Source organism: Phycicoccus mangrovi (assembly GCF_018729305.1).
GTDB classification, from domain to species: Bacteria; Actinomycetota; Actinomycetes; order Actinomycetales; family Dermatophilaceae; genus Phycicoccus; species Phycicoccus jejuensis.
In genome coordinates, this window is the sequence record NZ_JAHHWP010000002.1 from 1 (window position 1) to 55,724 (window position 55,724).

Below are 55,724 nucleotides of genomic sequence, written 5' to 3' on the forward strand. Positions count from 1 at the left end.
CTCGGGGGGGTGGGGGGGGCGCGCCCCCCCCCCCCCCCGGGGGGGGGGGGGGGGGGGCGGGGGGGCCCCCCCCCCCACGGCGGGGTCGGACGGGGTCAGGACAGCCAGGCGGCCACCTTGTCGGGGTTGGCCTCGACCCACTTCTTCGCCGCGTCGTCGGGGCTCATGTTCTGGTTGGCGATCATCTCCGAGACGGCGTTCTGGTCGTCGTTGGTCCACTGGAACTTCTTGATGAGGTTCACTGCGGGAGAACCGGACTCGGCGAACTTCGTCGCGATGAGCTTGTTGAGCGCGTACGGCGGGTAGTCGCAGGCGACCTTCTTGGGGTCGGCGTCGCAGCCGTCGGTGTACGCGGGCAGGTTGACCTTGACGAGCTTCATCTCGGAGAAGAACCACTGCGGGTCGTAGAAGTACGCGAGCAGCGGCGTCTTGTTCTTCTCGGCCTGCCGGAAGCTCGTGATGAGCGCGGCCTCCGAGCCACCGGTGACGACCTTGTAGTCGAGCCCGAGGTTCGTGACGAGGGCCTCGTCGTTGGTCACGTACGAGGGGTCGCCGTCGAGGAGCTGGCCCTTGCCGCCGGACTCGGAGGTCTTGAACATCGACGCGTACTTGTTGAGGTTCTGCCAGTCCGTGATGTCCGGGTACTTCTCGGCCATCCACGGCGGCACGTACCAGCCGATGATCCCCTGGTTGCCGGTGAGGCCGGCGTCCTGGACGCTCTTCTGCTCGTCGACGTACTTCTTCGTCAGGTCGGCGTGGCCCCAGTTCTCGACGATGGTGTCGATCGACCCGGAGGCCATGCCCTGCCAGCCGACCTCCTCCTTGACGTCGGGGTAGGTGACCTTGCACCCGAGCTTGGTCTGCGCGACGTAGCCGATGACGTGGGCGTTGCTCACGTAGCCGGTCCACGGGTTGACGGCGATGCGCAGGTCGCCGCACTCCTTGCCGCCACCGCCGGCGGACCCGGAGGCGCTCGGCTGCTCGATGTTGCCGCCGCCGCAGGCGCTCAGCCCGAGGGCGAGGGCGGCGGTGGCCGCGACCAGCGCGGTCCGGTGGGTTGCTCGTGCCATGGGCTGGACCTCTCTCCTGTCCGCGGTCGTCCGCGGGTCGTGATGGGGTGCCCGGCTCATCGGCCGAACCGGGCGGCGGCGTGGCGGGCGATGCGGTCGAGCATGATCCCGAGCGCGGTGATGGCGATGCCGGCGGCCAGGCCCTTGCCGAAGAGCTGGCCCTGGACGAAGCCCTGGACGATGAGGTAGCCGAGGCTGCCGCCGCCGACCATCCCGCCGATGACGACCATCGACAGGACGTAGAGGAGGCCCTGGTTGGTCGCGAGGACGAGGGCCTCGCGGGCCATCGGCAGCTGGACCTTCGAGATCATCTGCCACCGGGTGATGCCGGTGGAGCGGGCGGCCTCGACGGTGGCCGGCGAGACGCCGCGCACCCCGTCGGCGACGAGCTTGGTCGCGATCGGCACGGCGTACGCCACGGCGGCCATGATCGCCGTGAACCGGGTGGCGGCGAAGAGCGCCAGCGCGGGCACGAGGTAGACGAACGCGGGGATGGTCTGTAAGCCGTCGAGGAAGGGCCGGATGACGGTGTCCGCCCGGCGCCCCCGACCCATCGCGACGCCGAGCACGACGGCGACGAGCATGACGATGAACGTCGCGACCAGGGTCATCGTCAAGGTGACCATCGCGTCGTACCAGAGGCCGGTGCCGAGGACGACGGCCTCGCAGACGAGGGTGACGACGGTGGGTCGCCAGCCGCCGAGGAGGTAGGCGACGGCGAGCAGCACGAGGGCCATGACCCACCACGGCAGGTCGGACATCAGCGACTGCAGCGGGTTGAGCATCACGGCCGTGACGAGGTCCTTGAACCCGTTGGTCACGCCGGAGATCGCGTCGACGACGGCGTTCGTCAGGTCGTTGATGTGCCCGCCGAGGGGGCCCGCGGTCAGCTCGCCGAGGACCGGCACGCCGGAGAGGTCGGGGAACTGCGAGAGCTGGAGGTAGCGGGTCGAGTAGTAGGCGCCGACGAGGACGGGGAGCAGGAGCACGGCGAGGACGAGCCGCCGGCCGCTCGCGGTGAGGAAGCGGCGGTCGGTGCCGCGCCCGCCCTCCTCGGTGGCCCAGCGCGGCAGCCGCTCCATGACGACGGTCCGGCCACGGAAGAAGCCCGGCGAGCTCACGGCCGTCACCCGCTGGCCCGCGGGGGAGGAGCGCTCGCTCGCCGCGGTCGTCGTGCGGTCGAGCATGATCGCGATGAGGACGATGCCGAGGCCCGCCACCGCGGCGGCCCCGACGTTGAGGGTCTGCAGGGCGGCGATGACCGGCTTCCCGAGGCCGGGGCCGTTGACGAGCGCCGCGATGGTCGCCATCGACAGCGCCGCCATCGTGCACTGGTTGATGCCGACGACGATCGTGCGCTTGGCCATCGGCAGCTGGACCTGCCGCAGCAGCTGGCCCTTCGTCACCCCGAGCGAGCGGCCGGCCTCGACTGTGTTCTCCGCAACCGAGTTCAGCCCGTGCTCCGTGATGCGGACCAGCGGCGGCAGCGCGTAGACGAGGGTGAGGACGATGGCGCACGCCGGGCCGATGCCGAAGAACAGCGCGATCGGCGTGAGGTAGGCGAACGACGGCATCGTCTGCATCGCGTCGAGCACCGGGGTGACGACGGCCGAGGTGCGCCGGCTGCGCGACATCGCGATACCGAGCGGCAGCCCGACGACCATGCAGATGACGACGGCGACGATCGTGACGATGAGGGTGTCGACGCCGTCGGTCCAGAGGCCGGCGAGACCGAGGAAGAGCAGGACGACGGTGACGAGGACCGTCGAGCGCAGCCCGGCGAGCGCGTAGGTGACCCAGGCGGCGAGCAGCAGCACGCCGAACCAGCCGAGCCAGTCGCCGGGCGTCACCGAGCTGAGGTGCTCCTGGAGCACGCCGACGAACGTGTCGAGCCCGCTCGCGATCGTCCCGAGCACGCCGTGGAAGAACCAGTTGTCCTGCCCGAGGAGCTGCACCCGGTCGCGGACGTCGTTGAACCAGTCGTGCAGGCCGGTCGTGTCGGCGTTGGCCAGCTCGAGGGTCTGCCGGCCGCGCAGCGTCGCCCACGCGAGGAGCCAGAGGGCGAGCACGCCGAGCAGCTTGGGGCCGGTGCGGCGGGAGGTCGCGCGCTCGGCGACGGGCTGCGCCTCCTTCGGCGGGGCGGGCCGGGCCGGCTCCAGGGTCGTGGTCACCGCGCGCCGGCCGGGGCGTGCTGCTCGACGACGACGACCCGGAGGATGTCCTCGTCGTCGACGACCCCGACGACGGCGCCGCTCGCGTCGACGACGCGCACCGGCCCGTCGGCGGCGAGCACTGCACGCGCGGCCTCCCGGACCACCGTCGTGTCCGGCAGGGCCGGGGCGCCGGCGCCCTCGTCGGCCGAGCCCGGCGGGCGCATGACCCAGCGCAGGGTCAGCACGTGCGACTTCGGCACCTCGGCGGTGAAGTCGCGGACGTACTCGTCGGCGGGCGCGCCGATGATCTCGTCCGGGGCGCCGATCTGGACGATCTCGCCGTCGCGCATGATGAGGATCCGGTCGCCGAGCTTGAGCGCCTCGTCGAGGTCGTGGGTGATGAAGACCATCGTCTTGCCGACCTCGTGGTGCAGCCGGATGACCTCCTTCTGCATGTCGCGGCGGATCAGCGGGTCGAGCGCGCTGAACGGCTCGTCGAACATGAGCACCGCCGGGTCGCCGGCGAGGGCGCGGGCGAGGCCGACGCGCTGCTGCATCCCGCCGGACAGCTGGTCGGGGTAGTTGAGCTCGTAGCCGGTGAGGCCGACGAGGTCGACCATCTCCTGGGCGCGCGAGCGGCGGCCGGACTTCTCCTCGCCGCGGATCTCGAGGCCGAAGGCGATGTTGTCGATGACCTTGCGGTGGGGGAGCAGGCCGAAGTGCTGGAAGACCATCGACACCTTGCGGCGGCGGATCTCGCGCAGCTGGTCCTCGCCCATCCCGGTGAGGTCCTCGCCGTCGAGGACGACCGTGCCGGCCGTCGGCTCGATGAGGCGGGTGAGGAGCCGGACCAGCGTCGACTTGCCGGAGCCGGACAGCCCCATGACGACGAACACCTCGCCGGGGGCGACGTCGAACGAGACGTCGCGCACGCCGATCACGTGCCCGCTCTTGGCCTGCAGCTCCTGCCGGGACAGCTCGAGGTCGGGGGTGCCGAGGAGCTTGTCGGCGTTCGGTCCGAAGACCTTCCACAGGCCCCGGACGGAGAGGGCGGCCGAGGTCGCGTCCGTCGCGGATGTCGTCCTGCTGCTCACGGCCAGGTCCGTCACGCTCCACCTCCGCAGAGTTGCGCGATGTGCAACACCGCGTGTTCTGCGCAACAGGATGGCGCTCAGGGGTCGCCGCGGTCAAGGACCATTCCTGCGGGTGGTCCCCGGCGTCCTCAGGTTCGCTCAGCGCTCCACGGGCTGGTGGGCGATCCGGGCCGACGCCTCCTCGGTCGCGGCGAGGAGCAGCGGGACGAGCTCGTCGACCCGGTCGGCGCCGAAGCGGAAGGTCGGCCCGGAGACGCTGATCGACGCGACGACGTCGCCGTGCGCGTCGCGGACGGGCGCGGCCAGGGCGGTGAGGCCGACGTCGAGCTCGTCGGTCGCCAGGGCCCAGCCGCGCTCGCGGACCTCGGCGAGCTGCGCGTCGAGCACCGCACGGTCGGTGACGGTCGAGGGCGTGTACGGCGTGAGCTCGCCGAGGGTGCGGGTCAGCTCGGGGTCGTGCTGCTCGCTGACGAGGACCTTGCCGTTGCTCGTCGCGTGGATCGGGATGTGCTGGCCGACCCAGTTGTACGACGAGAGGGTGGAGGAACCGGACACCTGGTCGACGTAGAGCGCCGCGCCGCCCGAGAGCACGGCGAGGTTGACCGTCTCGCCGGTCTCGGAGGCCAGGCGCCGCACGACCGGGCGGGCCTCCTTCGCGAGGTCGAGACGGGCGTTGGTCGCGCCGGCGAGCTTGAGCACCCCGACGCCGAGCCGGTACCGGCCCCGCTCCTCGACCTGCTCGACGAGCCGGCGCCGCTCGAGCGCGGCGACGAGCCGGCTGGCCGTCGACTTGTGGACCCCGAGCTCGCGGGCCAGCTGCGTCGTCCCGGCCTCGCCGTGCAGGGCCAGCAGCTCGAGGATGGTGACGGCCCGGTCGACGGACTGGACGGTCGAGCCGGCGTCCCGCGAGGTGGTGCGCATGGCGCAACGGTAGCGAAGGGCGCAACCCTCGCCGACGGCCCCCGGTCAGTCGCCGAGCTCGCGCCGGCGCCGCACGACGTACTCCTCGAGCTCGGCGCGCACGGCCTCGTCGAGCGCCGGCTGCTCGTAGTCCTCGAGGCGCTTGCGCCAGATCGTCGCCGCGCGGGCCGCCGTGTCCTGCGCCCCGTTGCGCATCCAGCGCTCGTAGTTCTCCGAGGAGTTGAGGAACGGCCGGTAGAAGCAGGTCCGGAAGCGCTCCATCGTGTGCATCGAGCCGAGGAAGTGCCCGCCGTGCCCGACCTCCTGGTGGGCGTCGAAGCCGAGCGAGCCCTCGTCGATCTCGAGGGGCGTGAACTCGTGCTGGAGCATCTCGACGATCTGGCAGTCGATGACGAACTTCTCGAAGCCCGCGACGAGGCCGCCCTCGAGCCAGCCGGCGCTGTGCATCACCCAGTTCGTGCCCGCGAGGAAGGTCGGGAGCAGCGTCATCAGGGCCTCGTAGCCGGCCTGTGCGTCCGGCACCTGCGAGGACGTGAGGCCGCCACCGGTGCGGAACGGCAGGCCGAAGTGGCGGGCGATCTGGCCGGTGCACAGCAGGCCGATGCCCGACTCGGGCGTGCCGAACGTCGGTGAGCCCGACTGCATGTCGATGTTCGAGAGGAACGAGCCGAAGATCACCGGGCACCCCGGACGGATGAGCTGCGCGAGCGCGATGCCCGACAGCGCCTCGGCGATCTGCTGGACGAGCGCCGCCGGGATGGTGACCGGCGACATCGCCCCCATGAGGATGAACGGCGTGAGGACGACCGGCTGCGCGGCGGCGGCGTACTCGAACAGCGCGTCGAGCATCCGGTCGTCCCAGCGCAGCGGGCTGTTGCAGTTGACGAGGCTGATGCTCACCGGCGCCCGCTCGATGGCCTCGCGCCCACCGAAGAGGATCTCGGACATCGCGATGACGTCACGGGCGTTCTCGCCGGAGACGACGTTGCCCATGAACACCTTGTCGGTGATCATCATGAGGGCGTAGGTCATGTCGAGGTGGCGCGAGTCGAGCGGCGCGTCGTTGGGCTCGCAGACCACGCCGCCGGCCGAGTCGAGCACCGAGAACGACTGCGAGAGACGGGCGAAGTTGCGGTAGTCCTCGAGCGTGCCGTCGCGGCGGGTCTCGCCCTCCCGGACGAACGGCGGTCCGTACACGGCGCCGAAGGCCATCGAGTCGCCACCGATGTGGATGCTCCGCTCGGCGTTGCGCGCCTGGACGTCGAACTCGCGCGGCGCCTTCGCCACCTGCTCGAGGACGAACTCGGGGTCGAGGAAGACGGTGTTCTCCTCGACCCGCTGGCCGGCCTGCCGGAACAGCTCGAGGGCCCGCTCGCTCATGAACTCGACCCCGATCTCGGTGACGAGCCGCCGCCAGCCGGCGTCCAGCTGCGCCATCGCGTCCGCCGAGAGGATCTCGTACCGCGGCATCCGGTTCGTGAACATGCGCGTGGGCCTCCACAGGGCAGGACGAGCGTTGACGGTGAGCCGCGCCACATCCTAGCCTCATCATGTGGGCGCACAAGGCCCACATCGTGAGCGGCGACAGACGGTCGCCGCCGCCCTGCGAGAGGACACCCTGTGCCGACCCCGCCCCCGACCACCGGGACCCAGTCGATCGACCGGGCCGCCGACCTCGTCGCCCGGGTGGTCCACGCCGACGGGGGGCTGACGGCCGCGGCGCTCGCGGACTCGACGGGGCTCGCGCGCTCGACCACCTCGCGGCTGCTCGCCGCGCTGGAGCGGGCCGACCTGCTCGCGCGGGACGACGCCGGCTCATGGGCCCCCGGCCCGCTGTTCGACCTCTACGCGACCCGGCGCACCGGCGACGAGGTGCTCGCGGAGGTCGCCGGCCCGACGATGCGGGAGCTCGGTGAGATCACCGGCGAGACGGTGAACCTCGGTGTGCCGCGCCGGGGCACGGTCGTGCAGGTGGCGCAGGTCGACTCCTCGTACTACCTCGGCTCGCGCGACTGGGTCGGCACCGACGTGCCCGCGCACGCCTCCGCGCTCGGCAAGGTCCTGTACGCCCACGGCGCGCTGCCCGTGCCCTCCGGCCCCCTCGACCCGCCGGCCCCTGACGCCGTGACCAGCGGCGCCGAGCTCGCCGCGCAGCTGCCCGGCATCCGGCGTGCCGGCTACGCGACGACCGTCGACGAGCTCGAGCCCGGGCTGACCGGTGTCGCGGCGCCGGTGCGCCACCGCGGGTCGGTCGTCGCCGCCCTCGGCATCTCCGGCCCGACGTCCCGCCTCGTCGGCGACCTCGCGTCGACCGGCGCCCTCGTCGCCACCCACGCCGCGGCCCTGTCCGCCCGGCTCGAGCACCACCCACACGAAGGAGCGGCATGACACCCGACGACATCCTCAAGGGCCTCTACGACGAGACGCTCGTCGGCAACGGCCCGGCGGTGCTCGACCTCACCCACCAGGCGCTGGGGATGCAGATGGCCCCCGGCACGCTGCTCTTCGACGCGCTCATCCCGGCGCTCGAGGAGGTCGGCGCGCGCTTCGAGCGCGGCGACTTCTTCGTGCCCGAGATGCTCATCGCCGGCCGGGCGATGGCCGGCTCGATGGAGGTGCTGCGCCCGCTGCTCGCCGACACCGGCGTCGAGACGATCGGCAAGTTCCTCATGGGCACGGTCAAGGGCGACGTCCACGACATCGGCAAGAACCTCGTCAACATCATGCTCGAGGGCGCCGGCTTCGAGGTGATCGACCTCGGGGTGCAGGTCGCGCCGGAGAAGTTCGTCGCCGCCATCGACGAGCACCAGCCGGACATCGTCGGCTTCTCGGCGTTCCTCACGACGACGATGCCGATGTTCAAGGCGAACATCAACGCCCTCGAGAAGGCGGGGATGCGCGACTCGGTCATCGTCATGGTCGGCGGCGCGCCGGTCACCCAGGAGTACGCCGACGCGGTCGGCGCCGACGGCTACGCGGCGGACGCCTCGGCCACCGTCAAGCGCGCCAAGGCCCTTCTCGCCGAGCGTCGTTCGCAGGTGCCCGCGTGAGCGCCCCGCTGCGGCACACCGTCCTCCGGTCGGCGACCAAGGAGGTCGTCATCGGTGCCGACAAGCCGTTCTGCGTCATCGGCGAGCGGATCAACCCGACCGGCCGGCCGGTCTTCCAGGCCGCGCTGCGCGAGGGCGACCTCTCGATCATCGCCAAGGACGTCGCGGCGCAGGTCGCGGGCGGTGCCGACGTGCTCGACATCAACATGGGCGTGCCACTCACCGACGAGGCCGAGCTGCTGACCAAGGCGATCCGGCTCGTGCAGTCGCTGACCGACCTGCCGGTGTGCATCGACTCCTCGGTCGTCGAGGCGCTGGAGGCGGGACTGTCGGTCTACCAGGGCCGCGCGCTCGTCAACTCGATCACCGCCGAGGACGACCGGATGGCCGCCATCCTGCCGCTCGTCAAGAAGTACGACGCCGCCATCGTCGCGCTGCCCAACGACGAGGACGAGATCCCGATGGAGGCCGAGAAGCGCCTCGCCCTCACCGAGAAGATCGTCCGGGTCGCGACGGAGGAGTACGGCATCGCGATCGAGGACATCGTCATCGACCCGCTCGCCATGCCGATCGGCGCCGACTCGACGGTCGGCCGGACGACGCTCGAGGTGATCCGCGGCATCCGCGAACGGTGGGGCCTCAACACGACCTGCGGCGCCTCGAACGTCAGCTTCGGGATGCCGGGCCGGCACGCCATCAACGCGGCCTGGCTGCCCCTCGCGATGTCGGCGGGGATGACGAGCGCCATCATGGACGCCCGCACGCCGCACGTCGTCGACGCGGTGCGGGCCTCGGACCTCCTCCTCGGCAACGACGAGTGGGGCATGTCGTGGATCGGCACGCATCGGGCCCGGCAGGCGGCGGAGGCCGCGGCCGCCGGGACGGCGTGACGGGCGAGCGCGGGCCGGACCAGCCCTTCGAGGACGTCGTCGAGGGCCTGCGACGCGAGGGGCTGCTCGAGCCGCCCGCGCCGCTGACCCCCGACGTCGACGACTCCGAGCTCGCAGGAGCGGGCCGGGTCACGTTGTCCTTCAGCCCGGCCGAGCGCGTCGTCCGCGTGCCGCCGGGGGTGTCGGTCTTCGACGCGGCGTCGTGGAACGGCATCGCCGTCGATTCGACCTGCGGCGGTCACGGGACCTGCCGCAAGTGCCGCGTCCGGCTCACCCGCGGCACGGCGCCGGTGACCCGCCACGACGTGCGGACCTTCACGGCCGACCAGATCCACGACGGCTGGCGCCTCGCGTGCCTCGTCCGCGCGACGCACGACCTCGACGTCGAGGTACCGCCGCTCGTCACCCGGCCCAAGGCCTCGACCGTCGGCGTCGGCCGGCAGGTCATCCTTCGGCCGTCGGTGCAGAAGCGCTACGTCGAGCTGACCGAGCCGACGCTCGCCGACCAGCGCACCGACCTCGCGCGGCTGCGCGACGCCGTCGACGACCTCACCCTGAACCCCGACCTCTACGCGCTGCGCCGGCTGCCGGTCGTCCTGCGGCAGAACGACTTCAAGGTGACGGCGGTCGTCGTCGACGAGACGCTGGTCGACGTCGAGCCCGGTGACACGACGGGGCGACGGCACGCCATCGCCTACGACCTCGGCACGACGACGGTCGTCGCGACGCTGCTCGACCTCGAGACGGGGACGCCGGTCGCGGTGTCGTCGGTGCTCAACCGGCAGCAGCCGTTCGGCGGCGACGTCATCACCCGGATCAGCGCGACGATGATGGACCCGCAGGCGCTGCCCCGCCTCACGACCCTCGCCCGCGAGACCCTCGCCGGGCTCGCCGCCGAGGTGTGCGAGGAGGGCGGCGTCGACCCGGCCGGCGTCTACGAGGTGGCCCTCGCCGGCAACGCGACGATGACCGCGCTCCTGCTCGGCGTCGACCCCGAGCCGCTGGGCGTCGCGCCCTTCGTCCAGGCGACCGCCGACTGGCCGGTGCTGCTCGCGTCCGACCTCGGGCTCACGCTCCACCCGGGCGCGCGCGCCGTCGTCTTCCCGGCCCTCGGCGCCTACGTCGGTGGCGACATCGTCGCCGGGATGCTCGCCAGCGGCCTCGACCGCGACAAGCGGGTCCGGCTGTTCGTGGACGTCGGCACGAACTGCGAGATCGCGCTGACCGACGGGGAGCGCATCGTCACGACCGCCGCGCCCGCCGGGCCGGCGTTCGAGGGCGGCGCCATCCGCTGCGGGATGCGCGCGGCCGACGGGGCCGTGGAGGTCGTCCGGCTCGACCCCGACGCCGAGGACCCGTCGCTCGCGGTCGCGCTCGGCGTCATCGGCGACGTCGAGGCCCGCGGGCTGTGCGGGTCGGGGCTCGTCGACGCGGTCGCCGAGCTCGCCCGCGTCGGCCTCCTCGACACCTCGGGGCGGTTCGTCACCGACGAGCGCGCCGCCGAGCTCGCGCCGGCGCTCGCCGACCGGATGGCCACGGTGCGCGAGGGGGAACGGGTCTTCGTCCTGCACCGGCACTCCGCCGACGCACCCGTCGAGGAGTCGGTCTACCTCTCGCAGAGGGACGTCCGCGAGCTGCAGTTCGCCAAGGCGGCCATCTCGACGGGCTGGTCGCTGCTGCTCGAGGAGCTCGGGCTCGAGGCGTCCGAGGTGCAGCAGGTGCTGCTCGCCGGCTCGTTCGGGTCCTACCTCTCGCCGTCGTCGGCGGTCCGCATCGGGCTCGTGCCGAAGCTGTCGGTGCTGCGCATCGTCTCGGCCGGCAACGTCGCGGGGGAGGGCGCGAAGATGGTGCTGCTGTCGGCCCGGGAGCGGGCCGGCGCCGACGCGCTGCTCGAGGAGGTGCGCTATGTCGAGCTCTCGGACCGCCCCGACTTCAACGACCGCTTCGTCGACCAGCTCGCCTTCCCCGTCTGAGGGGCGCGGCCCGGGGCGCATCGCCCTCGTCGCGTGCGGAGCCATCGCGCAGCCGGCGGCCGAGGTGGCGGCCCGGCACGGGTGGCCGCTCGACGTCCACCCGCTGCCCCCGTTGCTGCACAACCGGCCCGAGCGCATCGCGCCCACGGTGGCCGAGGCCGTCGCGGACCTGGGACAGGTCTACGAACGCGTCGTCGTCGGGTACGCCGACTGCGGCACCTACGGGGCGCTCGACGCGGTCTGTCGCGAGCTCGGGGTGGAGCGGTTGCCGGGCCTGCACTGCTACGACCTGTTCGCGGGGCCGGCCACCGTCGAGGCCCTGTCCGCGGAGGAGCCCGGCACCTACCTGCTCACCGACTTCCTCGTCCGGTCCTTCGCGCGGACGGTCGTGCGCGAGCTGGGGCTGGACCGGTACCCCGAGCTGCGCGACGACTACTTCCGCCACTACGCGCGGGTCGTGTGGCTCGTGCAGACGCGCGACCCCGCGGAGCAGGCGGAGCTGCGCGCGCTCGCCGAGGAGGCCGCCGCGTCCATCGGTCTGCCGCTGACGGTGCGGCACACCGGGTCCGGCGGGCTCGAGGCGGCTCTGGCCGCGCTGGTCAGCCCGAGGTGAGCGCGGCGGCCATCGCCCGCAGGTGCGCGGGCGAGGAGCCGCAGCACGCGCCGACGACGTCGATGCCGAGGTCGCGCAGCTCACGCGCGTGGTCGGCCATCTCCTCCGGCCCGACCGTGTAGACGAACCGGTCGCCGTCGAGCTCCGGCAGCCCGGCGTTGGACTGGGCGACGAGCAGCACCCCGTCCGGCCGCGCGGCCACGAGCTGCTCGGCGATGGTGCGCATCTCGTCCGGGCCGCGGCCGCAGTTGGCGCCGACCGCGTCGACGCCGTCCGCGGCGAGGGCGGCCACGGCGGCGGCCGGGGTCACGCCCATCATCGTGCGCAGGTTGGTGTCGAACGACAGCGTGACGACGAGGGGGAGGTCGGGAGCCTCGCTGCGGGCGGCGGCGACGGCGGCGCGCGCCTCCTCGAGGTCGCTCATCGTCTCGACGAGGAGGAGGTCGGCGCCGCCGTCGCGCAGGCCACGGACCTGCTCGGCGAAGAGCCCGCGGGCGGCGTCCGGGGTCAGGGACCCGAGTGGCTCGAGGAGCTCGCCGGTGGGACCGATGTCGCCGGCGACGAGAGCGTCGTGGCGGCGGGCGACGGTGGCGCACAGGGCGGCCGCGGCCCGGTTGATCTCCTCGGCCTGCCCGGCGAGCCCGTGCTGGGCGAGCCGGGGCTCGGTCGCGCCGAAGGTGTTCGTCGTGAGCAGGCGGGCCCCGGCGACCGCGTACTCCTCGTGGAGCGCGGCGACCGCCTCGGGGTTCGTGAGGTTCCACGACTCGGCGCACTCGCCCATCGGCAGACCCCGCTCCTGGAGCAGCCAGCCGTAGCCGCCGTCGGCGACCGCCGGGCGCCCGGCGAGGAGGGTGGTGAGTCGGTTGGTCACGAGGACCACGGTAGCGACTGCGACCCGGTCAACCGGGCGGTCTGACCCGGGCGGAGACGGCCTCGTCGAGCATCCGTCGTCGCCACGACTCGATGACCGCCACCTGGTTGAAGGTGAAGACGTGCAGGCCCTCGATGTCGAGCGCGGGGTTGGCGGCGAGCGCGGCGACCCGGCTGACGAAACGGTCGGTCGAGAAGCCGGGGGAGGCGATGCGGGCGAAGACCGACTTCTGCTTGCGCAGGAAGCGCAGCGACTCGCCGACCCCGATCTTCGTCGCCATCCCGAGCAGCTTCGTGCGGTCCACCGGCCCGGGGACGCCGACGAGGATCGGCAGGGTCACCCCGCGGCGGCGGACGCGCTCGGTCCAGGTGCCGAGGTGCTCGGCGTCGAAGGTCATGTTGGAGACGACGTGGGTGGCGTAGCGCCGCTTGTCCCACATCGACTGGACGGTGACGTCGTCGTCGATGCTCGGGTGCGACTCGGGGTAGCCGGTGATGCCGACGTGGGTGAAGGGGTGCTCGAGCGCGGCGAGGTCCTGGAGGAGGTCGAGGGCGGAGGTGTAGTCGCCGGCCGGGGGGTCGGCGTCGCCGCCGGGGACGAACACCGCGGTCACCCCGGCCTCGGCCAGCCGTGAGACGACGTCCTCGAGCTCGGCGCGGCCGGTGACCATGCGTGCGGCGAGGTGCGGGACGACGCGGTAGCCGGCGGTCGCGAGGGCCACGGAGGTGTCGAGGGTGGCGGCCAGCCCCTTGCTGGGCGCGGCGGTCACGGTGACGGTGAGGGAGGTGGGCACGTGCTCGAGGACGGCCTCGGTGATCGAGGGCGTGGGCATCACCTCGTAGCGCGCCCCCTCGAGGAGGTGGGCGAGGGCCACGGTGGGGAGTTCGTTGCTCATCGTGCAACCCGTCTCGTCATACGCACCGACGGAGCCAGCGTAGGGGTGGGGGTGCCTCGGGCGCCAGAGGCGTGTCGGGTGGTGGTGGCAGGCTGCCGGGATGGAGCAGCGGATCTCGTTCGTCACCCTGGCCGTCGCCGACCTCGTGGCCTCGCGGCGCTTCTACGTCGACGGGCTCGGGTGGGTGCCCGAGCTCGAGGTGGACGGCGAGGTCGTGATGTTCCCGGCGGGGGAGCGGCTCGTGCTCTCGCTCTGGGACCGGGCGCACTTCGAGGCCGAGGTCGGCGGCGTCACGGTGAGCGGACCCGGCCTGCTGCCGGTCACGCTGTCGCACAACGTCGAGACGCCGGCCCTCGTCGACGAGGTGCTGGCGCTCGCCGCGGCGGCCGGGGCGCCGGTCGGGCCGGGGGCGGACCGGGAGTGGGGTGGCTACTCCGGCTACTTCGCCGACCCGGACGGTGTTCGCTGGGAGGTCGCCTGGAACCCGGGCACGATCGGCCGCCGCGTCGTCCCGGGCACGCAGCCCTCCCTCCCGGGCTGAGGTGTACCCGCCCGGACTCCATGCGCTCCGGAAGGTTTCCCTTCCACCGCGGAAGGTTTCCCTTCCACCGCGGAAGGTTTCCCGTGCGACCGGCAAGGTTTCGCTTTCGAACGCAAGGAATCCCTCGCGCCGCGCAAGGAGCTGCTTGCGGGGTGGGAGGGATTCCTTCCGCGGCGCATGGATCCCGGGAGCGCACACCTCAGGCGCCGGCTCTCAGGAACCGCGGGCGGGCCCGCCGCGTGACGCGGCGCGACCCCGTGCGGCGTCGGGTGCGGTCAGAGACCGGCGGCGCGGCGGACCGGCGACTGGGTGCCGTAGTACGCCTGCAGGTTCTCCTGGAGGATGGAGCGGATGAGCGGGGCCTCCTCGGTCGCGATGCCCTGCGCCTCCTGGGTGTCCACGGCGACGAGGAGGTCCTCGATCTCGTGGGGGGTCCGGTAGTGCGAGAGGTCCTCGCGCAGCCGACGGACCGCGGCGCGCTGCTCGCGGCGCTCGCGGAGCTCGTCCTTGACGGTGGTCCAGAGAGCGGTGGTGTTCGTCATGCATCCAGTGTGCGAGCGACCCCATCCATGCGTCCAATGAAAACGGTGCAAGCGACACATGACGTATCGTCATGGGATGGACACCGAGTCGCTGCGCTGGTTCCAGCTCGTCGCCGACGGCTACACGGTGACCGAGGTGAGCGACGTCTTCGGCGTCAGCCAGTCGGGGGTCTCACGTGCGCTGGCCCGGCTCGAGGACGAGGTCGGCACGCCGCTCCTGCACCGGCAGGGCCGGGTGCTGCGGATGACCTACGCCGGCTCGGCGTTCAAGCGCCACGTCGACGCCCTCGTCAACAGCCTCGACGACGGCCTCGCCGCGGTCGGCGAGATCGTCGACCCCGAGAGCGGCGTCGTCACCCTCGCCTACCCGCTGAGCCTCGGCAGCTGGCTCGTCCCCGGCCTCGTCGGGGCCTTCCGCGAGCAGCACCCCCGGGTCCGGGTCGTCATCGAGCGCACCGCGGTCGGCGAGGACGGGCGCATCTCCACCCAGCTCGCGACCCGCCGCGCCGACCTCGAGCTGACCGCGGCCCGCGTCGCCGGCCAGGGCGTCGTGTGGCAGCACGTCCTCGACGAGCCGTTCGTCCTCGCCGTCTCCACCGACCACCCGCTGGCCGGCCGCTCCGAGGTCGCCCTCGCCGAGGTGGCCACGGAGCCGTTCGTCCTGCGCGCCCCGCCCTCGGGGATGCGCCAGCAGACGCTCGACCTCTGCCGGGCCGCCGGCTTCATCCCCGCCGTCGCGATGGAGGCCGAGGACCTGCCGACCATCCGCGGCTTCGTCGCGGCCGGTCTCGGGGTCTCCGTCGTCCCCGCACAGGGCCTCTCCGTGCCGGCCACCTTCGCCCGCACCCGGCTCCTGCCCCTGACCGACGTCGGCGCGCACCGCGAGGTCGGGCTCGCGTGGGTCGACGGCCGCCCGCTCCTGCCGTCGGCCGAGGCGTTCCGCCGCTTCGTCCTCGCGTCCGGGCGCCGCCGCGCCGGATGAGAGGATCGGGCCGTCCCCGACGACGATCCGAAAGGGCCGCCCCCATGGCGCCGAAGCGCAAGGCCACGATCATCGCCCTCGCCAACCAGAAGGGCGGGGTCGCCAAGACGACCTCGGTCGCCTCGCTCGGCGCTGCCTTCGCCGAGGCCGGCAAGCGGGTGCTGCTCGTCGACCTCGACCCCCAGGCCTGCCTGACCTTCAGCCTCGGCGTGGACCCGGACACCGTCGAGTCCTCCGTCCACGACGTCCTCCTCGGCGCCGCCGAGCTCGCCGACGTCGTGCAGACCTGCGCCGACGGTGTCGACCTCGTCCCCAGCTCGATCGAGCTCGCCGGCGCGGAGGCCGTCCTCCTCGGCCGGCCGGCGCGCGAGTACGTGCTCCAGGGCGCCCTCGACACCGTCCGCAAGGACTACGACGTCATCCTGCTCGACTGCTCGCCGAGCCTCGGCGTGCTCACCCTCAACGCGCTGACCGCCGCGCAGGGCCTCGTCGTGCCGATGCCCTGCGAGATGCTCAGCCACCGCGGCGTCGGCCAGCTGCTCGACACCGTCGCCGACGTCAAGAAGATCCTCAACAAGAAGCTGCGCGTCATCGGCATCCTCCCGACGCTGTACGACGGCCGCAGCACCCACGCGCGCGAGGTCCTCGAGGACGTCGGGCAGCGCTACGGCCTGCCGGTGCTCAGCCCCCCGATCCCCAAGACGGTGCGCTTCGCCGAGGCCCCGGCCGTCGGCCGCTCGATCCTCTCGACGGCGCGCTCGAGCAAGGGCGCCACGGCCTACCGCGAGGTCGCGGCCGGGCTGCTCGAGCAGCTCTGACCGTATTCCCCGGTCGGCGGTGAGATCCCTCATCGTCGAATGTTTGTCCAGAGTCTGACCGCGGGTGGGGGAGCGGTCCTAGCCTGCTGGGATGACGACAACCACCCCTGCTCTCATCGCCGACTCCGCGACCTCCGGCTTCCGCCAGGGCACGATCGAGCGGCGCGACCTGCGACCGGACGACATCCGCATCGCCATCGCCTTCGCCGGCATCTGCCACTCCGACATCCACACCGCCCGTGAGGAGTGGGGTCCCGCCCACTTCCCCCTGACCGTCGGCCACGAGATCGCCGGCACCGTGGTCGAGGTCGGCTCCGACGTGACCCGCCACTCCGTCGGTGACCGCGTCGGCGTCGGCTGCCTCGTCGACTCCTGCGGCGAGTGCGAGCAGTGCAAGGACGGCATGGAGCAGTTCTGCGTCAAGCCCTCCGTCGGCACGTACAACGCCCAGGGCTACGACGGCGAGTGGACGATGGGCGGCTACGCCCAGGAGGTCGTCGTCTCGGAGCGCTTCGTGCTGCGCATCCCCGACGGCATCGAGCTCGACGTCGCCGCCCCGCTGCTCTGCGCCGGCATCACGACCTACTCGCCGCTGCGCCGCTGGGGCGCCGGCACGGGCAAGCAGGTCGCCATCGTCGGCGTCGGCGGCCTCGGCCACATGGGCGTCAAGATCGCCGCGGCGATGGGCGCGACCGTCACGACCATCTCGCGCAGCGACGCGAAGGCCGCGGACGCCATCGGCCTCGGCGCCACCGCGCACATCGCCTCGAAGGACGAGGAGGCGATGGAGGCCGCCAAGGGCACCTTCGACATCATCCTCAACACGGTGAGCGCCGACATCCCGATCGCCGACTACGTCGCGCTGCTCAAGCCGGCCGGTGTCGTCGTCAACGTCGGTCTGCCGCCGGCCCCCTACGAGATCCCGCCGGGCGCCCTCATCGGCGGCAACCGCGCGGTCGCCGGCTCGCAGATCGGCGGCATCGCCGAGACCCAGGAGATGCTCGACTTCTGCGCCGAGCACGGCATCGCCGCGACGATCGAGGTCGTCGACGCCGCCGACGTCGACGCCGTCTGGGACCGCGTCGTCGACGGTGACGTCCGCTACCGCGCCGTCATCGACACGAGCACCATCACCCCGCAGGACTGACCCGGTCCACCCCGCGCGAGAGGGGCCGCATCCCACCCGGGACGCGGCCCCTCTCGTCGTGGGGTCAGGCGGTCGCGGCGTCCTCGAGCGCGGACTCCTCGCGGGTGCGCTCGACGTTCTCCTCGACCTGCGCGCTCGGCAGGCGCACCCGCTCGGCCAGCCAGTAGACGGCCGCGCTGAACACGAGGATGACCGGGATCGCGGTGTCGAAGTGCAGCACCCCGATGCCGCCGTCGTAGTCGCCGAGCCACGAGAGCAGCGCCAGCCCGCCGAGCCACGGCAGGTACCAGGACCCGGCCCGCCACGACCAGTCGTAGGGCTCCGCGCGCCGCTGGTGCACGACGTAGGTGATGCCGAGGACGACGACGCCGAGGAGGACCGCGACGAACAGCTTGGAGTTCGTGGCCCAGCCGGTCCAGTAGACGATGAGGTTGCTCGAGAAGAACGCGAGGAACGGGATGACCGGGCCGCCGGGGACCCGGAAGGTGCGCTCGTGGTCGGGCAGCTGGCGACGCAGCGCGGCGAGGACCAGCGGACCGGACCCGAAGGACAGCACCGTCGCCGACGTGATGAAGCCGACCAGCTGCTGCCAGCTCGGGAAGGGCAGGAAGAGGAAGAGGCCCACGACGAACGCGAGGACCATGCTGACGAGCGGCACCCCGCGGTCGGTCGTCCGGCTGAGCGCCTGCGGGGCGTTGCCGTTGCGGGACATCGCGTGCGAGATGCGGGCCGTGACGGTGATGTAGATGAGGCCGGTGTCGGCGGGGGAGATGACGGCGTCGACGTAGAGGAGCACCGCCAGCCAGGCGAGCCCGAGGAACGAGGCGATGGCCGCCAGCGGCCCGAAGTCGTCCGTGAAGCTCACCGAGCCCCAGCCGTTCGCGAAGTCCTGCGGACGCAGCGCACCGATGAAGGCGACCTGGAGCAGCACGTAGATGACGCCGGTGGCCAGCACCGACCCGATGACCGCGAGCGGGACGTTCCGGCGCGGGTTGTCGGTCTCGCCGGCCAGCTCGATGCCCTGCCGGAAGCCGAGGAAGCTGAAGACGATGCCCGAGGTGGCGATCGCCGTGAACACGCCGTGCCAGCCGGCGGGCGTGAACCCCTGCGAGGTGAAGTTGGCCGCGTGGAAGGAGGTGAAGAGGAAGGCGACGACGACGATCGTGATGATCGCGAGCTTCCACCAGACGAGGATCGTGTTGATCCGGGCGAACCAGCGCACACCGACGTAGTTGATGACGACGAACAGGGCCATGAGCAGGACGGCCACGACGAGCCCGAGACCGGTCAGGGTGTGCACGGTGGCGCCGCCCGAGACCGCGTGCTTCTCGGTGAACGGCGCGTACTTGGTCGCGTACTGCAGGGCGCCCTCGACCTCGATGGGCGCGACGCTCAGGCAGGCCACCCACGTGATCCACCCGGTGACGAAGCTGGCCGTGGACCCGAACGCGATGTGCGGGAAGCGCACGACCCCGCCGGACAGCGGGAACATCGTGCCGAGCTCGGCGTAGCAGAGCCCGATGAAGAGGATCATCACGCCGCCGAGGGCCCACGACACGACCGCGGCCGGGCCGGCGGTCTGGGCGGCGTTCATCGCGCCGAAGAGCCAGCCGGAGCCGATGATCGAGCCGATGCTCGCGAAGAGCAGCCCGATGCTGCCCACGTGCCGCTTGAGGCGGTGCTCGTCCTGCGTCGGTGGGGTGGTCGTCGGTGCTGACATGGAGGTCCTCCCCGGGGGGTCGTCGGGTGGTCCCCTCCAGTCAGTCAGGAAACGGCGGAGGGGCCCATGACATCCGTCACGAGCCCCTCGCCTGCGTCGACCTCAGCCCTGGGCGCCCTCGCCGGCCGGCTTGCCGCCCTGGGTGCGGCGGCGGTTGCGGTTGCGCCGGGGGCGCTCGCCGCCCTCGGCCGGGCGGTCGGACGAGCGACCCTCGCCACGTCCGCCGTCGCGTCCGCCACGGCCGGAGTCACGCCCGCCGCGACCAGCGTCGCGACCGCCGCGGCCACCACGACCGCCGGACTTGCCGGTCTCGCCGAGGTCCTCGAGCACCTCGGCGTCCAGGCCCTCGCGGGTGCGCTTCGCGCGCGGTAGGCGGCCCTTGGTCCCCTCGGGGATCGCGAGGTCGGTGTAGAGGTGCGGCGAGGAGGAGTAGGTCTCGACCGGCTCGGGGATGCCGAGGTCGAGCACGCGGTTGATCATCCCCCAGCGGTGCAGGTCGTCCCAGTCGACGAAGGTGACCGCGGTGCCGGTGTTGCCGGCGCGGGCGGTGCGGCCGATGCGGTGCAGGTAGGTCTTCTCGTCCTCGGGGCACTGGTAGTTGATGACGTGCGTGACGTTCTCGACGTCGATGCCACGGGCCGCGACGTCGGTGGCGACGAGGATGTCGACCTTGCCGTTGCGGAACGCGCGCAGCGCCTGCTCGCGCGCGCCCTGGCCGAGGTCGCCGTGGATGGACGCGGCCGCGAAGCCGCGCTCGACGAGCTCGTCGGCGACCTTGGCGGCGGTGCGCTTGGTGCGGCTGAAGACGATGGTCAGACCCCGGCCCTCGGCCTGGAGCATGCGCGCGAGCATCTCGACCTTGTCCATCGCGTGCGCGCGGTAGACGTGCTGCTCGACGGCCTTGACGGTGTGCGCGTTCTCCTGGTCGTCGCCCATCGCGCGGATGTGCGTCGGCTGGTTCATGTAGCGGCGGGCCAGGGTGACGACGGCGCCCGGCATGGTCGCCGAGAAGAGCATCGTCTGGCGGCCGGCCGGCGTCATCGCGAGGATCTTCTCGACGTCGGGGAGGAAGCCGAGGTCGAGCATCTCGTCGGCCTCGTCGAGGACGACGATGCGCGCGTGGCCGAGGTCGAGGTGGCCCTGCTGGGCGAGGTCGATGAGGCGGCCCGGGGTGCCGACGACGACCTCGACGCCCCGCTTGAGCGCCTCGACCTGGGGCTCGTAGGCCCGGCCGCCGTAGACGGTGAGGACGCGGATGCCGCGCTTCGCGCCGGCGCGCTCGAGGTCGCCGGCCACCTGGACGGCGAGCTCGCGGGTCGGGGCGACGGCGAGGGCCTGCGGCTTGCCCGCGGCCGGCAGACCGGCGAACGCGTCGTCACCCGGGGCGACGACGCGGTTGAGGATCGGGATGCCGAAGCCGAGGGTCTTGCCCGTGCCGGTCTTGGCCTGCCCGATGATGTCGTGGCCGCCGAGCGCGACCGGCAGCGTCATCGCCTGGATGGGGAAGGGGCTCGTGATGCCGTGCCCGGCCAGCGCCGCGACGATGTCGGGGTGGATCGGGAAGTCCGAGAAGCTCGGGGTCGGCTCGGTCGGGGCGGCCTGCGGTTCGGCCTGGGCGTCGGTGACGTCGGTCATGGACTCTCTTCTTCGGTCGGCGGGCGCGCGGGGCGCACCAGCGCAGAGGCTGCGGGCCGATCGGAGGTCATCGGGGGCGGTCGCGGCGTCCGGGGACACCGGGCGTCCGCCCATCAAGGTCACTACACGGGTGCGAGCCGACCGGGCACCGTGGTCGCCGCCACTCTACCGTTAGGCTCCGACGCATGGACGCGGACGGGGCGCAGGAGCACGGCTACGACGCCGCGGTCGTCGACCTCCTCGGGGTGCTGGCCTACGGCGAGCTGACCGCCTTCATGCGGATGGCGGCCGACTGCGACCTCGCCCCGACGCTCTCGCTGAAGTCCCGGATGGGACGCCTCGCGACGACCGACTTCCAGCACTACGAGCGCCTCAGCGCGCACCTCGCGGGCCTGGGCGTCGACCCCGAGGCCGCGATGGCCCCCTTCGTCGCGCCGTTCTCCGCCTTCCACGAGCGCACGCGTCCGCGGGGGTGGCTCGAGGGCCTCGTCAAGGCGTACGTCGGCGAGGGCATCGCCAAGGACTTCTACCGCGAGATGTCGGCGTTCGTCGACGAGGAGACGCGCGGCGTGATGCAGGGCGCGCTCGACGACGGCGGGCACGCGGAGTTCGTCGTCCAGATCGTCCGCGACAGCATCCGCACCGACCGCACGGCCGCGGGCCGGCTCGCCCTGTGGGGGCGTCGCCTGCTCGGCGAGGCGCTCTCGCAGGCGCAGGCCGTGGCCGTCGAGCGCGACGCGATGGCGGCGCTGCTCGTCGGGGGAGGGCTCGACCTGGGTGAGGTCGGCCGGATGTTCACCCGGCTCACCGAGAACCACCAGAAGCGGATGGCCCGGATGGGCCTGGAGGCCTGAGCGGCCCGTCCCGGCACGACGACGGCCCCCGCCACGTGGCGGGGGCCGTCGTCGAGCGGGAGTCGGTCAGACGCGGGTGCGGGGGGCGCCGCCGCGGGAGGCCATGACGCGCTCGTAGATGACGACCAGGACGGCCGCGACGATGACGGAGATGACCCAGCGCAGCCAGTCGATGCCGCCCGTGTTGCAGACGCCGATCTGGGCGGAGAGCCAGTAGCCGATGAGGGCGCCCACGACACCGATGACGACGGTGACGACCATGCTGATCGCCTGCCGACCGGGGAGGACGAGGCGGGCGAGGACGCCGATGACGGCGCCGAAGATGATGGTGCCGATCCATCCGCCGACGCCCGACGGGGCGCAGCTGGCGGCCATGGGAAGGAGCTCGGTCATGCGGTTCTCCCGTTCCGGGCCCGAGGGCCCCGTCACACGTGCCCGGATCTCGGGCACGACGCGACGCTAGACCGTGGACGAAGATTCGTCAAACCTTCGACAGGGCGGGTCGGAACGGGGGATCGGCGCAGGTCAGCGCCGGTGTGCCTCAGATGCCGAAGCCGACCTTGCCCTTGTCGGTCTCGCCGACCTGGATCCACCCGACCGAGCGACCGGGCACGAGGACCGTGCGGCCCTTGGTGTCGGTGAGGCGCAGGATCCCCTCCGGGGTGGCGAGGGCGGCGTCGACGGCCGCGGCGACCTCGTCCGCGTCGGCGTTCGTCTCGAGGCTGAGCTCGCGGGCGACGTTCTGGACACCGATGGTGACCTCCACGGGGCACGCACCTTTCGTCGGTCTCGCGGGCCGGGGCCCGCTCGGATGGGTACTCGCGCTCAGGCTAACCCGCGACGCGTCGGGGCTGTTCCGGTGCTCGGGCGTGTTCGCCGAGGGCGCAGCGCAGCGGTCGTCAGGACCCGACCTTCGGGAAGGACCCGAGTCCGCGCCAGGCGAGCGTGCTGATCGTCGCGGCGGCCTCGGCCTCGGGGATGTCCCCGTCCTGGGCCAGCCAGTGGCGGGCGGCCACCTGGGCCATCCCCGCGAGGGCCGAGCCGAGGAGGAGCGCCCGCTCGTCGTCGGCGCCCGTGTCCTCGGCGATGACCTCGGCGATCGCCTCGGCACAGGCGAGCTCGACGGCGTCGAGCCGCGAGCGGACCTGCGGGACGCTCGTGAGGTCGGACTCGAAGACCATCCGGAAGGCGGCGTCCTCGCGCGTCACGAAGTCGAAGTAGGCGGCGACCGTCGCGCGGACGCGGGCCTCGTTGTCGCCGGCGTCGGTCCCGAGCGCCCGGCGCACGAGCTGCTCGAGGGTGTCGCAGTGCGTGTCGAGGAGGGCCAGGTAGAGGTCGAGCTTGCCGGGGAAGTGCTGGTAGAGGACGGGCTTGGAGACGCCGGCGCGGTCGGCGATCTCGTCCATCGCGGCCGCGTGGTAGCCGGACTGGACGAACACGGCCTGGGCGGCCTCGAGCAGCTGGGCGCGGCGCTCGCTGCGCGGCATCCGCGAGCTGCGAGGGGTCGTGGTGCTGGTCATGGGGTCCTCCGGTCGTGGCGTCGCGCGTCATCCTACGGACGGGTAGGTCGTGGCCGGGGGCTGTGCCCCGCGCCGGTGTTAGGTTCGCCGCATGGCGCGTCCCCCGCTGGTGCCGCCCGGGCCCGAGCTCACCGCCGCCGAGCGGACCCGCTTCGCCCGCCACCTCCTGCTGCCCGACCTCGGGCTCGACGGCCAGCGTCGCCTGCGCGCCGCGCGCGTGCTCGTCGTCGGTGCCGGGGGGCTGGGGTCGCCCGCGCTGCTGTACCTCGCCGCGGCGGGGGTCGGCACGATCGGGGTCGTCGACGACGACGTCGTCGAGTCGACCAACCTCCAGCGGCAGGTGGTGCACGGTGTGGACGACGTCGGTCGCGCCAAGGTCGACTCCGCCGCGGACGCCGTGGCGGCGATATCGCCCGACACGGTCGTCGTGCGGCACCGCGAGCGGCTCGACGCCGTGACGGCGATGGAGGTGCTCGCCGACTACGACCTCGTCCTCGACGGCGCCGACAACTTCCCGACGCGCTACCTCGTCGGCGACGCGTGCGCCCGGCTCGGAATCCCGCACGTCTGGGGCTCGGTGTACCGGTTCGACGGACAGGTGTCGGTGTGGTGGGCCGGGGAGGGTCCCTGCTACGCCTGCGTCTTCCCCCAGCAGCCGCCGCCGGACGCGGTGCCGTCGTGCGCGGTCGGCGGGGTGCTCGGTGCGGTCTGCGCGTCGGTGGGGTCCGTCATGGCGACGGAGGCCGTCAAGCTCGTCACGGGGTCGGGGGAGGTGCTCGTCGGCCGGCTGCTCGTCCACGACGCGCTGCGCCAGACGTGGGACGCGGTGCCGGTGCGGCGCGACCCGGGGTGTGCGGTGTGTGGTGCCGCGGCCGACGCGACGCGTCCACTGGGCTGGGCGACGCAGCGTGAAGATGTCTGTGCTGCAGGCGATCCGGCGGACGACGGCTCGCTGGGCCGGCCGGAGGTCGGGGTCGTGGAGCTCGCCCGGCTGCTCGCCGAGCGCGACGCAGGGCGCGCCGACTTCGTCCTGCTCGACGTCCGCGAGCCGGGGGAGCGCGACGTCGCGGCCATCCCGGGCTCGGTGCTGCTGCCGGTCGGTGAGGTGCGTGCCGGTGCGTCCGTGCCCGGGGGTGACGGGCGCCGGGTCGTCGTGCACTGCAAGGCCGGTGGTCGCTCGGCCGAGGCCGTCGACCTGCTGCGGGCCCGCGGTGTCGACGCGTGGGATGTGCCCGGCGGCATCCTCGCCTGGTCGCGCGACGTCGACCCGTCGGTGCCGGGGTACTGACGGTGGCCGGCGACGGTGCGGACGGCCTGGAACGGTTCGTCGCGGCGCAGGACTCGGGCGGGACGTACTCCGCCGCGCTGGCCGAGCTGCGCGCCGGCCGGAAGCGCTCGCACTGGATGTGGTTCGTCCTGCCCCAGGTGGCCGGGCTCGGCCGCAGCGCGACGGCGCAGCACTACGGGGTGCGTGGCGTGGGGGAGGCCCGGGACTACCTGGCCCACCCGGTGCTCGGGCCGCGGCTGCACGAGTGCGTCGAGGCCCTGCTCGCGCTGCCGGGGTCGGACGCCGAGGCGGTCCTCGGCGGCATCGACGCCGTCAAGCTGCGCTCCTCGATGACCCTCTTCGCGGTGGCTTCCGGTCCGGGAGAGGACACGCCGTTCCGGGAGGTGCTCGAGCAGTACTTCGGCGGCGCCGAGGACCCCGAGACGCTGCGCCTCCTCTGATCCCTCGGACGGTTCGGCTGAGTGCGATCCGACTGTGCGCCAGTTCGATTGGTTGTCCACAGGTGCAGCCAAACCCTTTTCTCTCGAACAAATGTTCGGTACACTGAGGCATGGACACCGAGACCCTCTCCCGCCGCATCGCGGGGCTGCGTGAGGAGTGCGCGCGGCTGGGTCGTGAGCTGGTCGAGGGTGGTCACTCGCTGTCGTCGGAGGAGGCGTTCTCGCTCGCGGGGGCCGCGCAGGGGGTGGCGAACGCCGCGGACGCGATGGTCGCCGTGGCTGGCGCGTGGGGTGCGCGGGTGGAGACGACGGTGCGGTCGGGGTCGTGGGAGCGGGTGCACCCGGTGGGGTTCGTCGACGCAATGGCCGCGACGCGGATGAGTCTGGCCACGGGTCTGACCGAGGGGGTCGCGGGTCGGAAGGCGGCGCTGGGGGCCGCGCTGGGTGAGCGGTTCCCGCGGGTGCGTGACCTGCTCGTCGCGGGTGACGTGGCGTGCGTGAACGTGCAGAAGGTGGTCGACGCCTGCGCCGGGCTGGACGTGCAGGCGTCCCTGCGGGTCGATGCCGACTTGGCGCCGCGACTGGCCGGGATGGACCCTGCCCGGGTCGCGGGTGAGGCCCGGCGCGTCGCGACGCGGGTGGCGGCCGACCAGGTCGCGGCGCACGTGGCGCGGACGCGGAAGGGGCGCCGGGTGGAGGTGTGCCCGGGCGAGGACGGGCTCACGGACTGGTTCGCCTCGTTGCCGACGGCGACGTCCTCGGCGATGTGGGCGGCGGTGGAGGAGCTGGCCGGGGACTACCGGCAGGTCGACGAGGCCCTCTCGGTGCCGGAGTCGCGGGCGGATGCGCTGGCCGACCTCGTGCTGCGCAACGTCAAGGTCTCGGCGCAGGTCACCCTCGGCGTGCCGGTGGTCACGGACCGTCCCGCACCCGAGGAGCAGTGCGGGACGTGGTTCCGGGTGGAGTGGGACGACGACGAGACGGTCATCGACGCGGTGACCGGGCTGGAGACGCGCTACGGCGATCTCGACGCGGCCAGCCGGGAGGCCCTGTCGTGGCTGGAGGAGCCGGCCGAGCTCGACGGCGACCTCAGCGTGAGCCAGGCGGTCGTGTCGCCCGGGTACGCGGTGTCGGGGACGCAGCTGCCGGGTCTGGGCTGGGTCGACCCGGCCACGCTCGCGAACCTGCTGAAGCTGTTGCCGTTCGAGGTCGCCCGTGCGGTCCTCGAGGCCGACACCGGCACCCTGGCCTCCCTCACCACCGGGGCGTACAAGCCACCGAAGGCGATCAGCGACTTCGTCAAGACGAGGGACGGGACGTGTCGGATGTGGGGCTGCACCAGACCCGCCGAACACTGCGACCTCGACCACGTCCGCCCCTGGCCCACCGGTGCGACCACCCCGACCGGGCTGGCAGACCTCTGCCGCCGACACCACCGCTTCAAGCAACAAGGACGGTGGCGACCCCACCTCGCTCCGGACGGCACCGTGACCTGGCGCGGCCCCGACGGCGCCACCCGCACCACCGAACCCCAGCACCGCACCACCGGCTGAGCCCGGGCGTCAGCGCGGCGGAAGGGCGACGAGCTCGGTGCCGGACGGATCGACCAGGGTGACCGAGTCGCCCTCGGCGAGAACGGCATCCACGCGCAGGGCGCCCAGGCGTTCGAGTTCGGCGACGGCATCGGCGAGCTCGGTCCCCTCCGCAGCGGCGACCTCCATGCGGGTGCGGCTCACCCCGTCCTTCGGCGCCACCGGGCCGCCGCCGAACGCGACCTTCGTGCCGCCGGCCGGCGACTGGACCGCCGTCTCGTCGTCCTCGTCCCACACCAGAGGCCAGCCCAGCGCCTCGCTCCAGAACACACCGGTCGCCCGACCACCGTCCCCGGCGACCTCACCGAGCCGCCCGGTGCCCGCGAGGAAGCGGTTCCACGGCGGGATGACGCACAGCGCGTTGCCCTCGGGGTCCGCGAGGACGACGTGCTCCTCGTCCGGCTGCTGCCCCACGTCGAGGTGCCGGCCGCCGAGCGCGAGGACCCGCTCGACCGTCGCGGCCATGTCGTCGGTCGAGGTGCTCGTCACGTGGAGGTGGTGACGGCTCGCCCCGGACGGCGCGGCCGCGGCCCGGAACCGGAGGGCGACGCAGGCCGGGTCGGACGGGACCACGGTGACCGCACCGGGTCGGTCCTCGGCGGTGGTCCAACCGAGGACGCCGGCCCAGAACCGGGCGAGGGCCGCCGGGTCCGCCGCGTCGACGACCAGGGCCTCGAGCTGCAGGGTCATCCGGGATCCTCCCCGTCGTCGGTGACGCCCCGACGCTAGGTCCGTCGGCGGCCACCGGCAACACGGTTTCCCGCAGGACGCCCGGCCGAGCCGGTGTCGGTCGGACGTGGTGGAATCGCGACGTGCTCGTCCTCCGCCGCCCCGCCACCGCCTCGGTGGCCGCGCCGGCGCTCGACCCGCAGCAGCAGGCGGCCGTCGACGCCGACGACCTCGTGGTCCGCGTCCTCGGGGCGCCGGGCACGGGGACGAGCACGGTGGCGGTCGAGCGCGTGGTGCGCGCCGTCCGCGACGGGGCCCCCGCCGACTCCTGCCTGCTGCTCGCCCCGACCCGCCTCGCGGCCGCCCGCCTGCGCGACGTCGTGACGGCCCGGCTCGGCGGCACCACGTCGACCCCGCTCGCGCGCACCCACCAGTCCTTCGGCTTCGGCGTCCTGCGCGAGGCGGCGGCCCTGGCCGGGGACCCGGCGCCCCGCCTGCTCAGCGGCCCCGAGCAGGACGTCATCCTCCGCGAGCTCCTCGCCGGCCACGCCACCAGCAGCGCCCCCACACCGCCGTGGCCGCGGTCGGTCCTCCCGGCGCTGGCCACCCGCGGCTTCCGCGCCGAGCTCCGCGACCTGCTGATGCGCTCCCTCGAGCTCGGCCTCACCCCGCCCGACCTCGAGCGCCTCGGCCGCGAGCACGGGGTCCCCGAGTGGGTCGCCGGCGCCGCCGTCCTCGCCGAGTACGAGGACGTCACCGCGCTGTCCGCCCCCGGGGCGTGGGACCCCGCGACCGTCCTCACCGCCGCCGCCGACCTCCTCGAGGAGGACGCCGAGGCGCTGCGGCGGATGCGGTCCCGCCTGCGCCTCGTCGTCGTCGACGACGCCCAGGAGCTGACACCGGCCGCGGTCCGGCTCGTCACCGTGCTGACCCGCGACAGCGGCGTCCCGGTGGTCCTCACCGGCGACCCCGACGCCGCGACCCAGACCTTCCGCGGCGCCGACCCCCGTCTCTTCGTCACGGCGTGGCCGGACGCCGCCACCCACGTCCTGCGCACCGGCCACCGCTGCACCGCGCCGGTGGCCGGCGCCGCCGGGCGGGTCGTCGCGCACGTCGGCGTCGTCGGCGGGGCCGCCCACCGGGCGCCCGAGCCCGTGGCCGGCGACGGTGCGGTCGAGGCGCACCTGCTGCGCACCGGCGCCCAGGAGTCCGCCTTCGTCGCCGGGCTGCTGCGCAAGGCCCACCTGCTGCACGGCGTGCCGTGGTCCCGAATGGCCGTCGTCGTGCGCGGCGGCTCCCGGACGGCCTCGCTGCGTCGCGTCCTGCGATCCTCCGGGGTCCCCGTCGACACGGCCACCGCCGAGCTCCCCGTCCGCGACGAGGTGGCCGTCCGGCCGCTGCTCACCCTGCTCGCCTGTGCTCTCGAGGTCGTGACCGGCGCCGACGAGCTCGACCCCGACACCGTCGTCGACGTGCTCTCCTCCCCCCTCGGCGGGGCCGACGCCGTGGGCCTGCGCCGCCTGCGTCGGTCGCTGCGCCGGCTCGAGCTCGACAGCGGGGGTGGGCGCACGAGCGACGTGCTCCTCGCCGAGGCGGTGCTCACCCCGGCTGCCCTCGACCACATCGGCCCGGAGGCCCGTCCGGCCCGCCGCGTGCACCGTGTCCTCTCCGCCGGGGTCGCGGCCTTGCGCGACGGCCTCGGCGTCGAGGAGGTCCTCTGGGCGATGTGGTCGGCCGCCGGCCTCGCGGACACGTGGCGCGAGACGGCGCTGGCCGGGGGGCCGGCCGGGCAGCGCGCCGACCGCGACCTCGACGCGCTCATCGGGCTCTTCGACGCCGCCGCCCGGTACGTCGACCGGCTCCCGGGCGCCCGGCCCGCGGACTTCCTCGAGCACCTGCGCGGACAGGAGGTCGCCGGCGACACCCTCGCGGCGCGGGCCGCCACCGGGGAGGCCGTCGCGCTGCTCACCCCCGCCGCGGCCGCCGGGCTCGAGTGGGACCTCGTCGTCGTCGCCGGGGTGCAAGAGGGGGCCTGGCCCGACCTCCGGCTGCGCGGATCCATGCTGCGCTCCACCGACCTCGTCGACGTCGTCACCGGCCGCGACCCCTCGCCCCGCGCCGCGCGCACCCAGGTCGCCCACGACGAGACGCGCCTGTTCCACGTCGCCGCCACCCGGGCCCGCCACCGCCTCGTCGTCACCGCCGTCCGCAGCGAGGACGAGCAGCCCTCGCCCTACCTCGACGTCGTCGACCCCCGCCCCGACGCCCGCCCCCTCACCGACGTCCCGCGTCCCCTCACCCTCCCCGGCCTCGTCGCCGAGCTGCGCCGCGCGCTCGTCGACCCCGACCCCGCCCTGCGCGGCGCCGCCGTCACGACGCTCGGCCGGCTCGCCCGCGCCGGCGTGCCCGGCGCCGACCCCGCCCAGTGGTGGGCCCTGCGCGGCACCACCGACGACCGCCCGCGCCGTACCGACGACGCTCCCGTCCGGGTCTCCCCGTCGACGATCGACCGGTTCGGGCAGTGCGGCCTCCAGTGGCTCCTGCGCACGAGCGGCGGCGACGGCCCCTCGATGGGCGCCCAGGACATCGGCACCCTCGTCCACGAGGTCGCCCACGACCTCGGTGACGTCGACGCCGCGACCTACGCCGCCGAGCTCGAGGCACGCTGGGGTCGGCTGGGCCTGCCGCCCGGATGGCTCTCGCGCCGCGACCTCGGCCGGGCCCGCGAGATGACGGCGCGGCTGGCCACCTACCACCGCGAGGCGAGCGCCGAGGGCTGGCGCCGGGCCGCGTCCGAGGAGCGGATGCGGGTCGCGCTCGGCCGGGCCGTCGTCGCCGGCACCGTCGACCGCATCGAGATCGGGCCCGGGGGTGCCGTGCGCGTCATCGACCTCAAGACCGGGTCGCGCAAGCCGACCAAGGACGAGCTGGCCCGCAACGGCCAGCTCGGGGCGTACCAGCTCGCCGTCGAGGAGGGCGCCTTCGCCGCGCACGGCACCGGGTCCGGCGGCGCAGCGCTGCTCCAGCTCGGGCGGGCGGCGAACCGCTCCACGACGCTCCAGGTGCAGGCACCGCTGACCGCCGACCCCGAGCCGACGTGGGCCCGTGACCTCGTCCTGCGCACCGCCGACGGGATGGCCGCCGCCACCGTCCTCGCGACCCCCTCGCGCGACGTCTGCGGCACCTGCCAGGTCAAGGACTCCTGCCCGGCCCAGCCGGAGGGGAGGCGGCTGTGACGACCGACCTCGCTGCGGCACAGGCGCCTCCGCGCTGGAGCGCCGTCGCGCTCGCCGAGGCGCTCGGCCAGTCGTATGCCCCGACGCCCGAGCAGGCGGCGGTCATCGAGGCGCCGCTGCGGCCGCTGCTCGTCGTCGCCGGCGCCGGCTCGGGAAAGACCGAGACGATGGCCGCCCGCGTCGTCTGGCTCGTCGCCAACGGGCTCGTGCAGCCCGACGAGGTGCTCGGGCTGACCTTCACCCGCAAGGCCGCCGGCGAGCTGTCCGAGCGGCTCGCGGCGCGCCTGACGACGTTGCGCGAGGCCGGGCTCTGGACCCCCGCGCCGGAGGCCGGCGCCGCGGTCCTCGACGACACCCCGACCGTCTCGACGTACCACGCGTACGCCGGGCGCATCGTCCGCGAGCACGGCCTGCGCCTCGGGGTCGAGCCGGAGAGCCGTCTGCTCACCGAGGCCGCGGCGTGGCAGTTCGCCCACGAGGCCGTCGTCGCCTGGGACGGGCCGATGGACGCCGTCGACAAGGCGGAGTCCACCGTCACGACCGCCGTGGTCGACCTCGCCGGCGAGATGGCCGAGCACCTCGTCGAGCCCCGGCAGGTCGCCGAGCACCTCGAGGAGGTCATCGACGCCCTCGACACGCTGACCAAGCCGGACGGCTCGCGCAAGCGCACGAACCCGATGCGCGACACCGTCGACGTCCTGCGCGCCCGGGCCGCCGTCGTCCCGCTCGTCGAGGCCTACCACGCGCTCAAGCGCTCCCGGGACGCGATGGACTTCTCCGACCAGGTCGCGCTCGCCGCCCGGCTCGCCCTCACCGTGCCCGAGGTCGGCGCCGCCGAGCGGCAGCGCTTCCGGGCCGTCCTCCTCGACGAGTTCCAGGACACCTCGGAGGCCCAGCTGCAGCTGCTGCGGGCGCTGTTCGTCGCCCCCGGCGAGCCGGTCCCCGTCACCGCCGTCGGCGACCCCCACCAGTCGATCTACGGATGGCGCGGCGCCTCCTCGACGACCCTCGACCGCTTCCGCTCCGACTTCCGCGACCCGGCCCCCGCCGACGTCCTGCACCTCTCGACGAGCTGGCGCAACGACCGGGCCGTCCTCGCCGCCGCCAACGTCGTCGCCGACCCGCTCGCGTCGACCACGCGCGTCCCCGTCCAGCGGCTCGTCGAGCGCCCCGGCGCCGGACCCGGCCACGTCGCCGTCGCCCGCCTGGGCACGCTCGAGGAGGAGGCCGCCCACGTCGTCGGGTGGCTGCGCGCGCGGATGGCCCGGCCCGGACGCCGCACCGCAGCGATCCTGTGCCGCAAGCGATCCCAGTTCGACCCGGTCGTCGAGGCGCTCGAGGAGGCCGGGGTGCCCCACGAGGTGGTCGGGCTCGGCGGGCTGCTGCACACCCCCGAGGTCGCCGACCTCGTCGCGCTCCTGCACGTCGTCGCCGACCCCACCCGCGGCGACCGGCTGATGCGCCTGCTCACCGGTCCCTCCTGCCGGCTCGGCGCGGCCGACCTCGACGGCCTCGGCGAGTGGGCCCGCGTCCGCCAGGGCCGCCACCGTCCCGAGCGCGGCGCCGACCTCGCCCCCGACGCCGCCGACGAGGCGAGCATCGTCGAGGCGCTCGACGCGCTGCCGCCGCCGGACTGGGTGGGGGAGGAGGGGCAGCGACTCGCTCCCGCCGCGCTGGCCCGGCTGACCGGCCTCGGCACCTGCGTGCGCCGGCTGCGCGGCCTCACCGGCCTCGGCCTGCCCGAGCTCGTCGCGGAGGCCGAGGTCGCGCTCGGCCTCGACATCGAGGTCCTCGCCCGCCCCGGGTACTCGACCGGTGCGGCCCGCGCGCACCTCGACGCCTTCGCGGACGTCGCGGCCACCTTCGCCGCGAGCGCCGACCGACCGGGGCTCGGCGGCTTCCTCGCGTGGCTCGAGGCGGCCGTCGACGAGGAGCGCGGCCTCGACCTCGGCTGGGTCGAGGCCCGGCCGGACGCCGTCCAGGTGATGACCGTCCACGCGGCCAAGGGGCTGGAGTGGGACGTCGTCGCCGTCCCCGGCCTCGTCGAGTCCTCGTTCCCGGCGCACTCGGCCACCCAGAGCCGACCGGCCGGCGACACCTGGGGCCACGGCGACCCCAACGACAAGGCGTGGCTCGTCGGCCTCGCCGCCCTGCCGCACGACCTGCGCGGCGACCGCGACGGCCTGCCCCGCTTCGGCTGGGCCGACGGCCACGACTGGGAGAGCTCCGCCGAGGCCCTCGCCCGCTTCACGGCGGCCTCGGCCGACCACGGCATCGCCGAGGAGCGCCGCCTCGCGTACGTCGCCACGACCCGCGCCCGCCTCGACCTCCTGCTCACCGCCCACGTCTGGGGCACGGCAGCGTCCCCGCGGGTCACCTCGCGCTTCCTCGAGGAGGTCCGGGTCCTCGAGGGGGTCGCGCCGGGGCCGTGGGCGGACCTGCCGCCCACCGACGACCCGAAGCCGCAGAATCCCCGCACGGCGCAGGCGGTGAGCGTGCTCTGGCCGACCCCCGACCACGTCGCCCGCCGCGACCTGCTGCTCGGCCCGGCCCGCGAGGTGGTCGCGGCCGCCGCCGACCCCGAGCCCGCCAGCGGGGCCGGCCCGTGGGACGCCGAGGTCCGGATGCTCCTCGACGAGCGCGGACGCCGCCGCGACGGCGCCGACGTCGACGTCGTCCTGCCCGCCCACCTCTCGACCTCGGCCCTGGTCTCCCTCGCCGAGGACGCCGAGGCCTACACAAGCCGGCTGCGCCGCCCGATGCCGCAGCCGCCGGCGCTCGCGGCCCGCCGGGGCACGGCCTTCCACGCGTGGGTCGAGGAGCACTACGCCCGGGCGGCCATCGTCGACGTCGACATGCTGCCGGGGTTCGCCGACGACGACGGGGGCAGCGAGGACCTCGACGCGCTCCGCGAGGCCTTCCTCGCGTCCGAGTGGGCCGGACGCACCCCCCTCGAGGTCGAGACGAGCGTCGAGACGGTCATCGACGGCATCGCCGTCCGCGGGCGCATCGACGCCGTGTTCGCCGGGCGGGGCGCCGACGGCGAGCCCGAGTGGACGGTCGTCGACTGGAAGACCGGGCAGCCGGCCACCGGCGCGCGGGCCCGGGCCCGCGCGGTGCAGCTCGGCGCCTACCGCCTCGCGTGGTCGCGGCTGCGCGGCGTCGACCCGCAGCGGGTGCGCGGCGCCTTCTTCCACGCGGCGACCGGTGAGACGGTGTGGCCCGACCTGCCGGACGAGGCCGAGCTCAGCCGAGCTCTCGCCGCGGCTCGCTGACCTCGTCGGCGTCGTCGGCGTCGTCCGTGACCTCGTCGGCGTCGGCGGTGACCTCCGGCAGCTCGTCCTCGTCGTCGTCGACGACGAGCGCCGGCGGGGGAGCGGGGCGCGAGCGCGGGGTCACGGGGGCGAGGGAGGTGCGGCGGTAGTCGTCCTCGCCGCGCTCCATCGCCACGTGGACGGCGTCGTCGAGCCGGCGCAGCTGCGTCGAGAGCACCTCGACCGCGGGCACGTCCTTGCGGGCGAGCGCGGCCATGAGGCGGCCGAGCATCCGCAGCTCGGCGCCGAGCCGGGCCCGGACGAGCAGGTTGACGTCGGGCCGCTCGACCCTGACGTGGGCGTAGGCCTCGAGCACGGTGTCGACCGCCTCCGGCGAGGCCTCCGCGACGAGCGCGGCGAAGTCGTCGGCGGGGTCGGCGACCTGGGCGTCCTCCCAGCCGGTCATCGCCTTGACCCGGCCCGAGGACGCGTCCTGCGGGTCGTCGAAGACGGCGAGGACCTCCTCGCCACCGAGGTCGCCATGGGTGGGGGTCGCGGCGAACCGCCAGAGCGCGACGTCCTCGAGGGCCTCCTCCCAGCGGGTGAGGAGGGTCGTCGGGACCCGGCCGGTCTCGGCGGCCCGGTCGAGCTCGGCGAGGCGGCGGGTGCGGTAGGCGTCGGCGTCGTACGCCGGCAGCCCGGCCTCCTCGAAGAGCGCGGGGTCGGTGTTGTGCAGCGCGCCGATCGCACGGCCGAGCTCGGCCGCCAGCCCCGGACCGTGGGGCAGCGCGGAGAGGTCGAGGGGGTGCCCCGGCAGGTACGGGTAGACGGCCGCCCGGCCACCGGTCCCGAGGTCGACGAACCCGCGCGGCGCGGGCACGGCGAACGGCAGCCGGCGGGCGAGCAGGCCGAGCAGGGCGACGGAACGGTCCATCTCGGCGCCCGCGACCTCGGTGCGGGGGACGCGCACCACCCAGCGGCGGTGCTCCTGGTCCTCGACGAAGGCGACGTCGAAGGCCTGCCCGGGCAGGGAGGGGAGTGCCTCGACGCTCACCGGGTCCAGGCCCGGGACGGCGGCACTGGCCAGGGCGGCGAGCTGTGCGGGGCTGCGGTCCACGTGCCCCACGGTAGGCCGTGCCCGCCACCTAGGCTGGGAGGGTGGCCCGTGCCGAGCGAACTCTTCCCGACGTAGCCCTCACCCGGCGCACCCTCGACCGGCACGCCGAGCGGCGCGGTGACCCCGACCTGACGCCCCGCCTGCTCGCCGACCCGGCGACGCGCGTGGTGCACCTGTGCGGAGACCGGGTGCCGGTGGAGAGCGGCGGCGACGGCGTCGTCCGCGTCGTGACCCGGCCCCCGGTCGCCTCCGACGCCGAGCACCTCGTCGTCTACCTCGGCGAGCACGAGGGGGCGCAGTACGTCGGGGTGGTCGAGGACGGGCCGGACGCCACGGACGAGGTCGAGCCGGACCCGGGCACGGCGACGCTGCGCGAGGTCGGGGCCCACGTCGACGACCTCGGGGCGGCCCTGTTCGCCGCGACGCTCGCCCTCGCCAACTGGCACCGGGTGCACGGCTTCTGCCCGCGCTGCGGGTCGCCCACGCGGCCGGTGCAGGCCGGATGGGTGCGGCGCTGCCAAGCCGACGGCAGCGAGCACTACCCGCGCACCGACGCCGCGGTCATCATGGCCGTCGTCGACGACGAGGACCGGCTGCTCCTGGCCCGCGGACGCGGCTTCCGAACGCGCGGGATGTCGGTGCTCGCCGGGTTCGTCGAGCCGGGGGAGACCCTGGCCGGCGCCGTCGCCCGCGAGGTGGCGGAGGAGGTCGGCGTGGAGGTCGACGACGTGCGCTACCTCGGTGACCAGCCGTGGCCCTTCCCGTCCTCGCTCATGGTCGGCTTCACCGCCCACGCACGGGGCACCGACCTGCGCCTGCAGGAGGACGAGATCGCCGCGGCACGCTGGTTCACCCGCGAGGAGCTCGCGGCGGCGGTCGCCGACGGGTCGGTCGCGGTGCCGGGGCGGGTGTCCATCGCCCGGCGCATCGTCGAGCACTGGTACGGCGGCCCGATCGAGGCGCCCGAGGTCACCTCGATGCGCTGAGCCGCCGGTGGCGGCTCAGCCGAGGCGGCTGCGCACCTCGGCGAGCGAGGGGTTGGTCGCGGCCGTGCCGTCCGGGAAGAGGACGGTCGGCACGGTCTGGTTGCCCCCGTTGACGAGCATGACGAAGTCCGCGGCGTCGGGCTTGCGCTCGATGTCGACCTCGGTGAACTCGATGCCCTCGCGCTCCATCTGGGACTTCAGGCGGCGGCAGTAGCCGCACCAGGTGGTCGTGAACATCGTGACGGTGCCGGGGGCCGGGTTCGCGGGAGTGCTCATGGCGACGTCAACAGCGGGGGCCGCCGGGTCCTTCCCGACGCCCTCGTCGCCCGGGCCGGGGGAGCGTCGGCGGCGCGACCTAGGATCGACCCCGATGACGATCCTCCCCGTGCACCCCGGCGCCGACGACGTCCTCGACGCGCTCGACCCCGAGCAGCGCGAGGTCGCCTCGCACCCCCTCGGGCCGATGGCGGTGCTCGCCGGCGCGGGCACCGGCAAGACGCGCGCCATCACCCACCGCATCGCGTACGGCGTGCTGTCCGGGGCCTACCAGCCGCAGCGCGTCCTCGCCGTCACCTTCACCGCCCGGGCCGCCGGCGAGATGCGCACCCGGCTGCGCGACCTCGGGGTCGGCGGGGTCCAGGCGCGCACCTTCCACGCCGCGGCGCTGCGCCAGCTGCACTACTTCTGGCCGCAGGCCATCGGTGGCGCCGCCCCCGAGGTGATGCCGCACAAGGCGAGCGCCGTCGCCGAGACCGGCGGCCGCCTGCGCCTCGGCCTCAACTCGGCCGGGGTGCGCGACGTCGCCGCCGAGATCGAGTGGGCCAAGGTGTCGATGCTCACCTCCGACACCTACGCCGCCGCCGCGACGCGCGTCCGGCGCGAGCCGCCGGCCGGCCTCGACGCCACCGCGATGGCTCGCGTCATCGAGCAGTACGAGGCGGTGAAGACCGAGCGTGGCGTCATCGACTTCGAGGACGTCCTCCTCCTGACCGCCGGCATCCTCGGCGAGCACGAGCAGGTCGCGCGGGCCGTGCGGGCGCAGTACCGGCACTTCGTCGTCGACGAGTACCAGGACGTCAACCGCCTCCAGCAGACCCTCCTCGAGCTGTGGCTCGGCGAGCGCGAGGACGTGTGCGTCGTCGGCGACCCCGCCCAGACGATCTACTCGTTCACCGGTGCCTCCCCGGCGCACCTCCTCGGCTTCCGCTCGCGTCACCCGCAGGCCCGGGTCGTCGAGCTCGTCCGCAACTACCGCTCGACCCCGCAGGTCGTCGGGCTGGCCAACCTCGTCCTGCGCAGCCCCGGCGGCGGCCGCCGCTCCGGCTCCGTCGAGCTGCGCGCGCAGCGCCAGGACGGCGTCGTCCCCGAGCTCCTCGTCGCCGACGACGACCCGCACGAGGCCGAGCAGGTCGCCGAGCGGATCCGGGGGTTGCTCGACGCGGGCCACCCGGCCTCCGAGATCGCGATCCTCTTCCGGACCAACGGGCAGAGCGAGATGCACGAGTCGGCGCTGGCCGAGCGCGGCATCCCCTACCTCGTGCGGGGGGGCGAGCGCTTCTTCTCCCGCCGGGAGGTGCGCGAGGCGATCGTCCTGCTACGCGGCGCGGCCCGCAGCGACGACGGCGAGGTGGCGCTGCCCGACCTCGTCCGCGACGTCCTGCTCGGGGTCGGCTGGACGCGCGAACCGCCGACCTCCGGCGGGGCGGCCCGCGAGCGGTGGGAGTCGCTCTCGGCGCTCGCCGCCCTCGCGGACTCCTTCGCCGCCACCGACCCGGACGCCCGGATGCCCGCCCTCGTCCGCGAGCTCGACGAGCGCGCGGCCGCCCAGCACGCCCCGACCGTCCAGGGCGTCACCCTCGCGTCGCTGCACGCCGCCAAGGGCCTGGAGTGGGGCACGGTCTTCCTCGTCGGCTGCTCCGACGGGCTGATGCCGATCACCATGGCCGAGACCCCCGACGAGATCGAGGAGGAGCGCCGGCTCCTCTACGTCGGCGTCACGCGCGCCCGCGACCGGCTCGTCCTGTCCTACGCCCGCGCCCGTACGCCCGGGGCCAAGGGCACCCGCCGGCCCTCGCGCTTCCTCGACGGCACCGAGTCCGTGCTCGGCGAGGCGGCCCGCAGCCGACCGAAGCAGTCGGCGAAGAAGGTCCGCGGGCGTGAGCGTGCCTCCCTCCCGACGACGTGCCGCGTGTGCGGCGGAGGCCTGGCCACCGCCAAGGAGCGCACGATCGGCCGGTGCACGGCATGCCCGCCGACGATGGACGAGCAGCTCTTCGAGGAGCTGCGGACGTGGCGCCTCGCCACCGCCAAGGAGCTCGACGTCCCGGCGTTCGTGGTCTTCACGGACGCCACGCTCACGGCGATCGCCGAGCGCGAGCCCGCCGACGCGGCCGAGCTGTCCCGCATCGCCGGGGTCGGCCCAGCCAAGCTGGAGCGCTTCGGAGAGGCAGTCCTCGATCTCGTCAGAACTTTTTCTGAGGCCCAGAACGCCTGAGGCGCAACGGTTTCGGACCGCTGTGCGGAGGAAAGTCACGGGCGACCGGTGTAAATCCGTTGCCGACGTTCCGCGGGCCCCCCTACAGTTGCTCGCAACACCTCGCGTGCCCGCCCGGGCACCGACACGACCGAGACCGCGAAGGAGGGTTGGACCGATGGAGAAGACGATGACGACGAACGGCACGGCGATGGCTGCTGCCCGTGAGACCGGCACGACCGTCTGGTACGGCTCCAACACCGCCCACGCGGTCGATCTCCGTCAGGTCCAGGGGCGCACTGTGTCCGCTGCCGACCTCGGCATGCGCGACCGCGTCGTCGCCGGTGACGCCACCGGCTTCGGCATCGCCGTCCCGTCCACGGGATCCGTGTACCCACGCCTCGAGGCACCCCCCGTCTGACCACCAGACAGGCGCACCTCGAGGCCGCGGATCCCCCCAGGGATCCGCGGCCTCTCTCTTTGCCCGCACGGCCCGGGCGCCGCACCACCGACCACCACAGCACGCGAGGACCAACCGACATGACCGCAGTGAGCGACCGGACCGACACCGACCGCCCGCCCAGTACCACCCCGCGCCACACCCGGCGCTCGACGAACGGAGGTGACCCCCCGATGCAGCTGACCGATCTCCTCGACCTGCAGGACCCGGACGTCATCGACGGCGAGGGCATCCCCTGCCGCGAGAACGACGCCGAGCTCTGGTTCGCCGACACCCCGGAGGGGGTCGAGTTCGCCAAGGCCCTGTGCCGCACCTGCCCGGTGCGCCGCAGCTGCCTCGCCGGCGCGCTCGAGCGGCGCGAGCCGTGGGGCGTCTGGGGTGGCGAGTACTTCGTCCAGGGCGTCACCGTGGCGCGCAAGCGGCCCCGGGGCCGCCCGCGCAAGACCGAGGTCGCGGCCTGACCGCGGCCCCGATCATCAACGCACACAAGCACTTCCGACAGGAGAACGACATGTACCACCGACGGATGCAGCGGATCCGTCGCGTCGTGCACGAGCGCCGCGCCCACGAGGCGCAGCGGGTCGAGCGCGAGGCGGCCAACCGCGAGCAGATGCAGGCGGTCGTCCACGCCATCGTCCGATGAGGGCCGGCGTGCACACCGCGGACCGCACCGCCCCCGGCACCACGCCGGGGGCGGTGCCCGTCCCACCTCTGCGCGGGCGGGACTTCTGGCGCGCCGTGGTCGCCGACGTGCTGGCTACGCTGACCCCATGGCCGCGCTGACGATCGCCCAGGACCCCGCCGCCGACCGCGTCCTCTCCGAGGATCCCTTCGCGCTCCTCACCGGGATGCTCCTGGACCAGCAGTTCCCGATGGAGCGCGCCTTCGCCGGGCCGGCCAAGGTCCTCGAGCGCTTCGGCACCCTCGACCCCGCGGCCCTCGCCGCGGCCGACCCCGAGACCTTCGCCGACCTCTGCGCCACGCCGCCGGCGGTCCACCGCTACGGTCGCTCGATGGCCGGGCGCATCCAGGCGCTCGCGGTCGTCGTCCGCGACGAGTACGACGGCGACGCCTCCCGCCTCTGGACCACCGCCTCCACCGGTCGTGAGCTGGTCGCGCGGCTCAAGGCGCTGCCCGGCTTCGGCGACCAGAAGGCGCGGATCTTCGCGGCCCTGCTCGGCAAGCAGCTGGGTGTGCGGCCCGACGGGTGGCAGGAGGCGTGCGGCGCCTACGCCGAGACGGGCTCCTTCCGCTCGGTGGCCGACGTGGTCGACCCCGACTCCCTCCAGAAGGTCCGCGACTTCAAGAAGGCGGCCAAGGCCGCGGCGAAGACCAAGGGCTGAGCGTGAGCGTCGCGGCGGGGGAGGAGCGCCCGGTCTGTGCGACGTGCGGCAGAACGCCGGCGGACGCCGAGGCCGCCGCCCTTGCCCGGCTCACGTGGAGCCGCGGGACCGAGGCCGGTCGCGAGGTCTGGACCTGCGCGGCGTGCAGCCGCCGGCACCTGCGCAGCATCGAGGGCAAGCTCGACTCCGCCTGGTGGTGAGGGGTCAGGCGGCGTCGGGATCCGGGGGGATGCGCGACTCATCCACGCCCGGGAGGTAGGCGCAGACCATCTCGCGCAGCGGCACGGTGCCGCCGATCTGGCTGAGCACCCCGATGCCCCCGAGCCACACTCGGTGGATGAGCAGGTACTCGGGCGGCAGGTTGAGCTTGAGGCCGATGAGGAACTGCGGCCGGCGGGGGTCCTGGATCTGCGCGGCCGCGCCCCTCAGCCACTCGCGCGTGGGCGTGAACTGCTCGTGGAGGATCGGCTCGACGAGCGGCTGGAGGTACTCGACGAGGCCGTCGGGGTCGATCTGGATGCCGGGCCGGATGAAGCCGGCGCGGCGCAGGACCGCCACGAGCCCCTCGCCGTCGCCCGCGAGGCTCGCCGTGAGGATCTCGCCCATCTCGGGCGGCATGCCCTCGGGGAGGCGGTTGACCGCACCGAAGTCGAGGACGCCGAGACGGCCGTCGGGCGTGATCCGGAAGTTGCCCGGGTGCGGGTCGGCGTGCAGGAGGCGGGCCCGGGTGGGGGCGCGCAGCTGGAACTCGAGGTAGAGCGAGGCGGCCTCGTCGCGCTCCTCCGGCGTGCCGTCGGCGATGACGCGGGCGAGCGGCGTGCCCTCGACCCACTCGGTGACGAGGACCTGCGGCGACTCCACGAGGACGTCGGGGACGAGCACGTCCTCGTCGTCCCGGAAGGCGCGGGCGAAGTGCCGCTGGTGGCGGGCCTCGAGCGAGTAGTCGAGCTCCTCGCTCATCCGCGCCCGCAGCTCCTCCATGATCGGCTTCACGTCGATCCCGGGGACCCACGAGCCGGCCATCCGGGCCATCCGCGAGAGCTGGTTGAGGTCGGAGAGCAGCGCCTTGCCCGCGCCGGGGTACTGGATCTTGACGGCGACCTCGCGGCCGTCGCGCCACACGCCGCGGTGCACCTGGCCGATGGAGGCGGCGGCGGCCGGGACGTCGTCGAACTCGACGAGCTTGGTCGTGGCCCAGCGCGGCCCGAGCTCCTGGGCGAGGATGCCGTGCACGCGCTCGGCGCCCATCGGCGGCCCCGACTCCTGGAGCTTCGTCAGCGTGGCGCGGTAGGGGCCGAGCACCTCCTCGGGCATCGCGGCCTCCATGACCGACAGCGCCTGGCCGAACTTCATCGCACCGCCCTTGAGCTGGCCGAGCACCGCGAACATCTGCTCGGCGGTGCGGGCCTGGAGCTCGGCGGCGACGGCCTCGGCCGGCTTGCCGCCGACCCGTTTGCCCATGCCGAGGGCGGCCCGCCCGGCGTGGCCGAGGGGCAGGCCCGCGAGCCGAGCGGCCCGGGCGATGGAGGAGCCGGGGATCTCCCGGTCGCGTTCGCTCACCCCGCCATTCTCACCGACGCGCAGCCGCACCCGGGCCGGGAGGTCCAGACCCGGTGCACGACGGTCGTGCCTTGGGTGCCGATCTCGGTCGAGACCCCACCGAGCGAGGAGTCCCCGGCGAGGGTCGCCAGCGCGGTGACCGTGGCCACCGCGGCGGCCAGCACCACGGCCCCCGCACCGAGCGGTGCGGCGGCACCCGTCGGCCGTGGGGGCGGGGTGACGCAGACGAGGCACGGCGTGCGGCCGGGGAGGACGAGCGGCCCGACGTCGACCCCGGCCGCGTGCCGGACGACGGGCAGCAGGGCGACGTCGTGCGCCTGCCACGGCGCCCCGAGCCACGGCGCGCTCCACCACTCCGGCGGCCCGTGCTCGGCGACGAGCACGACGAGGTCGGGCCCGGGCAGGCCGGCGACGAGCGCGAGCTCCGTGGCGTCGGCCTCGTGCGCCCCGGCGCGCACCGGCACCCCGCAACGGCGCAGCCGGCCCGCGGTCTCGGACGCGAGCACGCCCCACCCGTCGACGACGACCCGCACCCGCTCCATCGCTGCCTCCTGCCCGGACCCCTGGCGGCATCCTGCCCGGCCGTGCGGCCACACCGCGCCCGTCGTCCACAGGCCCCCGGGCACGGCGACGGCCCCGGACCGTGTGGTCCGGGGCCGTCGTCGCGGGTCGGCCGCTCAGGCCTTCCCGAGGATGCGGTTGAGGTTCGTGCCGCACACCGGGCACTGCCCCTTGGCCATCCGCCGGCCGTTCTCGGAGACGACGACCTTCCCCTCCGCCTCGCGCTTCTCCTTGCACTTCACGCAGTAGAACTCGCCCTTGTAGGTCTCGTCAGCCATCGACGTACTCCTTGTCACCGGCCGGGTACCCGTCCGGAGTGGTGTACCGCCCCCCGGGGGCGGCCTGGACCGTCCCACACTAGCCACGCAGCGGGTCGCTGCCCACGTGACGCGCGGCGGGTGCGGGCGGTGGCGTCCTCGCTGGTCACGCGCGTCCCACCGGCCCCACGGACACCGCTGTGCGTAGAGTCGGGGGGTGGCCACGCGGGACGTCGAGGTCCGCCGCAGCCGGAGACGCCGCCGCACCGTGAGCGCCTACCGGGACGGCGGACGCACCGTCGTGCTCATCCCCGCCTCGTTCTCGGCCGCCGAGGAGGCCCGCTGGGTGGAGCGGATGCTCACCCGGCTCGAGCGCGGCGACACCCGCAGCGCCCTCGGCGACGAGGCGCTCGCGGCGCGCGCCGCCCGCCTCTCCGAGCGCTACCTCGGCGGTCACGCGCGCCCGAGCAGCGTCCGGTGGGTGTCGACGATGGAGAAGCGCTGGGCCTCCTGCACCCCGACCGACGGGACCATCCGGGTCTCCGACCGGCTGCGCGACGTGCCCACGCACGTCCTCGACTACGTCCTGCTCCACGAGCTCGCGCACCTGCTCGTCGCCGGCCACGGCCCGGCCTTCTGGCGGCTGCTGGGGTCCTACCCGCGCCTCGAGCGCGCCCGCGGGTTCCTCGACGGCCTCGCGCACGCGTCCGGGATGCCCCCGTCAGAGGAGCCCGAGGGCCCGTCGGCCGGCCTCGACGAGGGGTGACAGCTCGGCGCGGGTGCCCTCGGGCAGCGCGTCGACCGGCCACCAGCGCACGTCGTGCGACTCCGCGCTGACCCGTGGCACGGCGTCGGCGGCGGCCCGGGCGACGAAGCGGACGTCGAGGTGCTCGCGGCAGCGGCCGAAGTCGCCCTCGAGGGTGTGCCGGTCCAGCTGCACCGGCTCGGGCAGCGGCTCGAGGTCGGGGATGCCGGACTCCTCGCGCGCCTCGCGGCGGGCGGCGTCGTGGAGCGTCGCGTCACCGGGCTCGAGGTGGCCGCCCAGCTGGAACCACTGCCCGGCCCGCCGGTGGTGGGTGAGCAGGACGTGCTCGCCGGTGGCGTCGACGACGAGGCAGGACCCGGTGAGGTGCGCCGGCGGCCCGGCCTTGGCCACGCCGTCCGGGTGCGCCGCGAGGTGGGCCAGGTAGCCGGTGCGCAGCTCGTCCTGCTGCGCGTCCGGCGCCCGCCAGCGGTCGAGGACCGCGGTGGCGTCGGCGTGCAGGTGGGCGTACGTGCGGGTGGGGTCGGCGGGCTCCGTCACCGGTCGCCCTCGCCGCGCAGCAGCGCGTCGAGCTCGGCGTCGAGGTCGTCGGTGGCCGGTGTGGTCGACCGCTCCGCGTAGCCCAGCGGGTCGTCGAGGTCGGCCGACGACGGTGCGAGGTCGGGGTGGCGCCACGCGGCGTCGCGGCCCTCGGCGCCGGCCCGGTCCTCGAGCGCCCGGAAGAGGTTGGCTGCGTCGCGCAGCCGGCGCGGACGCAGCTCGAGCCCGACGAGCGAGCCGAAGGCCTTCTCGGCCGGGCCGCCGCTCGCGCGGCGCCGGCGCACGGCCTCGCCGAGGGCGTCGGCGGCCGGCAGGTGACCGGCGACCGCGCGCTCGGTCACGACGTCGACCCAGCCCTCGACGAGGGCGAGCAGCGTCTCGAGCCGGCCGAGGGCGGCCTGCTGCGCGGGGGAGTGCTGCGGGTTGAACAGCCGCCCCTGCAGCGCCTCCTGGACGGCCTGGGGGTCGGAGGGGTCGATCGAGCGGACCGCCTCCTCGATGCCGTCGGTGTCGATCGTGATGTCGCCGGCGTAGTCGCGCACGGCGGCGCGCAGCCCGGCCGAGAGCCACGGCACGTCGGCGAACAGGCGCACGCGGGCCACCTCGCGGACCGCGAGGTAGAGGCGCGCCTGCGGCTCGTCGACCTCGAGGCCGTCGGCGAGCTCGCGCAGGGCCTGCGGCATGAGGACGACGTCGGGGGCGGGCACGAGCGGGAGCGAGACCTCGCAGCCGGTGACGACCTCGCCGGCGAGGGTCCCGACGCCCTGGCCGAGCTGGAGGGCGAACATCGAGCCGTGCATGCGGCGCAGCATCGGGCCGGCCTGGTCGAGCATCCCGGCCATCCCCGCGGGCAGCGCGTCCTCGGGCAGGTCGGAGAGCTGGCGGGTCATCGCCGCGGTGACGGCGTCGGTCACGCCCTCGGCCACGGGCTCGACGAGGTCGGTCCAGACGGGCATCGTCGCCTCGACCCACTCGGCGCGGCTCCAGGCGGTGCCGCGCAGGGCGGGGGCCGTGAGGTCGGTGACGGCGTCGAGCCAGAGGTTCGCGACCTGGACGGCCTCGGCGGCGGCCCGGCGGTCGGCCTCGGCCGCGAGGGCGTCCCCGGCGGACGCGACGGTCTTGCGCGCGGTGTCGGTGGCCAGCGCCGGGTCGAGCGTGCTGTCACCGGGCGGGGCGGCGAACATCGCCTGCACCTGGGACATGACCATCTGGAGCATCTGCGGGTCGATGCGGTCCAGGCCCATGCTGCGCATCATCGCGACCATCTGAGGGTCGAGCTCGGCGCCGCCGGTGAGGCCGCGCAGCATCTGCTCCAGCTCCGGGGGGAGGTCGGGGGTCTCGTCGTCGTCGGCGTGGTCGGTCACGGCCGGTCTCCTGCAGGTCGGATGAGAGGATGGGCGTCTGTCGTACCCAACCACGGCCGCGCGCGAATCGTTCCGGCGGCCGTCCCCCGAGGAGCCCCATGGCCACCGATGACTCCGCGGTCGCGCTCGTCGCGGTCCGCGACGAGCCGCTGTCCGTCGACGAGGCGCTCGACGCCGTGCGCCACCCCGCGTGCGGCGGCGTCGCGCTCTTCGTCGGGCTCGTGCGCGACCACGACCACGGCGACGCCGTGACGGGGCTGGAGTACTCGGCGCACCCGAGCGCCCTCGCGACGATGCAGGAGGTGTGCGAGCACGTCCTCGCGTCCTCGGACGCCGTCCGGGTGGCCGCGGTCCACCGCACCGGGACGCTCGCCATCGGCGACCTCGCGGTCGTCGTCGCGGCGGCGGCGCCGCACCGCGGCCAGGCCTTCGACGCCTGCCGGGCGGTCATCGACACCCTCAAGGCGCGCACGCCCATCTGGAAGCACCAGTCCCTCGGTGACGGCTCGACCGAGTGGGTGGGGCTGCCGTGAGCCTGGGCGTCCCCCCGCCCTCCCCGCGCGGCGGCCGCCTCGCCGCGACCCTCCTCACCTCGCTCTTCCTGCTCGTCGTCCTCGCCGCCGGGATGACGTTCGTCGGTCTGCCCTACGTCATCCTGTCGCCCGGCCCGGCCACCAACGTCCTCGGCGAGGTCGAGGGCAAGCCGGTGCTGTCGGTGCAGGGGGCGCAGACGTACCCGACGCAGGGCGCGCTCGACTTCACGACCGTCGCCTTCGAGGGAGGCCCCGGACGCACGGTGACGATCTACGACCTCGCGGAGGCGTGGTGGCGCGGCGACAGCGAGACCGCGCCCGAGAGCGACTACTTCCCCGACGACACGACCGCCGACGAGGTCCAGGAGCAGAACACCGAGCTGATGAACGAGTCGCAGGTCGTCGCGGCGGCGACCGCCCTGCGCGCGCTCGGGAAGCCGGTGACGACGGACGTCGCCATCGCCGACGTGCCGGACGGCAGCCCGGCGACCGGCGTGCTCGAGAAGGGCGACGTGCTGCGGAGCGTCGACGGGGTCGAGGCGTCCGACCCGGAGGCCGTGCGCGGCGCGGTGCGCGAGCACCGGCCGGGGGAGGACGTCGCGCTCGTCGTCGAGCGGGACGGCCTCGAGAAGCGCCTCACGGTGACGACCGGCGACGTCCAGGGCCAGCCGGTCATCGGCGTGCTCCTGCGCACCGACTACGACCTGCCCGTCTCGGTCACCCTCAACACCGGCCAGGTCGGGGGGCCCTCCGCGGGCCTGATGTTCACCCTCGCGATCTACGACGCCCTGACGCCGGGCGCGCTGACCGGTGGCCAGCGCATCGCCGGCACCGGGACGATCACCGACGGGGGAGCGGTCGGGCCGATCAGCGGCATCCGGCAGAAGATGGTCGGCGCCCACGAGGCCGGCGCCCGCTGGTTCCTCTCGCCCGAGCAGGACTGCGCGGACGCCGTCGGCCACGTGCCGGACGGGATGACCCTGCTCAAGGTGACGACCTTCGACGACGCGAGGACCGCCGTCGAGGGCATCGCGAAGGGCGACACGGCCGGCCTGCCGCGCTGCGGCTGACGCGGACCGCCCGCCCGGCGGTCAGTCCAGGGTCGCGCGCAGCGCGTGGACGATGCCCGGCGCGAGGTCCTCGCCGAGGGCGACCTCGTCGTCGCTGTCGTGCGCCCGCTGGCGCAGCAGGCAGCGGGCGGCGCCGTCGCGCGTGACGGCCACGAGCAGGCGCACGTCGGCGCGGTCGGGGTGCCCGGCGACGGCGCGCACCGCCTCGTCGGGGTCCTCGGGCAGGTCGCGCTCGGCGGCCGGCGGGAGGACGACCCGCTCGACGGCGACCGCGCAGCCGGCGACCTCCGCGGGCCAGGCGATCCGGCCGAGCAGCTCCTCGAGCCCGGTGGCGTCCGGGAGCTCGTCCTGCTCGATGGCCGACAGGGCGCCGGCGACCGCGTCGTGGGTGGCCAGGCCCTGCGCCAGCTGGGGTTCGCGCTCGACGAGCTCGGCCGTGGGGACGAGGGCGAAGAGCCGGACCGGCTGGTCCCACCCGGAGCGGGCGACGTGGCGTTCGGTGTCGAGCGCGGCGAGGGTCAGGGGGTCGGTGACGGGGCGTCGGTCGGGGCTCACGGGCTCCATGGTGCCCGACGCAACCTTTCCCGCCCTCCGCGCGTTCGGGTGTGCGAGATAGGTTGACCACACCCATCGCACGACGACCCCGGCACACGGGACGAGGAGAGCTGTGAGTCGCTCGGACTGGTTCGACGGACGCGACCGCCCGGACGGACCCGATGACGGAGCCGGGTCCGCCGGTGAGGGAGCCCGCCCCGCGCGGCCGCGCCGGAGGGGCCCGCTGCTGCCCACGCTGCTCGTCCTCATCGGTCTGGCCGTCGTCGGAGGCATCGCCGCCGACCTGCTGACCGACGTCTGGTGGTACGAGTCCGTCGGCTACCGCAGCGTCTTCACGACGGAGCTCGCCACGAAGGCGGTCATCTTCGTCGTCGCGTTCGTGCTGACCGCCGGGGCGGTGGCGGCCTCGCTCGTCGTCGCCTTCCGCACCCGACCCATCTACGTCCCGGTGACGCCGGCGCAGCAGGTGCTCGAGCAGTACCGGCAGGCCATCGAGCCGCTGCGGCGGATCGCGCTGTTCGTCGTCCCGGGCGTCCTCGGCCTGCTCGCGGGCTCGGGGTCGATGGGGGCGTGGCGCACCTACCTGCTCTGGGCCAACCGGCAGCCATTCGGCGTCACCGACCCGCAGTTCGGCCTCGACGTCGGCTTCTTCGTCTTCACGCTGCCGTGGCTGCGCTTCCTCGTGAGCTTCCTGACGGTCCTGCTCGTGCTGACCTTCCTGGCCGGCGCGTTCACCCACTACGTCTACGGCGGCCTCCAGCTGCCGGGCCGCGGGCCGTCGACGCGCGCCGCCTACGTGCACCTCGGGGTCGTCGGCGCGCTCATCGCGCTGACCCGCGCGGGGTCGTACTGGCTCGACCGCTACTCCCTCTCGACGCAGAAGGGGTCGCTGCTCACCGGCATCACCTACACCGACGCCAACGCGGTCCTGCCGACCAAGGCGATCCTCGCCGTCGCGGCGATCATGTGCGCCCTGTTCTTCCTCGCCGCGATCTGGAGCCGCAGCTGGCGGCTGCCGATCATCGGGGTGGGCCTCCTCGTCGTCACGGCCGTCGTCGCCGGCACGATCTACCCCGCGCTCATCCAGTCGCTGCGGGTCGGTCCGTCCGAGCGCTCGCTCGAGGCGACGTACATCGACCGCAACATCAAGGCGACGAGCAGCGCGTTCGGGCTGGACCGCGTCGAGCGGATCGAGAACACCGTGCCGGCGCAGGCCCCCTCGGAGAACACGCTGCGCTCGAACGCCGAGGCGATCCCCGGCGTGCGCGTCATCGACCCGAACGTCGTCGCGCCGACGTTCCGCCAGCTGGAGGGCGAGCGCGACTTCTACGCCTTCCCCGACACCCTCGACGTCGACCGCTACACGATCGACGGGCGCGTCAACGACGCCGTCGTCGCCGTGCGCGAGATGAACCTTTCGGGCCTGCCGGACAGCCAGCGCAACTGGATCAACGACCACACCGTCTTCACCCACGGCTACGGCTTCTACGCCGCCTACGGCAACCAGCGCACGCCGGAGGGCGACCCGGTCTTCTTCGAGGGCGGCACCCGCAACAACCTCGGCGAGTACGAGCCGCGGATCTACTTCGGCGAGCTCTCGCCGTCGTACTCGGTCGTCGGCGCGCCCGCCGGGGCGCAGGCCAAGGAGTACGACCGCCCGGGCTCCTCGGAGGGGTCGTCGGTCAACAACACCTACTCCGGTGGGGGCGGTGTCGCCATCGGCTCCACCCTGCGCAAGCTCGCGTACGCGATCAAGTACCGCGAGGCCAACTTCTTCCTCTCGAACGCGGTCAACGGCAGCTCGCGCATCCTCGACCACCGCACCCCGCAGGAGCGCGTCGAGCGCGTCGCGCCGTGGCTGACCCTCGACGGCAACGTCTACCCGGCGGTCGTCGACGGGCGGGTGCAGTGGATCGTCGACGGCTTCACGACCTCGTCGGCCTACCCGAACAGCCGCCTCGTCGACCTCGCGAACGCGACGTCGGACTCGGTCGCCCAGCGCAGCAACGTCGTCCAGGTCCGCACCGGTGAGGCCAACTACGTGCGCAACGCCGTCAAGGCGACCGTCGACGCGTACGACGGCTCGGTCAAGCTCTACGGCTGGGACACGAGCGACCCGATCCTCAAGGCGTGGAGCCAGGCGTTCGGCAACACGGTGCGCCCGATCTCGGAGATCTCCGGCGACCTGATGTCGCACATCCGCTACCCGCAGGACCTCATCAAGATCCAGCGCGACCTGCTCAACGAGTACCACATCACCAACCCGGACGACTTCTACACCGGCAACGACCGCTGGCGGGTGCCGCGCGACCCCTCGCTGTCGACCCAGGACATCCCCGTGGTGTTCCAGTCGATCGCACTGCCGGGGGAGGACCGCGCCTCGTTCTCGATCACCTCGCCGTTCGTCCCGGCGAGCAACGCCGAGGGCGGACGAGAGATCCTCCGCGGTCTCCTCGCCGTCGACGCCGACGCCGGGTCGACCGCGGGGGAGCGGGCCGAGAACTTCGGCAAGCTCCGGCTCGTCGAGTACTCCTCGAACCAGGCGCCGTCCGGACCCGGGCAGGTGCGCAACCAGATCCAGAACTCCAACGTGCGCTCGCAGAACCCCGCGGAGCAGCTGGGCCTCGCGCAGTACATCACCAACAACTCCAGCGGCGGCAAGAAGCTGACCTTCGGCAACCTGCTGACCTTCCCCCTGCAGGGCCGCACCTTCTACGTGCAGCCGATCTACGTGCAGGCCTCGGAGGGGTCGGGCTCGTTCCCGCAGAACAAGATCACCGTCGCCGTCTACGGCTCGAACGTCGCCTGGGGCGACACCCTCGACCAGGCCATCACCGGTCTCTTCGGCGAGGGCCAGGGCGACTCGGGCGGCACCGACGGCGGCGGCGGCGACGGCGGGAACGGCGGCGGCACGCCGACCGACCCCGGCACGGGTCTGCCGCAGCAGCTGAGCGCGGCGATCGCCGAGATCCAGTCGGCGTACGCGGCCGGGCAGGAGGCGCTGAGCAAGAGCGACTTCGCGGCGTACGGCGAGGCGCAGAAGCAGCTGTCCGCGGCGATCGCCAAGGCCGACGAACTCGCCCGCCAGCTCGGCACGACGGCTCCGACCCCGACGCCCTCGGCGTCCCCGTCGGCCTCGCCGTCCCCGGCGCCGTCGGCGTCGACGACCGCCAGCGCCGGATGACGCAGGGCTCCGCCGGGGCCGATTTGGTCACGGCGGAGTCCATCGTCTAACCTCGAGACATACCGAGCGCGCCCCCCGGGGCGCGACTCACCACGACGCGGGGTGGAGCAGCTCGGTAGCTCGCCGGGCTCATAACCCGGAGGTCGCAGGTTCAAATCCTGCCCCCGCTACCACGAATGACATCGGCCCCGACCGGCGACAGCCGGTCGGGGCCGATGTCATGGGCGGGCGCATCGTCCGGCACGGACCCCCCCACGAGCTCGGCCGAGCCGGGATGATCGGGGGACGACCCCACCCACCAGGGACCGCCGACGCTCCCTCCGCCCGCGCGGGCACCGCCCCACCCGCGCCCAGCCCCAGGAGACCTCCGCCGTGACCCCCAGCACGCCGCAGCCCCGGCATACCGACAGCGCCGAGCACGTTGACCCGGACGTGACCACCCCCCTGAACCGCAAGCACCGGATCGTCGTCATCGGGTCGGGCTTCGGTGGCCTCTTCGGCACCCAGGCCCTCAAGCGCCGCGACGACGTCGAGATCACCCTCGTCGCGCGCACCGCGCACCACCTCTTCCAGCCGCTGCTCTACCAGGTGGCGACCGGCATCCTCTCCGAGGGCGAGATCGCCCCGAGCACCCGCGAGGTGCTCGCCAAGCAGAAGAACGCCCGGGTCATCCTCGGCGAGGTGACCGACGTCGACCTGACGGCGCGCACGGTCACCTCGGAGCTGCTCGGCACGACGACCGTGACGGAGTACGACTCGCTGCTGGTCGCGGCCGGCGCCGGCCAGTCCTGGTTCGGCCACGACGAGTTCGCCGAGTACGCGCCGGGCATGAAGTCGGTCGACGACGCCCTCGAGCTGCGCGGCCGGATCTTCGGCGCGTTCGAGCTCGCCGAGCTCGCGACGAGCGAGGAGGACGTGCGCCGCGCGCTCACCTTCGTCGTCGTCGGGGCCGGCCCGACCGGGGTCGAGATGGCCGGCCAGATCGCCGAGCTCGCGCGCCGGACGCTGCGGCACGACTTCCGCCGCATCGACCCGACGCAGGCGCACGTCATCCTCCTCGACGCGGCCGACACGATCCTGCCGAGCTTCGGCGAGCGCCTCGGGGGAGCGGCGCGCAAGCGGCTCCAGGAGCTCGGGGTCGACGTGCGCACCGGCGCGATGGTGACGGGTGTCGACGAGGACGGCCTCACGTACAAGGACCGCCAGGACCACGTGACGCGCATCGAGACGCTGACCAAGGTCTGGGCGGCCGGGGTGCAGGCCAGCCCGCTGGGCAAGCAGCTGGCGGAGCAGTCCGGCGTCGAGCTCGACCGGGCCGGCCGCGTCAAGGTGCAGGACGACCTCACGCTGCCCGGCCACCCGGAGGTCTTCGTCGTCGGCGACATGATCGCGCTCAAGGACCTCCCGGGGGTCGCGCAGGTCGCCATCCAGGGCGCGCGCTTCGCCGCCAAGGAGATCGCGCACCGGCTCGACGGCAAGCCCTCGCAGGGCGAGTTCGAGTACTTCGACAAGGGCTCGATGGCCACGGTGTCGCGCTTCAGCGCCGTCGCCTCGATCGGCCGGCTGCGCTTCCACGGCTTCCTCGCGTGGCTGCTGTGGCTCGGGGTGCACCTCGTCTACATCATCGGCTTCAAGAACCGCATCACGACGCTGCTGCACTGGGCGGTCAGCTTCCTCGGCCGTGGTCGTGCCGAGCGGGTGGCCACGCACCAGCAGGTGTTCGGGCGGCGGGCCATGCTCCAGGTCGGCGACGAGCTGCGCTCCACGCCGAAGGACGAGCTGCGCGACGCGGGCTGAGCCCGCGTCCGGTGTCGGGGCTGGGACGCGGGGGTGCCGCTGACCTAGGGTGACGGCCATGCCGCTCGACTACCCGGTGCACCGGCGCACGCTCCCGAACGGGCTGCGTGTCGTCGTCTCCCCGGACCACACCGTCCCGAACGTCACCGTCAACCTCTGGGTGGGTGTGGGCTCCCGTCACGAGCAGGCCGGCCGCACCGGGTTCGCGCACCTCTTCGAGCACCTGATGTTCCAGGGCTCGCGCAACGTCCGCAGCGGCGAGCACTTCGAGGCGCTCATGGCCGAGGGCGGCCGGCTCAACGCGACGACGTGGTTCGACCGGACCAACTACTTCGAGACGGTGCCGAAGGGCGCCCTCGAGCTCGCGCTCTGGCTCGAGGCGGACCGGCACGCCCACCTCCTCGACGCGCTGACCCAGGAGAACCTCGACAACCAGCGCGACGTCGTCAAGGAGGAGAAGCGCCAGCGGTACGACAACCAGCCGTACGGCACCGCGCTGATCGACGTCTACGCCACCGTCTTCCCGGAGGGCCACCCGTACCACCACCCGACGATCGGGTCGATGGAGGACCTGGACGCGGCGGGGCTCGAGGACGTGCACGCCTTCTTCCGCCGCTACTACGCGCCGGACAACACGGTCCTCACGCTGTGCGGCGACGTCGAGCCGGAGGAGGGGTTCGCCCTCGTCGAGCGGTACTTCGGCGGCATCGAGGCCCGGGCGGAGGAGCCCCGGCCCACCCTCGCGCAGCTGGAGCCGCTCGCGGCCCCGGTGCGGGTCGAGCGGCGCGAGCAGGTGCCGAACGACCGCCTGCACGTCGCCTTCCGGCTGCCGGTCGACGGCACCGACGAGCTCGTCGCCGCGACCGTGGCGCTCGACTGCCTCGGGGGCCTGTCGACGTCCCGGCTCGTGCGCCGGCTCGTGCGCCGCGAGCAGAGCGCGGTCGGCGCCCACGCCACCGCGTGGGGCTTCGTCGACGGCGTCTCGCTCGGGTTCGTCGTCATCGACGCCGCCCCGGACGCCGACCCGGACGACCTCGAGGCGGCCCTGGTCGAGGAGCTGGAGCGCCTCGCGGCCGACGGCCCGACCGAGGCCGAGCTGGAGGCGTCCATCGCCCAGTCCGAGCGGGCCTGGCTCTCGGCCCTGGCCTCGCAGGAGGAGCGGGCGGACCTCCTGAGCCGGTACGCGCTGCTCCACGACGACCCCGAGGTCGTCAACACGCACCTCGACCGCGTGCGGGCGGTCACCGCCGAGCGCGTCGTCGAGGCGACCCGACGGTGGCTGCGCCCGGAGAGCCGGGCGGTGGTCGCCTACCTCGACGCCTCCGGCGACGCCGACGCGGCGGAGGCGGTCGCGTGAGCACCCGCCCGGTCGTCCTCGACCCCGAGCCCTGGGTCTTCCCCGCGGCGCGGGAGCACCTCCTGCCCAACGGGGTCCGGGTCCTCCTGCACGACCTGCCCGGCCAGTACGTCCTGTCCCTGCGCGTCGTCGTGCCTGGCTCCCTCGCCGACGAGCCGGAGGGGCTCGAGGGCATCTCGTCGATGACCGCGCGCCTGCTCGACGAGGGGACCGCCGAGCACGGGCCCGAGGAGTTCGCCGAGCTGATGGAGCGGCACGGGATGGCGCTCGGCGCCGGTGTCTCGGACGGCGGCCTGCTCGTCGACGTCGACGTCCCGCAGGCGCACCTGCCGACGGCGGCGCGGCTGCTGACCGAGGCGCTGGCCCACCCGGTCTTCCCCGAGCCGGAGGTGCGGCGCATCCTGCGCGGGCGCCTCGCCGAGATCGAGCAGGAGCGGGCGTCGGCCGCGCACCGCGCGGCGCGCGAGGTGGCCGCGACCCTCTGGGACCCCCGGGACCGGGCCTCCCGGCCGGCGGCCGGCACCGTGGAGTCGATCGGCCGGATCACCCGGGAGGCGATCGTCGAGCACCACGCCCGGCGCGTCGGCCCGCAGGGCGCCACGGTCGTCCTCGCCGGCGACCTCACCGGCACCGACGCCCTCGAGGTGCTCACCGCGACCCTCGGCTCATGGGACGCCCCGCGCCACGAGCCGGGCAGCCGCCCCGTCGCGCCGCGACCGGCCGGCGACCGGGCGCGGGTCGTCGTCGTCGACCGCCCGGGGTCGGTCCAGACCGAGATCGCCGTCTCCTGCCCGGGGCCCGACCGCTCCACGCCGCACGGGTGGGCGCCCCACCCGGTGCTCGCGTTCGTCGTCGGCGGTTCCCCGAACGCGCGCCTCGACGCGGTCCTGCGCGAGGAGAAGGGCTACACCTACGGTGTCCGGTCCTCCTTCCGGCCCCGGGTCGCGGGCGGCTCGTTCGTCACGTCCGGGTCGGTGCGCTCGGAGGTGACGGGGGAGGCGCTCGAGCTGCTCCTCGGCATCCTCGCCGACGCCCGGGAGGGGTTCACCGCGGCCGAGCTGCGCTCCGGTGTCGACTTCATCGGCAAGACCGCCCCCGGCCGCTACGCCACCGCCGACGCGGTCGCCGACGAGACCGCCGCCCTCGCGCTCGAGGGGCTGCCGCTGGACTTCACGACGCGCAACCTCGCGGCGCTGCGGGAGCTCGAGGTCGAGGACCTCGACGCCGCCTACCGCGGGGTGGCGACGGGGGAGTGGACCGTCGTCCTCGTCGGCGACGCGGCGAGCATCCTGCCCGCCCTCGAGGGCCGGGTCCCCGGGCCGGTGACGACGGTTGCCCGCTGACGCCGGGACCGCCTCGCTGGTCGTCGGCTCGCCCGTCGGCGCGCTCGAGCTCGTCGCGGACGGCGACGCCCTCGTCGCGATCCGGTTCGACGCCGAGGGCCCGCTCGACGACGAGGTCCTCGGCGCGCACCCCGTCCTGGTGGCCGCCCGCCGGCAGCTGGCCGAGTACTTCGCCGGGGAGCGCACCGTCTTCGACCTGCCGCTGCGCCCGGAGGGCACCGAGTTCCGGCGACGGGTGTGGCGCGAGCTGGCGCTCGTCCCGTGGGGGAGGACGACCACCTACGGCGCGCTCGCGGCCCGGCTCGGGCTGCCGCCCGGCGCGTCCCGGGCGGTGGGGGCCGCCAACGGCGCCAACCCGCTGCCCGTGGTCCTCCCGTGCCACCGCGTCGTCGGCAGCGACGGCACCCTGACCGGCTACGCCGGCGGACTCGAGCGCAAGGCCTTCCTCCTGCACCTCGAGGGCGTGGCCACCGAGGCCGACCAGGGCTCGCTCTTCGGGCCCTAGGGGGAGAGGCGGGCCAGGACCTCGTCGTGGAGCAGGCCGTTGGTCGCCAGGGCATTGCCCCCGAAGGGGCCGTCCACCCCGTCGAGCGAGGTGAAGCGGCCGCCGGCCTCGGTGACGACCGGGACGAGCGCCGCCATGTCGTACGTCGAGAGCTCGGGCTCGGCGGCGATGTCGACGGCCCCCTCGGC

The 55,724-nt window shown here is 74.1% G+C and carries 53 protein-coding genes and 1 tRNA gene (1 of these 54 running past the window's edge); 31 read left to right on the plus strand and 23 right to left on the minus strand.

Annotation, left to right across the window (positions count from 1 at the left end; translation table 11 throughout):
* Positions 1-95 precede the first annotated feature (95 nt).
* From KMZ30_RS00625 to KMZ30_RS00645, 5 genes are all read right to left on the minus strand, one after another.
* Positions 96-1,070 (minus strand): ABC transporter substrate-binding protein, encoded by a 975-nt coding sequence (locus KMZ30_RS00625; RefSeq protein WP_215510940.1) that lies wholly within the window; start codon positions 1,068-1,070, stop codon positions 96-98.
* 56 nt (positions 1,071-1,126) lie between these two features.
* On the minus strand, positions 1,127-3,241 hold the full coding sequence (locus KMZ30_RS00630) for an ABC transporter permease (protein WP_215510941.1): 2,115 nt from the start codon (positions 3,239-3,241) through the stop codon (positions 1,127-1,129).
* The gene (locus KMZ30_RS00635) at positions 3,238-4,317 is read right to left on the minus strand and encodes a quaternary amine ABC transporter ATP-binding protein (protein WP_308279513.1); all 1,080 of its coding nucleotides are present in this window, start codon (positions 4,315-4,317) and stop codon (positions 3,238-3,240) included. The genes KMZ30_RS00630 and KMZ30_RS00635 overlap by 4 nt, the downstream gene beginning before the upstream one ends.
* 138 nt (positions 4,318-4,455) lie before the next feature.
* Complete coding sequence (locus KMZ30_RS00640; protein WP_207025335.1) at positions 4,456-5,238, minus strand: IclR family transcriptional regulator; 783 nt, start codon at positions 5,236-5,238, stop codon at positions 4,456-4,458.
* Positions 5,239-5,283: 45 nt separating this feature from the next.
* A complete protein-coding gene (locus KMZ30_RS00645) occupies positions 5,284-6,723 on the minus strand; it encodes a trimethylamine methyltransferase family protein (RefSeq protein ID WP_215510942.1) in 1,440 nt (479 codons plus the stop codon).
* A gap of 135 nt (positions 6,724-6,858) precedes the next feature.
* Here KMZ30_RS00645 and KMZ30_RS22185 point away from each other — a divergent pair, with 135 nt between their 5' ends.
* The 5 genes from KMZ30_RS22185 (at position 6,859) to KMZ30_RS00670 (ending at position 11,764) form a co-directional block, all read left to right on the plus strand.
* On the plus strand, positions 6,859-7,626 hold the full coding sequence (locus KMZ30_RS22185; protein ID WP_215510943.1) for an IclR family transcriptional regulator: 768 nt from the start codon (positions 6,859-6,861) through the stop codon (positions 7,624-7,626).
* Entirely contained in the window at positions 7,623-8,288 is a 666-nt protein-coding gene (locus KMZ30_RS00655; protein WP_215510944.1) for a cobalamin B12-binding domain-containing protein, read from the plus strand. Before KMZ30_RS22185 ends, KMZ30_RS00655 begins: the two co-directional genes overlap by 4 nt.
* Positions 8,285-9,178 (plus strand): dihydropteroate synthase, encoded by an 894-nt coding sequence (locus KMZ30_RS00660; protein ID WP_215510945.1) that lies wholly within the window; start codon positions 8,285-8,287, stop codon positions 9,176-9,178. Before KMZ30_RS00655 ends, KMZ30_RS00660 begins: the two co-directional genes overlap by 4 nt.
* A complete protein-coding gene (locus KMZ30_RS00665; RefSeq protein WP_215510946.1) occupies positions 9,175-11,151 on the plus strand; it encodes an ASKHA domain-containing protein in 1,977 nt (658 codons plus the stop codon). Before KMZ30_RS00660 ends, KMZ30_RS00665 begins: the two co-directional genes overlap by 4 nt.
* Before the next feature lie 64 nt (positions 11,152-11,215).
* Positions 11,216-11,764 carry a DUF1638 domain-containing protein gene (locus KMZ30_RS00670; RefSeq protein WP_308279514.1) on the plus strand — a complete coding sequence of 183 codons (549 nt, stop codon included), beginning with the start codon at positions 11,216-11,218 and terminating at the stop codon, positions 11,762-11,764.
* Here KMZ30_RS00670 and KMZ30_RS00675 read toward each other — a convergent pair.
* Positions 11,751-12,635, minus strand: coding sequence for a homocysteine S-methyltransferase family protein (locus KMZ30_RS00675; RefSeq protein WP_308279515.1), 885 nt, complete (start codon positions 12,633-12,635; stop codon positions 11,751-11,753). The genes KMZ30_RS00670 and KMZ30_RS00675 overlap by 14 nt on opposite strands.
* A 28-nt stretch (positions 12,636-12,663) precedes the next feature.
* The gene (locus tag KMZ30_RS00680; protein ID WP_215510949.1) at positions 12,664-13,530 is read right to left on the minus strand and encodes a methylenetetrahydrofolate reductase; all 867 of its coding nucleotides are present in this window, start codon (positions 13,528-13,530) and stop codon (positions 12,664-12,666) included.
* Between the two features lie 100 nt (positions 13,531-13,630).
* Between KMZ30_RS00680 and KMZ30_RS00685 the strand changes: the two genes are divergently transcribed.
* Positions 13,631-14,071, plus strand: coding sequence for a VOC family protein (locus KMZ30_RS00685; protein WP_215510950.1), 441 nt, complete (start codon positions 13,631-13,633; stop codon positions 14,069-14,071).
* A gap of 275 nt (positions 14,072-14,346) precedes the next feature.
* Here KMZ30_RS00685 and KMZ30_RS00690 read toward each other — a convergent pair whose 3' ends face one another.
* Positions 14,347-14,613, minus strand: coding sequence for a hypothetical protein (locus KMZ30_RS00690; protein WP_207025343.1), 267 nt, complete (start codon positions 14,611-14,613; stop codon positions 14,347-14,349).
* Positions 14,614-14,689: 76 nt separating this feature from the next.
* Between KMZ30_RS00690 and KMZ30_RS00695 the strand changes: the two genes are divergently transcribed.
* The 3 genes from KMZ30_RS00695 (at position 14,690) to KMZ30_RS00705 (ending at position 17,560) form a co-directional block, all read left to right on the plus strand.
* Complete coding sequence (locus KMZ30_RS00695; protein WP_215510951.1) at positions 14,690-15,595, plus strand: LysR family transcriptional regulator; 906 nt, start codon at positions 14,690-14,692, stop codon at positions 15,593-15,595.
* 44 nt (positions 15,596-15,639) lie between these two features.
* On the plus strand, positions 15,640-16,413 hold the full coding sequence (locus tag KMZ30_RS00700; protein WP_215510952.1) for a ParA family protein: 774 nt from the start codon (positions 15,640-15,642) through the stop codon (positions 16,411-16,413).
* 91 nt (positions 16,414-16,504) lie between these two features.
* Complete coding sequence (locus KMZ30_RS00705) at positions 16,505-17,560, plus strand: NAD(P)-dependent alcohol dehydrogenase (protein WP_215510953.1); 1,056 nt, start codon at positions 16,505-16,507, stop codon at positions 17,558-17,560.
* A gap of 64 nt (positions 17,561-17,624) precedes the next feature.
* Here the strand turns inward: KMZ30_RS00705 and KMZ30_RS00710 are convergent, their stop codons facing one another.
* Together KMZ30_RS00710 and KMZ30_RS00715 are read right to left on the minus strand one after the other, a co-directional pair.
* Positions 17,625-19,280, minus strand: coding sequence for an APC family permease (locus tag KMZ30_RS00710; RefSeq protein WP_215510954.1), 1,656 nt, complete (start codon positions 19,278-19,280; stop codon positions 17,625-17,627).
* A 102-nt stretch (positions 19,281-19,382) separates the two neighbouring features.
* Complete coding sequence (locus KMZ30_RS00715; protein WP_215510955.1) at positions 19,383-20,915, minus strand: DEAD/DEAH box helicase; 1,533 nt, start codon at positions 20,913-20,915, stop codon at positions 19,383-19,385.
* 185 nt (positions 20,916-21,100) lie between these two features.
* Between KMZ30_RS00715 and KMZ30_RS00720 the strand changes: the two genes are divergently transcribed.
* A complete protein-coding gene (locus tag KMZ30_RS00720) occupies positions 21,101-21,769 on the plus strand; it encodes a ferritin-like fold-containing protein (protein WP_215510956.1) in 669 nt (222 codons plus the stop codon).
* Between the two features lie 66 nt (positions 21,770-21,835).
* On the opposite strand, the gene KMZ30_RS00725 is transcribed toward KMZ30_RS00720, so the two are convergent.
* The 3 genes from KMZ30_RS00725 to KMZ30_RS00735 form a co-directional block, all read right to left on the minus strand.
* On the minus strand, positions 21,836-22,162 hold the full coding sequence (locus tag KMZ30_RS00725; protein WP_226901525.1) for a GlsB/YeaQ/YmgE family stress response membrane protein: 327 nt from the start codon (positions 22,160-22,162) through the stop codon (positions 21,836-21,838).
* Between the two features lie 148 nt (positions 22,163-22,310).
* Positions 22,311-22,535, minus strand: a complete 225-nt coding sequence (locus KMZ30_RS00730) for a DUF3107 domain-containing protein (RefSeq protein WP_030529618.1) — start codon at positions 22,533-22,535, stop codon at positions 22,311-22,313.
* A gap of 133 nt (positions 22,536-22,668) precedes the next feature.
* Positions 22,669-23,289, minus strand: coding sequence for a TetR/AcrR family transcriptional regulator (locus KMZ30_RS00735; RefSeq protein ID WP_207025348.1), 621 nt, complete (start codon positions 23,287-23,289; stop codon positions 22,669-22,671).
* A gap of 91 nt (positions 23,290-23,380) precedes the next feature.
* Between KMZ30_RS00735 and moeB the strand changes: the two genes are divergently transcribed.
* From moeB to KMZ30_RS00750, 3 genes are all read left to right on the plus strand, one after another.
* Positions 23,381-24,577, plus strand: a complete 1,197-nt coding sequence (moeB, locus tag KMZ30_RS00740; RefSeq protein ID WP_215510957.1) for a molybdopterin-synthase adenylyltransferase MoeB — start codon at positions 23,381-23,383, stop codon at positions 24,575-24,577.
* 2 nt (positions 24,578-24,579) lie between these two features.
* Positions 24,580-25,017: a DUF1810 domain-containing protein gene (locus KMZ30_RS00745; protein ID WP_215510958.1), complete on the plus strand. Its 438-nt coding sequence runs from the start codon at positions 24,580-24,582 to the stop codon at positions 25,015-25,017.
* A gap of 110 nt (positions 25,018-25,127) precedes the next feature.
* On the plus strand, positions 25,128-26,570 hold the full coding sequence (locus KMZ30_RS00750) for an HNH endonuclease (RefSeq protein WP_215510959.1): 1,443 nt from the start codon (positions 25,128-25,130) through the stop codon (positions 26,568-26,570).
* Between the two features lie 9 nt (positions 26,571-26,579).
* On the opposite strand, the gene KMZ30_RS00755 is transcribed toward KMZ30_RS00750, so the two are convergent.
* Positions 26,580-27,299, minus strand: a complete 720-nt coding sequence (locus KMZ30_RS00755; RefSeq protein WP_215510960.1) for a VOC family protein — start codon at positions 27,297-27,299, stop codon at positions 26,580-26,582.
* Positions 27,300-27,421: 122 nt separating this feature from the next.
* Between KMZ30_RS00755 and KMZ30_RS22190 the strand changes: the two genes are divergently transcribed.
* Together KMZ30_RS22190 and KMZ30_RS00765 are read left to right on the plus strand one after the other, a co-directional pair.
* Positions 27,422-30,514 carry an ATP-dependent helicase gene (locus KMZ30_RS22190; protein ID WP_215510961.1) on the plus strand — a complete coding sequence of 1,031 codons (3,093 nt, stop codon included), beginning with the start codon at positions 27,422-27,424 and terminating at the stop codon, positions 30,512-30,514.
* Positions 30,511-33,789: an ATP-dependent helicase gene (locus tag KMZ30_RS00765; protein WP_215510962.1), complete on the plus strand. Its 3,279-nt coding sequence runs from the start codon at positions 30,511-30,513 to the stop codon at positions 33,787-33,789. Before KMZ30_RS22190 ends, KMZ30_RS00765 begins: the two co-directional genes overlap by 4 nt.
* On the opposite strand, the gene KMZ30_RS00770 is transcribed toward KMZ30_RS00765, so the two are convergent.
* Positions 33,761-34,885: a phosphotransferase gene (locus KMZ30_RS00770; RefSeq protein WP_215519837.1), complete on the minus strand. Its 1,125-nt coding sequence runs from the start codon at positions 34,883-34,885 to the stop codon at positions 33,761-33,763. The genes KMZ30_RS00765 and KMZ30_RS00770 overlap by 29 nt on opposite strands.
* Before the next feature lie 41 nt (positions 34,886-34,926).
* Between KMZ30_RS00770 and nudC the strand changes: the two genes are divergently transcribed.
* Positions 34,927-35,871 (plus strand): NAD(+) diphosphatase, encoded by a 945-nt coding sequence (gene nudC / locus KMZ30_RS00775; protein ID WP_215510964.1) that lies wholly within the window; start codon positions 34,927-34,929, stop codon positions 35,869-35,871.
* Between the two features lie 15 nt (positions 35,872-35,886).
* On the opposite strand, the gene KMZ30_RS00780 is transcribed toward nudC, so the two are convergent.
* A complete protein-coding gene (locus KMZ30_RS00780; RefSeq protein WP_215510965.1) occupies positions 35,887-36,147 on the minus strand; it encodes a mycoredoxin in 261 nt (86 codons plus the stop codon).
* A 94-nt stretch (positions 36,148-36,241) separates the two neighbouring features.
* On the opposite strand from KMZ30_RS00780, the gene KMZ30_RS00785 reads away from it, so the two are divergent.
* From KMZ30_RS00785 to KMZ30_RS00805, 6 genes are all read left to right on the plus strand, one after another.
* On the plus strand, positions 36,242-38,365 hold the full coding sequence (locus KMZ30_RS00785; protein WP_226901526.1) for an ATP-dependent DNA helicase UvrD2: 2,124 nt from the start codon (positions 36,242-36,244) through the stop codon (positions 38,363-38,365).
* 157 nt (positions 38,366-38,522) lie between these two features.
* On the plus strand, positions 38,523-38,765 hold the full coding sequence (locus KMZ30_RS00790; RefSeq protein WP_215510966.1) for a hypothetical protein: 243 nt from the start codon (positions 38,523-38,525) through the stop codon (positions 38,763-38,765).
* Positions 38,766-38,977: 212 nt separating this feature from the next.
* Entirely contained in the window at positions 38,978-39,265 is a 288-nt protein-coding gene (locus KMZ30_RS00795; protein ID WP_030529680.1) for a WhiB family transcriptional regulator, read from the plus strand.
* Positions 39,266-39,315: 50 nt separating this feature from the next.
* The gene (locus KMZ30_RS21970) at positions 39,316-39,447 is read left to right on the plus strand and encodes a hypothetical protein (protein WP_256437940.1); all 132 of its coding nucleotides are present in this window, start codon (positions 39,316-39,318) and stop codon (positions 39,445-39,447) included.
* Between the two features lie 127 nt (positions 39,448-39,574).
* Entirely contained in the window at positions 39,575-40,147 is a 573-nt protein-coding gene (locus KMZ30_RS00800; protein WP_215510967.1) for an HhH-GPD-type base excision DNA repair protein, read from the plus strand.
* A 2-nt stretch (positions 40,148-40,149) separates the two neighbouring features.
* Positions 40,150-40,347: a hypothetical protein gene (locus KMZ30_RS00805; protein ID WP_226901527.1), complete on the plus strand. Its 198-nt coding sequence runs from the start codon at positions 40,150-40,152 to the stop codon at positions 40,345-40,347.
* 4 nt (positions 40,348-40,351) lie between these two features.
* Here KMZ30_RS00805 and KMZ30_RS00810 read toward each other — a convergent pair whose 3' ends face one another.
* The 3 genes from KMZ30_RS00810 to KMZ30_RS00820 all read right to left on the minus strand — a co-directional run bounded on the left by KMZ30_RS00810 (position 40,352) and on the right by KMZ30_RS00820 (position 42,546).
* Complete coding sequence (locus KMZ30_RS00810) at positions 40,352-41,707, minus strand: ABC1 kinase family protein (RefSeq protein WP_308279516.1); 1,356 nt, start codon at positions 41,705-41,707, stop codon at positions 40,352-40,354.
* On the minus strand, positions 41,704-42,249 hold the full coding sequence (locus KMZ30_RS00815) for a hypothetical protein (protein ID WP_215510968.1): 546 nt from the start codon (positions 42,247-42,249) through the stop codon (positions 41,704-41,706). Before KMZ30_RS00815 ends, KMZ30_RS00810 begins: the two co-directional genes overlap by 4 nt.
* A 135-nt stretch (positions 42,250-42,384) precedes the next feature.
* Positions 42,385-42,546, minus strand: a complete 162-nt coding sequence (locus tag KMZ30_RS00820) for a DUF5679 domain-containing protein (protein WP_013493366.1) — start codon at positions 42,544-42,546, stop codon at positions 42,385-42,387.
* A gap of 196 nt (positions 42,547-42,742) precedes the next feature.
* Here KMZ30_RS00820 and KMZ30_RS00825 point away from each other — a divergent pair, with 196 nt between their 5' ends.
* Positions 42,743-43,291, plus strand: a complete 549-nt coding sequence (locus tag KMZ30_RS00825; protein WP_215510969.1) for a M48 metallopeptidase family protein — start codon at positions 42,743-42,745, stop codon at positions 43,289-43,291.
* On the opposite strand, the gene KMZ30_RS00830 is transcribed toward KMZ30_RS00825, so the two are convergent.
* Positions 43,247-43,828, minus strand: coding sequence for an NUDIX hydrolase (locus tag KMZ30_RS00830; protein WP_215510970.1), 582 nt, complete (start codon positions 43,826-43,828; stop codon positions 43,247-43,249). The genes KMZ30_RS00825 and KMZ30_RS00830 overlap by 45 nt on opposite strands.
* Positions 43,825-45,192, minus strand: a complete 1,368-nt coding sequence (locus KMZ30_RS00835) for a zinc-dependent metalloprotease (RefSeq protein WP_308279517.1) — start codon at positions 45,190-45,192, stop codon at positions 43,825-43,827. Before KMZ30_RS00835 ends, KMZ30_RS00830 begins: the two co-directional genes overlap by 4 nt.
* Before the next feature lie 98 nt (positions 45,193-45,290).
* On the opposite strand from KMZ30_RS00835, the gene KMZ30_RS00840 reads away from it, so the two are divergent.
* Both KMZ30_RS00840 and KMZ30_RS00845 read left to right on the plus strand, forming a co-directional pair.
* Positions 45,291-45,725 (plus strand): molybdenum cofactor biosynthesis protein MoaE, encoded by a 435-nt coding sequence (locus KMZ30_RS00840; RefSeq protein ID WP_215510971.1) that lies wholly within the window; start codon positions 45,291-45,293, stop codon positions 45,723-45,725.
* Entirely contained in the window at positions 45,722-46,795 is a 1,074-nt protein-coding gene (locus KMZ30_RS00845) for a YlbL family protein (protein ID WP_308279518.1), read from the plus strand. Before KMZ30_RS00840 ends, KMZ30_RS00845 begins: the two co-directional genes overlap by 4 nt.
* 21 nt (positions 46,796-46,816) lie before the next feature.
* On the opposite strand, the gene KMZ30_RS00850 is transcribed toward KMZ30_RS00845, so the two are convergent.
* The gene (locus KMZ30_RS00850; RefSeq protein ID WP_215510972.1) at positions 46,817-47,359 is read right to left on the minus strand and encodes a PPA1309 family protein; all 543 of its coding nucleotides are present in this window, start codon (positions 47,357-47,359) and stop codon (positions 46,817-46,819) included.
* A 103-nt stretch (positions 47,360-47,462) separates the two neighbouring features.
* Here KMZ30_RS00850 and KMZ30_RS00855 point away from each other — a divergent pair, with 103 nt between their 5' ends.
* From KMZ30_RS00855 to KMZ30_RS00880, 6 genes are all read left to right on the plus strand, one after another.
* Positions 47,463-50,534 carry a UPF0182 family membrane protein gene (locus KMZ30_RS00855; RefSeq protein WP_215510973.1) on the plus strand — a complete coding sequence of 1,024 codons (3,072 nt, stop codon included), beginning with the start codon at positions 47,463-47,465 and terminating at the stop codon, positions 50,532-50,534.
* A 96-nt stretch (positions 50,535-50,630) separates the two neighbouring features.
* Positions 50,631-50,707: transfer RNA gene (locus KMZ30_RS00860), tRNA-Met, on the plus strand.
* A 259-nt stretch (positions 50,708-50,966) separates the two neighbouring features.
* Entirely contained in the window at positions 50,967-52,331 is a 1,365-nt protein-coding gene (locus KMZ30_RS00865; protein WP_215519838.1) for an NAD(P)/FAD-dependent oxidoreductase, read from the plus strand.
* A gap of 58 nt (positions 52,332-52,389) precedes the next feature.
* The gene (locus tag KMZ30_RS00870) at positions 52,390-53,688 is read left to right on the plus strand and encodes a M16 family metallopeptidase (RefSeq protein WP_215510974.1); all 1,299 of its coding nucleotides are present in this window, start codon (positions 52,390-52,392) and stop codon (positions 53,686-53,688) included.
* Complete coding sequence (locus KMZ30_RS00875; protein WP_215510975.1) at positions 53,685-55,031, plus strand: M16 family metallopeptidase; 1,347 nt, start codon at positions 53,685-53,687, stop codon at positions 55,029-55,031. The genes KMZ30_RS00870 and KMZ30_RS00875 overlap by 4 nt, the downstream gene beginning before the upstream one ends.
* Positions 55,021-55,536: a methylated-DNA--[protein]-cysteine S-methyltransferase gene (locus KMZ30_RS00880; RefSeq protein WP_215510976.1), complete on the plus strand. Its 516-nt coding sequence runs from the start codon at positions 55,021-55,023 to the stop codon at positions 55,534-55,536. Before KMZ30_RS00875 ends, KMZ30_RS00880 begins: the two co-directional genes overlap by 11 nt.
* On the opposite strand, the gene hisN is transcribed toward KMZ30_RS00880, so the two are convergent.
* Positions 55,533-55,724, minus strand: partial view of a histidinol-phosphatase gene (gene hisN / locus KMZ30_RS00885; protein ID WP_215510977.1) — the 3' portion only. Its footprint extends 600 nt past the window's final position; only the last 192 of its 792 coding nucleotides appear in the window; its start codon lies beyond the right edge, outside the window; it ends in the stop codon at positions 55,533-55,535. The genes KMZ30_RS00880 and hisN overlap by 4 nt on opposite strands.

What these genes read in the sequence shown, in the direction of transcription:
- KMZ30_RS00655 (WP_215510944.1), top strand. Translation starts at nt 7,623, where the DNA reads ATGACACCCGACGACATCCTCAAGGGCCTCTACGACGAGACGCTCGTC.
- KMZ30_RS00695 (WP_215510951.1), top strand. Translation starts at nt 14,690, where the DNA reads ATGGACACCGAGTCGCTGCGCTGGTTCCAGCTCGTCGCCGACGGCTAC.
- KMZ30_RS00815 (WP_215510968.1), bottom strand. Translation starts at nt 42,249, where the DNA reads ATGGAGCGGGTGCGGGTCGTCGTCGACGGGTGGGGCGTGCTCGCGTCC.
- KMZ30_RS21970 (WP_256437940.1), top strand. Translation starts at nt 39,316, where the DNA reads ATGTACCACCGACGGATGCAGCGGATCCGTCGCGTCGTGCACGAGCGC.
- KMZ30_RS00690 (WP_207025343.1), bottom strand. Translation starts at nt 14,613, where the DNA reads ATGACGAACACCACCGCTCTCTGGACCACCGTCAAGGACGAGCTCCGC.
- KMZ30_RS00700 (WP_215510952.1), top strand. Translation starts at nt 15,640, where the DNA reads ATGGCGCCGAAGCGCAAGGCCACGATCATCGCCCTCGCCAACCAGAAG.
- KMZ30_RS00850 (WP_215510972.1), bottom strand. Translation starts at nt 47,359, where the DNA reads ATGGAGCCCGTGAGCCCCGACCGACGCCCCGTCACCGACCCCCTGACC.
- moeB (WP_215510957.1), top strand. Translation starts at nt 23,381, where the DNA reads ATGGCGCGTCCCCCGCTGGTGCCGCCCGGGCCCGAGCTCACCGCCGCC.
- KMZ30_RS00625 (WP_215510940.1), bottom strand. Translation starts at nt 1,070, where the DNA reads ATGGCACGAGCAACCCACCGGACCGCGCTGGTCGCGGCCACCGCCGCC.
- KMZ30_RS00645 (WP_215510942.1), bottom strand. Translation starts at nt 6,723, where the DNA reads ATGTTCACGAACCGGATGCCGCGGTACGAGATCCTCTCGGCGGACGCG.
- KMZ30_RS00800 (WP_215510967.1), top strand. Translation starts at nt 39,575, where the DNA reads ATGGCCGCGCTGACGATCGCCCAGGACCCCGCCGCCGACCGCGTCCTC.
- KMZ30_RS00720 (WP_215510956.1), top strand. Translation starts at nt 21,101, where the DNA reads ATGGACGCGGACGGGGCGCAGGAGCACGGCTACGACGCCGCGGTCGTC.
- KMZ30_RS00725 (WP_226901525.1), bottom strand. Translation starts at nt 22,162, where the DNA reads ATGACCGAGCTCCTTCCCATGGCCGCCAGCTGCGCCCCGTCGGGCGTC.
- KMZ30_RS00680 (WP_215510949.1), bottom strand. Translation starts at nt 13,530, where the DNA reads ATGAGCAACGAACTCCCCACCGTGGCCCTCGCCCACCTCCTCGAGGGG.
- KMZ30_RS00715 (WP_215510955.1), bottom strand. Translation starts at nt 20,915, where the DNA reads ATGACCGACGTCACCGACGCCCAGGCCGAACCGCAGGCCGCCCCGACC.
- KMZ30_RS00785 (WP_226901526.1), top strand. Translation starts at nt 36,242, where the DNA reads ATGACGATCCTCCCCGTGCACCCCGGCGCCGACGACGTCCTCGACGCG.
- KMZ30_RS00640 (WP_207025335.1), bottom strand. Translation starts at nt 5,238, where the DNA reads ATGCGCACCACCTCGCGGGACGCCGGCTCGACCGTCCAGTCCGTCGAC.
- KMZ30_RS00735 (WP_207025348.1), bottom strand. Translation starts at nt 23,289, where the DNA reads ATGACCAGCACCACGACCCCTCGCAGCTCGCGGATGCCGCGCAGCGAG.
- KMZ30_RS00685 (WP_215510950.1), top strand. Translation starts at nt 13,631, where the DNA reads ATGGAGCAGCGGATCTCGTTCGTCACCCTGGCCGTCGCCGACCTCGTG.
- KMZ30_RS00790 (WP_215510966.1), top strand. Translation starts at nt 38,523, where the DNA reads ATGGAGAAGACGATGACGACGAACGGCACGGCGATGGCTGCTGCCCGT.
- KMZ30_RS00710 (WP_215510954.1), bottom strand. Translation starts at nt 19,280, where the DNA reads ATGTCAGCACCGACGACCACCCCACCGACGCAGGACGAGCACCGCCTC.
- KMZ30_RS00750 (WP_215510959.1), top strand. Translation starts at nt 25,128, where the DNA reads ATGGACACCGAGACCCTCTCCCGCCGCATCGCGGGGCTGCGTGAGGAG.
- KMZ30_RS00870 (WP_215510974.1), top strand. Translation starts at nt 52,390, where the DNA reads ATGCCGCTCGACTACCCGGTGCACCGGCGCACGCTCCCGAACGGGCTG.
- KMZ30_RS00755 (WP_215510960.1), bottom strand. Translation starts at nt 27,299, where the DNA reads ATGACCCTGCAGCTCGAGGCCCTGGTCGTCGACGCGGCGGACCCGGCG.
- KMZ30_RS00840 (WP_215510971.1), top strand. Translation starts at nt 45,291, where the DNA reads ATGGCCACCGATGACTCCGCGGTCGCGCTCGTCGCGGTCCGCGACGAG.
- KMZ30_RS00820 (WP_013493366.1), bottom strand. Translation starts at nt 42,546, where the DNA reads ATGGCTGACGAGACCTACAAGGGCGAGTTCTACTGCGTGAAGTGCAAG.
- KMZ30_RS00780 (WP_215510965.1), bottom strand. Translation starts at nt 36,147, where the DNA reads ATGAGCACTCCCGCGAACCCGGCCCCCGGCACCGTCACGATGTTCACG.
- KMZ30_RS00795 (WP_030529680.1), top strand. Translation starts at nt 38,978, where the DNA reads ATGCAGCTGACCGATCTCCTCGACCTGCAGGACCCGGACGTCATCGAC.
- KMZ30_RS00705 (WP_215510953.1), top strand. Translation starts at nt 16,505, where the DNA reads ATGACGACAACCACCCCTGCTCTCATCGCCGACTCCGCGACCTCCGGC.